The organism is Prevotella intermedia ATCC 25611 = DSM 20706, assembly GCF_001953955.1.
In the GTDB taxonomy this organism is placed as follows: domain Bacteria; phylum Bacteroidota; class Bacteroidia; order Bacteroidales; family Bacteroidaceae; genus Prevotella; species Prevotella intermedia.
Map to the genome: position 1 here is coordinate 57,672 of NZ_CP019300.1, position 57,671 is coordinate 115,342.

The following is a 57,671-nucleotide window of genomic DNA, read 5'->3' on the forward strand; positions in this document are numbered from 1 at the left end:
CGCTAATTGTGCTTCATGCAAGGCAGCTTCATCAAGAACTTCATAGATGTCTACCTCTATTTTCTCATTATACTTCTTAACGCAATTTTTCTTGTGATATTCTTTCAATAAAGGGTACTCTATTAATTTATTTTGCTTGTCCAACTCTACAATATCAAGCTGCCGGTTTTTCCATGCAGATATATAAGCCTCAATATTCTCATTACCTGGATATATTTCCCCCGCAAGTTGCATAACACGCATTGAAATCTGTGGCATAAGTGGTCGTAAAGCACTTCCCTCCTCAGTACTAGCCAAATAATATGCAAAAAGGAGATCGTCCATATATGCACCTTTAGGAACAATAATCTTATCGCCAACATTTTTATGCCAAACTTTAGGACTTACACCAGCAGCTGTTGCATGTCCTATTCTGTCTCCTCGTTGTAGATCTAAGAAATCTATGGCTTCGTATATGGCGCGCAGTCCACCAAGCAAGTGGTAGAAGTCCTCTCCTGCATGATACGTGAAATGCCGAAATCCTTTTTCACGGAATCTCCTAAAAACAGGTGCAAAAACTTCAGGTGGAGTATCAAACTCGCTTGCGGCAGCATCAATACCAACAATGGATTTCCCATTCTTACTTCCACTCATACACATTGACATTAGCACTTCACCTCTTTTTTTCATGTCGGCACGCAATGCCTGAAAGCGAATATCCCCCTTTTGTTTATCTTTCTTCTTTATAAAGTGTGCAACAAGGCGAAGTTCTGAGTTGGAAATCTCTAAGTTCTTTTGTGCTGTATTCAGCTTTTCCCAGCCTCTTCGTATTTTATCTATCAAGTTATTGTTTTTATCCTTTGTATCTTTAGGAGAAAATCTTCCTTCAATAGTTCTAAGGTTATTAAGTTCATTTCCTGCCAACTGAAAAAAACGTTGTTCGTATTCTTGTTCACTGAAGTCTCGCAACTTATTCGAAGTGTACTTTTGAAATTGCTCAAAACCAAAACATTCTGGTTGCTGTACAAGTATAGAATTAGTAAGACCCAAAATGAGAAGATAGTGATGAAATTTCTTTGCCACCTCTTCGTTAGCAGGATATAAACACAAGTAGTGAAGGACAGTAATATAGAAAATACTTTCCGATTGGCGAGTAAAATCCATAAAAATAGGAATTTTCTTCCATAACTCATAGAAAAGTTCCTCTCTGAGTTTAATCGCTTTCTCTATCAGTTCTTTAAATCTATCTGGGCGTGACCAATTATCAAACTGTTCATATTGTTCCTTAACTAATTCCTCTTTTTCAGCACAATACATCTCGTAAATAACATTGTCAGGATGGTTCAGAACATCAAGCCAAACCGAATCGGTTTCTATAGTTCCATTTAGATGGATATGAAGATCGCAGAAGCCATTATACTTCCTTTTTAAATCTTCCATCTGCCGAATATATGGTGACACAAAACTCGTATAACGCAAATTGGGTGCTATAGACTGGTTATAGAAAGAGCTCGATGTAAGTTCCAGACTTGAGAATTGACCCTTTTTGAAAATATAAGCACAAACCAACAACATAGGAGGTATATATGCTATCAGATATTGCCATTCATTAAACTTTTCAGCTTTGACGTACACTCGATTATATCGGTACTCTAAGAAAGCATCTGCAAGTTCAGTAAGACCTATCGTGAAAATTTGACTTTTCTCTTCTATGTTCTGAAATGAATAGTATGCATCAAGCCTTAGATAATGGTCAGGAATCGTTGTATCATGTTTTCGTGCAATTAGCATCAAACGACGCCTAATATCACCGACACTAACCTCCCCTCCTTCTTGATACGAAGAAAGGGAAAGTAAGTCTGTCAGTAGATACGCAAAATATGAATGGTATTTCATTGCTTAATTATCATTCTTGATTATCATTTTCTACTCAACCAAAATATCTTTCTTTAAATAAATCTATGAGTTTCTTTGTTACTCCCTCAGCTATTGATTTAATTTTAATATAAGGATTTTTAAGTAACCAACTTCTTACTTTTCTTGTATCGTTATTTTGAATAAATTTTGCAAATTCTTGAACTGGAATTTTATTAAAGATATTGTCGAATTCTCTTTCATAATTATCACCATTTATTTCAAGTTTTTTATTAATTGCATTTTTTTTATCTCGCACTTTTAAGTTTACTTCCTCTAGAACATTGTATAAAAGGAAAGAATCCATAATATTTAACGAAAAAGCCTTCTTGATAGCTTCTAATACATTCGCTTGTAAAAAGCAATAAAGTAATGGACAGGAAATAAGCCATCGAGTCAGTTGGAGTTTTTTCCCATCCTCATCCTTTATCTTAGACAAATTATTCTCAAAGATATCTGTTTTTCTTGTAGGATTATTATTACTCATTCCTGTTACATCTAAGTTCTCTTTTGCTTCTTCCACCAAGCATGCATTTAGAAATAGTATAACAGCTTGTTGCATACTATAGCTAAGTTTTTCAGAATACACAACGCTCTTTATAGCAGAAGTAAACCGAGTCATAATGCGACCAAGTAGATAAGGTGGAAATGTAGAGGTATTTCCTTCTTCTTTTATAGACACTCTCCACTTTTCCAAAGCATCAACTAACTGTTTGATTTCACTACTTGATTCAAATATATCTTCATTCTCCACACTATCTTCTTTTTTTACCTTTATTTCGAGAACTTGCGACAATTCTTCATTCTCCTCTATATCTTCTTCTGGATTTTTAATTTTCCCTTGTAGCGTTGAAGGCATCGGATAGATTCTGTGTAGACTCATATCTTTTAAACAACGTTTAATATCATCCCTCTCCTTTCCCCATCGTGTTAAATAACATATTGTTGACAACAAGATAGGTACAGAGTAATACAATTCTGTACTTTGCTTCTTACTACTGCTTAAAGAAAATAATGGCAATAATGCTAATACTTTTTGAGCCATATTTACAGTATCTCTTTTTAGAACACTATCTAATAAGTTTTCTATTTCATCTTGACCTTTCTTAGACTTTGAACCTAAGCCCTTTATTCGAATCAATTCTGGCATATTTAAACCGTTTGCCTTACCTACAGCAATCATCAGTGCAACAATATTCTTTATAGACATGTCTTGCTGCATTCCTGCATAGGACAGCATCAAATTAAAGCTTCCCTTTTCCAATGAAATATTAAAAGCTCTTGCATAACCAACCCTCAGCATATAGCCAAGTAAGATCCATGGGTGTACCTTAGCTTGGTTAACAAATATAGTCGTAAGTCCCATAAAACACCCATTAGCATCATGATCTTCAGTATTGGGTATCAATAAATACGAATGTGAGAAAAAATTATTCTTTGATAAGTATTGTACAATGTTGGTTATTGCTAAAGTTTCACTCTTAATAGCTGCGTCTACATCTATCTTTGCAGCCATCATTCGAGAAACAAATGCATCTATTTGGCTATAGACACCATTGTTTCCCAAATTTGAAAGTATACTAATCTGACTTCGTATAGACAACCCTAGAAGATACTCCATAAATTGTTTTTTTGTATTATTGATACCCAAGAGACTCAATTTCTCAGTATACTTATCTTCTATTTGAATTTCTTCACATTGGTCTTCCTTTGTATTCTTGAAATAATAGGAAACGTCATATTGTTGCTTGGATTCTTGTAACGACATCAAATGAATTCGATTTTCTGGCTTGAGTATCTTTAACAAATACTGTCCCTCTAATTGATTTACTTGTTTGAAGAAATCGAACCTATCAAATTTTCTCAATTCACTGAGTTGTTTCCATTGATGTAATCGAACATTGTATGAATAAAGTGTCAGATTGCCACTTAATAGGATAATCAACTTAGGCGTTGTCAGATACTTTCGAATAATTTCAAGCACTGGCCAACCTTTTGACATATTCACATCAATATCGTCGAAAGCTAGAACAAAAAAGTCCTTACCTATAATTTCCAATGCCAAGTCTACTAATTTATGGAAATTATCTTCAAGATTATATGCAGCAGATACACTCTCTAAACCACGATCTATAATATAGTTATCGTCATCCCAATTCTCATAAAGTTTTGTATCTATTTTTTCAAGTGTGGGCAACCCCTTTGCTAACTTACTCAAATTCTTCTTCCAATCACGTTTATAACAACATATAAAACTTGACGAACAGCTTTCCATCTTCTCTATTTTATCAGTTACCTTTTTATTGATTAATGACAAAACAACCAAGAAGACGTGTTCTTTTTCTTCCATTTGTGTTGGGTCGATAATTCCCAATATTTCCTCTTTCTCCTTTTTAGCATTTATATATTTAAGAATATTAAGGATAAACGTGGTCTTCCCCGAACCTCTTCCTCCAAAAATAGAAATTGTATTATATTGGTGTAATATACCTAATTTAGGTTTAGGTTTTTCTCCTTCCTTATCATTGTCTTTTTTTGGGGGGGGGATTCGGGTAATTTGGGTAATTTGATTGTCAATAAGTTTTGTAACACGATCGTACTCGACAATGTGTATGTTCTGGTTCTTATCAAAGTCATGAGCATACTTACTTTCTTCTAAGACAATTGTAACTTTCTTTCCTTCCATATTTCAATGTTAGTTATTTAATATTAGATAATATTTAGTGTGCGACTAAAAACAACCAATTTAAATAAAAGTATATTTACAAAATGGTTATAGATGTATAGATTACTACTTTTAACACTTATTCTTTATCAATTGCAAAGATAGTGTTTTTTATGTAATTATAATAAAATAATCAAAGAAATATTACTACTCATTTTTTTGGGGGTGTAAGAAAGTAGGGTACTGTCCTATAGAAGTGTGTAAGTTCCATTGTTTCTTATCTTTGTATTTGAAAACTATAAAAGAAACAATGGAACTTACACACTTCTATAGGACAGTACCAAGAATTGCATCAGCTTATATGAGCAGAGGTTATGAAAGAAAAAGTCCTCCTAATTAAATAACAAGAGCATTTCTAAAAAAATGCACTCGCCCTATTCCATATTCGATGAAAGGGCTCCATCTTACCTTACACCAGCTTTCGCTGAAACCCATATATACGCACGAAGCCCCGACCACTCATCGCAGTCGGGGCTTCAATACAAAAAAAGGCAGCTACCTACTCTCCCACATTGCATTGCAGTACCATCGGCGCAATCGGGCTTAACTTCTCTGTTCGGAATGGGAAGAGGTGGAACCCCGACGCAATAACCACCTGATAAAAACCATCAGTGTGCTCCTCAGCACACAGTAAGGGTGACCATGCCACAAGCAAGGATATGTAAAACAAGCCATACAAGACACGCGTACAGCAAAAAGAATAAACACCGGAATGAAAGCTTCGGGCAATTAGTAGTGCTCGGCTTTGACATCGCTGTCTTTACACCTGCACCCTATCAACGTCATCGTCTGTGACGACCCTAATGAGGAGTTCTAATCTTGCGGAAGGCTTCGCACTTAGATGCTTTCAGCGCTTATCCATACCAGACTCAGATACCCAGCGGTGCACCTGGCGGCACAACTGGCAAACCGGAGGTCTGTCCACCACGGTCCTCTCGTACTAGTGGCGGAACCACGCAAAACTCCAACGCCCACGATAGATAGAGACCGAACTGTCTCACGACGTTCTGAACCCAGCTCGCGTGCCACTTTAATGGGCGAACAGCCCAACCCTTGGGACCTTCTCCAGCCCCAGGATGTGACGAGCCGACATCGAGGTGCCAAACCACCCCGTCGATATGAGCTCTTGGGGGGGATCAGCCTGTTATCCCCGGAGTACCTTTTATCCTTTGAGCGATGCAGTTTCCATACACTTGCACCGGATCACTATGCCCCAGTTTCCTGCCTGCTCGGCATGTCTGCCTCCCAGTCAAGCGCCCTTATGCCATTACACTCTGTGAGGTCGGTTACCAATCGACCCGAGGGCACCTTTGGAAGCCTCCGTTACGCTTTTGGAGGCGACCACCCCAGTCAAACTACCCACCAAGCAATGTCCGCGCAACAAGCGCGTTAGACCTCAGACAGCCAAAGGGCCGTATTTCAAGGATGGCTCCACGCACACTGGCGTGCGCGCCTCAAAGCCTCCGGCCTATCCTACACATCGGATGACCAAGGTCAATGCTAAGCTGTAGTAAAGGTTCACGGGGTCTTTTCGTCCCATCGCGGGTAATCGGCATCTTCACCGATACTACAATTTCACTGAGATCATGATTGAGACAGCGTCCGGATCATTACACCATTCGTGCAGGTCGGAACTTACCCGACAAGGAATTTCGCTACCTTAGGACCGTTATAGTTACGGCCGCCGTTTACTGGGGCTTCAATTCAAGCCTTCGACAAAAGTCTGAGCTCTCCTCTTAACCTTCCAGCACCGGGCAGGTGTCAGGCTGTATACATCATCTCTCGAGTTGGCACAGCCCTGTGTTTTTGTTAAACAGTTGCCTGGACCTATTCTCTGCGCCTCGTAAAAAACGAGGACCCCTTATCCCGAAGTTACGGGGTCAGTTTGCCTAGTTCCTTAACCATGAATCTCTCAACGCCTTAGTATGTTCTACCCGACTACGTGTGTCCGTTTGCGGTACGGGTTGCCCAAACATTGAGCTTAGCGGATTTTCTTGGAAGTATGATTACCTGTGCTATCGGTTCGCCCCGAGGGGAAAACCGTACTATCGGCCATCAGCTCAGGGTGTGGATTTGCCTGCACCCATCATAGCCTAAAGCCTTCAACGCCCATATCCGTAAGGGCGCGACAGTGTCACTGCTCCGTCTCCACATCGCTGAATGGGCAAGTCACGGAATATTGACCGTGTCTGCCATCGCCATCGCCGTTCGGCTGAGACTTAGGACCCGACTAACCCCGGGATGATTGGCATCGCCCGGGAAACCTTAGTCTTACGGCGAGGGGGAATCTTACCCCCTTTATCGTTACTTATACCTACATTTGCTTTTCCATACGCTCCAGGATCAATCACCATCACCATTCAACGCATATGGAATGCTCCCCTACCGATACTTTTAATATACATTGCTATCCCGCGCCTTCGGTATCTGACTTCATACCCGATTATTATCCACGCCCGGACCCTCGACTAGTGAGCTGTTACGCACTCTTTGAATGAATGGCTGCTTCCAAGCCAACATCCTAGCTGTCACCGGGACCAGACTTCGTTAGACTAACTTAGACAGAATTTGGGGACCTTAGACGACGGTCAGGATTCTTCTCCTCTCGGGGACGGACCTTAGCACCCGCCCCCTTACTGCACGACTACGGTCCGTGAGCATTCGGAGTTCGTCAGGTCTCGATAGGCGGTGAAGCCCTCTTGACCTATCGGTCGCTCTACCTCTCACGGAGAACATCGCACGCGGCACCTAAATGCCTTTCGGGGAGTACGAGCTATCTCCAAGTTTGATTGGCCTTTCACTCCTACACTCAACTCATCGGGAAGCTTTTCAACGCTTATCCGTGCGGTCCTCCATTCCGTGTTACCGGAACTTCAACCTGGTCAAGTGTAGATCACTTGGTTTCGCGTCTACCCCACCCAACTGAACGCCCTGTTCAGGCTCGCTTTCACTGCGGATACGGGGCTGAACCCCTTAACCTCGCTGGGCATGGTAACTCGTAGGTTCATTATGCAAAAGGCACGCCGTCACATAAAAAAATATGCTCCGACCGCTTGTAGGCGTATGGTTTCAGGAACTATTTCACTCTCCTAATAGGAGTGCTTTTCACCTTTCCCTCACGGTACTAACTTCACTATCGGTCTCACGGGAGTATTTAGCCTTACCGGATGGGCCCGGCAGATTCACGCAGAATTACTCGTGTTCCGCGCTACTCAGGATGACACTACGCCTCATCATGCTTCGGATACGGGACTGTCACCCGCTACGGTCGAACTTTCCAGAACGTTCTCCTCACAATCAGAGTACGACAACGTGGTCCTACAACCCCCACGGCGCATTGCCACGTCGTGGGTTTGGGCTGTTCCCCGTTCGCTCGCCACTACTGGGGGAATCATTAAGTTATTTTCTTTTCCTGCAGGTACTAAGATGTTTCAGTTCCCTGCGTTAGCCTCCTGAACGAAAATCAGGATAGCACTCCTTCAGAGTGCTGGGTTGTCCCATTCGGAAATCCCCGGATCAAAGGTCATTTGCACCTACCCGGAGCTTATCGCAGCTTATCACGTCCTTCATCGCCTCCGTGAGCCTAGGCATCCGCCATACGCCCTTAGTTACTTTCTATTCGCCAAGTGGCACATATATGAAATACGCGCCACAGGGTTGCTCATACTTTCAGCTGTATCTTGAAATCTATAACCACTCCACAAAAAAGCGGAATGAAATGTCTTACTTTACAGTCTTGCTTGTGTCAATAAGTCAAAGAACGATGTCAATGCAACAAAACGCATGAAGCATGAGATGCATCGAAAAGTGAAGATGGCGGACTTGAACCGTTGCCGTGCAGGCCTTGAACCTTGTCTTCCATTCAATATATGAAACATATCAGAGTGTGTAGCCAAGAAGGGAAACTCCATATCCCTCTCTCAAAAAAGTGTATCGAACAATTAAGATACTAACAAACAAAAGCCCAATCCAGAAAGGAGGTGTTCCAGCCGCACCTTCCGGTACGGCTACCTTGTTACGACTTAGCCCCAATCACCAGTTTTGCCCTAGGTCGCTCCTCGCGGTTACGAACTTCAGGCACCCCCGGCTTTCATGGCTTGACGGGCGGTGTGTACAAGGCCCGGGAACGTATTCACCGCGCCATGGCTGATGCGCGATTACTAGCGAATCCAGCTTCGTGAGGTCGGGTTGCAGACCTCAGTCCGAACTGGGACCGGCTTTCAAGATTGGATGCTATTTACATTACACCGTCCCTCTGTACCGGCCATTGTAACACGTGTGTAGCCCCGGACGTAAGGGCCGTGCTGATTTGACGTCATCCCCACCTTCCTCACACCTTGCGGTGGCAGTGTCCCCAGAGTGCCCAGCATGACCTGATGGCAACTAAGGAAAGGGGTTGCGCTCGTTATGGCACTTAAGCCGACACCTCACGGCACGAGCTGACGACAACCATGCAGCACCTTCACAGACGCCCCGAAGGGAGTCAACATCTCTGTATCCTGCGTCTGCAATTCAAGCCCGGGTAAGGTTCCTCGCGTATCATCGAATTAAACCACATGTTCCTCCGCTTGTGCGGGCCCCCGTCAATTCCTTTGAGTTTCACCGTTGCCGGCGTACTCCCCAGGTGGGATGCTTAATGCTTTCGCTTAGCCGCTAACGCCAGGCGCTAACAGCGGGCATCCATCGTTTACCGTGCGGACTACCAGGGTATCTAATCCTGTTCGATACCCGCACCTTCGAGCTTAAGCGTCAGTAACACTCCCGTACGCTGCCTTCGCAATCGGAGTTCGTCATGATATCTAAGCATTTCACCGCTACACCATGAATTCCGCATACGTTGCGTGCACTCAAGTCCGCCAGTTCGCGCTGCAAGGTAGATGTTGAGCACCTAAATTTCACAACACGCTTAACAGACCGCCTACACTCCCTTTAAACCCAATAAATCCGGATAACGCCTGGACCTTCCGTATTACCGCGGCTGCTGGCACGGAATTAGCCGGTCCTTATTCGAAGGGTAAATGCAAAGGGGCACACGTGCCCCGCTTTACTCCCCAACAAAAGCAGTTTACAACCCATAGGGCCGTCAATCCTGCACGCTACTTGGCTGGTTCAGACTTACGTCCATTGACCAATATTCCTCACTGCTGCCTCCCGTAGGAGTTTGGACCGTGTCTCAGTTCCAATGTGGGGGACCTTCCTCTCAGAACCCCTACTGATCGTAGCCTTGGTGGGCCGTTACCCGCACCAACAAGCTAATCAGACGCATCCCCATCCTCCACCGATGAATCTTTGGTCCACGTCAGATGCCATATGTGGACAACATCGGGTATTAGGCCGTCTTTCAACGGGGTATCCCCGAGTGGAGGGAAGGTTGGATACGCGATACTCACCCGTGCGCCGGTCGACGTCCAGAATGTGCAAGCACATAATGCCGTTTCCCCTCGACTTGCATGTGTTAAGCCTATAGCTAGCGTTCATCCTGAGCCAGGATCAAACTCTCCATTGTAAAAAATCATATAAAAAAATGCAATCACAAACACTTGTAAGGAACAACAAGGAAAAACCCATTGCCTTACCAGCGAGGCGACGCACTCCATTTGTCTCTGCTCAGAACCTTCATCCGAAGTATCAAGTTCAAAACACCAAAATCAAGAAAAATGATAGGACGTTTCTTTTACCCATCTGCCAACATCAAAGACGCGGCAGACGCTTCTTGTACTACTTCTCTGTATATGTAAATCTTTTCAAAGAACGAATTATTTTAAGCGACGGAATTTCTTCCGAACTTCGCTCGGCTTATCTTTAAAACAAAATATTATTGTATTTCGGAAAAGCGTTTGCAAAGGTATAACTTTTTTCGATACGCTCCAAATGTTTTTGAAAGTTTTTAAAAATATTTTTTATTCTATCTAAAAATTGTTTCTTTATACACCTTATTATATATAAGAAGATTACACAAGTATTTTGAAAGACTTACATTTGGATAGCCTATAAAACAACAAGCAAAAGGAAGATTTTGCAATGAATATCGTTTACAAACATTAAAAAGTAGCCAATAAGTTCTAAAAAACAGGTTAAAAGGTCGCCAAGTATTTGGTTCAACTATTGCAATAGAGTACTTTTGCAAAAGATTGAATATACTCAGCAAATAAAAATATAATAACAAGGATATGAAAATAGGTGTGTTTTGTTCGGCAAACAACAACATAGACCCCGTTTTTTTTGAACGAACAAAGGAATTTGGGCACTGGATAGGCACAAACCACCATACCGTAACTTACGGTGGGTGCAACATCGGACTGATGGAATGTATCGGAAAATCGGTGCACGAAGCTGGAGGAACAACCATTGGCGTCGTACCTCGCCTCGTAGAAGAAGGTGGAAAGAAAAGTAAATACATCGACATAGAGTTTCCTTGCGACAACCTATCCGACCGCAAAGACTTGCTAATGATGCAAAGCGACATTACCGTGGCACTCCCTGGTGGCATCGGCACGCTCGACGAAATATTCACCGTTGCCTCTTCTGCCTCCATAGGTTACCACGACAAGCGTGTCATATTATATAATGTGGAAGGCTTTTGGAACTCGCTCATCGCCTTGTTAGATGATTTACAAGCGCACGGTTTCATACGTGGCGACTATCATCAACGTATTGACGTCGCCAATAGTTTCGAGGAACTGAAAGAGAAGATTATGCAAAAATAAGCAATGCAACAGTAAAATAATATCCGTATATTTGTAACTATAAAATATTAACAAAAACTTTATTCATTATGAAAAGAAAAGGAATTAAAACGGCAATATGCCTTATAGCAGGCACTATGTTAGCAACTTCTTGCGTTGGTTCGTTTACAATGTTCAACAAGTTGGCAAAATGGAACAGACGTGCTACCGACTCTAAGTTCTTAAACGAACTTATTTTCCTTGTTATTTCACCAGCCTACGCTATTGCTGCTACAATAGACGCACTCATACTGAACTCTATCGAGTTCTGGACAGGCGATAACCCAATGGCAAAAAACATTGGTAAGACCAAGAACATCAAGGGAGACGACGGTTTAATGTATGCTGTAAAGTACCTTGAAAACGGTTACGAAATCACCCGTCCTAACGGCAGTGTTTTACTTCTGACTTACAACAAGGAAGAAAACAACTGGTATATGAATGAGAATGGTAAGGAAAACAAGCTCATACACTTCAACGAAAACGGTACAATAAAGGCATTCTTAAATAACGGAATGACTATGGACGTTACTCCAGATGCTACCGGTTTGTACGAACTTCGCCAAGCACTAGCAGGCACAAGCTACTTTATGGCAACACGCTAAAAACAACAATAAGCCTAAAGAATGCTATTCTAAAAAGCATCTTTTAGGCTTATTTCTTTTTTATTGCTGTTCGGTAGCAGCTTTAATATTAACGTGAGTTCGATACAAGCTCTATCAATTATTCTGCTTTTATCAATTATTTCTATGTTCATTTCTGGCTTCTTTGCAACAGATTGTATGCAATGAATCCTGCTATCAGATTTGTTGCAAAGTTATCAAAAAAGCGATGTCTGGCGTATTCTATCTTACACACATTCTTTAGTTCATCATTTACCGTCTCAATCACAGAACGCTTTCTGGTATGTTTTTTCTACTCAGGAGTAAAATACTTGCAAAAATCGTCGAATATACAGATTTTTTCTATTAAATCTGCATCGGTCATTGGAGTGGATAACTCTTTAATTTACAGGCGCAAAGACACGAAAAGACATTCCACTCCTGCAACTTTTCAAACAACTTTCTTATATCGAACTCACGTATTAAATAATCATTATGGGTAGTATTGAGCAATTAAAGGATCTGATGTCTCTTAATTCTTGCATTGAGATAGCTGATTTTGAGAAACATTCTGGGCAAATAGCAAAACTACTATTTGGGGAATTAGCTATTCGGAAAGGAAATACACTTTACCTATTTAAGGAAAATGAACTTGAGAAGTATGGATTTGAAGTAATAGAGATGAGATTCAATAATAAAGTGAATTTTCCTAGTTCAGAACTCTATTGGGCTTATATCAATTTCCTTCAAGTAAGAAAGCATATTGTTATGCCAGTATTCAATATTGAAGAGGATTCTATCGCTTATAACTATATAGCAGAAGCGTTCCCTGATTGCAATATCCATCAGATAGAAATGAAAGAAATTGCAAAAGAAGGAGGAGTACTTCATTGTATAAGTTGGAATATATTCCAAAACTATTGAGAGATAACTATAATAATAAAAAAATAATTAAAGACGATTAAAAACATGACTCCTGAAGAATATGAAAAGTATGTAGCCTCTTTGTATCAGGCAAGAGGATATAAAATAATAGTAACTCCACTTTCTGGCGACTGGGGTATTGATGTAATTGCTACCAAAGGCACTGAAAAAATAGCAATTCAAGCCAAGATGTATGGTCGTACTTATAGAAAAGTTAATCGAAGTAATATAATGGAACTTTATGGTGCAATGGCATTTCAAGATTGTACTAAAGCCGTTCTTGCTACAGATGGAGAACTCCTTGATGATGCAAAAATTGTTGCAGAGAAACTTAATATTGAGATACTCCAGACAAGAACTAACAATACTGATACTAGCATGAAAGGTAATTTGTATAAAGAAGAAAAGCCTAAACTCTTTAATAGTTATCCAACTTTCGATGAAGCATGGCAAAAGTATATTATGCCATTGAAAGGAAGTACTTTGAAAAACTCAAGAGGTAATAACAAGATTATAGATGTCAATTGGGGCGGCATTAAAAGAATAACATCTAAGGATAAAGAAGGTGAGATTGGTATTGAAGGATTTCGCTTGGCATACAACAAACTTATTAAAGAGGATAAGGTTACGAGAAGCTATATCAATCAACAAGTAAATAAACGATGTTCATCTGGAATAGTACTTATACTGGGACAACTGCCTTTTGTAGAAATGATTAACAGACCGAAATCATTGATACTAAAGCAATGATTTTTCTAAATAAGTATCAATTGTGTACGTTGTCAAACAAAACTACACAACTGCAAATGTAGTTATTTATTCTGATATTTCATTCTTTTATTATCAAAAATTCTTTTGTTGATTGAACTTTGTTTTTGATAACATATATCTATAAATTATTTATACTGAATCTTGGCGAATACGCATAAATGCCTTGAGATTATGGTTGGTTTTGTAAAAATAATTCCAACGAAAAACGAGAATTTCAATTTGGCATTGCGAAAGCGTAGGTTTTGCGATGCAAAAGAGCCGCTTTTACCGTGCAAAACCTACGCTTTGGGAATGCAAAACAATAGGTTTTATAATACGTTGATAACAAAGGAGTTAAGTAATAGCTATGTTTATGAAAAATATTTATAGCCTTATTGATTTCTTTTCGCTCATAAAACAAGTTGTTGCGATAAATTTATGCTGCGTTGTAACGATGCTTGCATTGTTACGGCAAAACCGTTGCAAGGTTCTATAAAGGGGGAGTTTGGGTAATTGTTCCTATCTGCCACCGCAATAAATAGATAGTATTCGTGGAGCGATTTTACTGAGCAACTGATATAAAGCCACACCAATGACGAGCATTACGAGTGGACTGAGCAAATAGATGGTGAAGGCTTCGAGTGCATTGTGAGGAACTATTATGCCACGCTTGAGCAGGAAAAGTATGCCGCCTTGCACAATGGTATGGTAAGCAAATACGAAGAAAACGGCATCGGTTAAGAATGTAGGCAGTGGAAAGCCAAGCTTATTCTGCTGTTTGCGACGTTCTAAGAATCGTGTTGCAGTCGAAACCGTGAAGACAATCAAGCCTGCATACATTAAATTTGCACTGTCTATTTGCCACGAAAATATGGCAAAGAACAGTCCGCCCCACTTCAATGGGCGCATAACATCGACAAACTTTACTTGCTTAATGCTGAAGAATGCACCGAAAGAGAAAAATAGTAATCCTTGAAAGCTAAGTCCAGGCACGTTTTCTACCCAACGTGAGGCATAAAGCAAGGCAACAAAGAGCAATATGGGCACTTCTTTTCGCATACTGGAAAGCCAGCGTAGCACCCTATATATAATAGGTGTAAAAAGGCAAAGCACCATTAAGTCGCGAAGAAACCAAAACGGAATCACCAAAGGGGCAGCTATTCCGCCCTGCGAACCTATCTTGCTGATGTCCCAAAAACACAGCAACCAGTCGGAAAAAGTAAAGTTCTTGATGGGTTTATGCACTATGGCTGTCCAGTTTGGCAACAGACTTTCGGCAACGGACAAGAGAAAGAGAAACGTGAAAATCCAAAGAACATAAGGCAGGAGCAGCGAAAACGAACGCCTCAACAGCTTCTGCAAGTACAATTCTTTAGAGAATGTGCCTTCGCGAAAGAACAATACGCCGCTGATGAAAAAGAAAAACGGGTTCGCCAGCAGTGCCAACGAACCCGATATAAAGTCTATGACGGCACCGAGAGATGGAAGTTGCGGACCTATTCCCGTTGATTCGGTCGTCCAAAACACGTCCCAATCGGCACTGACACCACGAAAATTAGAGTGAACAAAGAGCACCAACACCACCAGAAGCAATCGCAAGAAGTTAATAACTTGCGACTGAACGTCGGCGGTGTTCATACTTATGCGCATACGTTTAAGCCTCGTCAGCCAACAATTTTGCTGCCATTTCGCGGCCTAATCGCCAGCATTCGGCTTTCACCTCTTCGGTAAGGGCTTGTCGCATCTCGACAGGCTCGCCCACTTTCTCGAAGTGTCCGCGTGTTTCGTTCCATTCGCCGATGGCTGTAACGGCTCTGCTTGCCCAACCGTAAGAGCCAAACCAACCGATATAGTGGTTCTTTATGTCGTGGTTGGCTATCTCTGAGAGCAGCACTTCCATTTCGTGGTACAAGCCGTTGTTGTAGGTTGGTGCACCCACGATTAATCCCTTGTAGCGGAAAATATCGCGAAGGATATAACTGTGTGGCGTTTTCGATATGTTGTACATCACGATGTTCTTCACGCCTTCAGCCGAAGCGGCACGTGCAATCTGCTCGGCTACTCGTTCGGTGTTGCCGTACATCGTTCCGTAACAGATAACAAGACCCGGTTCGGTTTCGTATTTCGACATCTTATCGTACAGTGAAACCACCTTTTCCACGTTGTCGTGCCATACAGGACCGTGTGTAGAGCAGATGTAATCGAACTTAACGCCAGCGAGTTTCTTCAATGCGTTCTGTACAGGTGTGCCGTACTTGCCAACGATGTTTGAATAGTAGCGCACCATTTCGAGCCAGTAAGGTTCCGGATTGATATCTTTATCGCTGATACCGCCGTTCAATGCGCCGAAGCAACCGAAGCCGTCGCCAGAGAAAAGCACCGACTCATCGCCTTTATACAACGTCATCATCGTTTCGGGCCAGTGCACCATAGGCGTCATAAAGAACTGAAGCGAGTGGTTTCCAAACTCCATAACTTCGCCGTTCTTCACTTCTACGGTGTTTTCCTTTATGCCATAAAAGCCCGACATAAGGTCGAATGTTTTCTTGTTTCCAATTACTTTAATATCGGGATAATACTGCTTCAAGAGTGCCAAGCCGCCCGAATGGTCGGGTTCCATGTGATGGATAACAAGATAGTCAATCTTTCTGTCGCCAATTACTTCTCTGATGTTCTCGATGAATTGCACGAAGAAGTCTACTTCTACTGTGTCTATCAGTACAACTTTCTCGTCGTCGATGAGGTAAGAGTTATAGCTTACTCCATCAGGCAATGGCCACAAGCCTTCGAAAAGCTGCTTGTTGCGGTCGTTTACGCCTACATAGTAGAGCTTATTTGTTATTTCTATCATAATGTTTATTGGGTTTTTGCTGTGCAAATGTACCACAAATTAGGCATATTTCAAAAAGAAAATCAGTAATTTTGCAGCCATAATGAAATATAACACAACAAGGTTAGCAAACGGTTTGCGCGTCATTCACCTGCCTTCCACTTCGTCCGTGGTTTATTGCGGCTACGAAATCAACGCAGGAACAGCAAGCGAAACGGCAACGGAAGAGGGCATTGCCCACTTCTGCGAGCACGCTACGTTCAAGGGAACAGCGTGTCGGGACAGCTTGGACATTATCCGCTGCCTCGAAAATGTGGGTGGCGACCTGAATGCCTACACCACGAAGACGTCTACGGTTTACCACTCTGCCATTCTCCGCGAGCATTTTCCGTTAGCGGTAGACCTGCTTTCCGATATTGTTTTTCGGAGCGTTTATCCGCAAAAGGAGATTGAAAAAGAGGTGGAAGTAATATGCGATGAGATAGAATCGTACAACGACAGCCCTGCCGAACTTATCTACGACGAGTTCGAGAACCTTCTTTTCAAGAACCTCCCATTAGGGCACAGCATTCTCGGAACCGCCAAAACGGTGCGGCAGTTCACTTCGGAAGACGCGAAACGGTTTACAAGCAGATACTACCGCCCCGACAATTCCGTCTTCTTCGTCTATGGCAATGTAGATTTCAACCAAATCGTTGCACTCTTGCAGCAGCACACAGGCGACATCATACCGACCGAACCGCTACAACTCGACTATACCGAAGACGCTACGGCAACCATCGTAAAAGGTGCGGAAACGTATCGGGCATCGAACATCGTCGTACATAAAAAGACGCATCAAGCCCATGTGATGATAGGCACGCGCGGTTATTCGGTTCACGACAGCCGACGCATAGCCCTCTACCTGCTCAACAACATTCTGGGCGGACCCGGCATGAGTGCCCGCCTGAACCTTTCGTTGCGCGAACGGAACGGCTTGGTCTACACTGTCGAAAGCACCTTTGCATCGTTCAGTGCCACAGGAATGTGGAGCACCTACTTCGGTTGCGACCCACAAGACACCGCCCGCTGCATAGCGTTGGTGCACGAAGAGCTTGAAAACATGATGCAACAACCACTTTCCGACGAAGAACTCGACACGGCGAAGCGTCAGATTAAGGGACAAATAGGCATTGCCTGCGACAGTCGCGAAAGCTTTGCCCTCGACTTCGGAAAGAGTTTCCTGCACTACGGGTGGGAGAAAGATATAACAAACCTTTATGCACAGATAGACAAAGTTACGGCAGCCGACATTCAGAATGTAGCAAAAGACTTGTTTACGAAAGAAAAACTCACTACACTCATCTACAAATAACGACAGTTTCATCGGTTCAAAACCGGGCACTTTTCACTCCGAAAAATGCCCAAATCCACTCTGTTTTCACCTCAAAAAACCACTTTTTATAACTCATTGATAATTAACAAGATACAAAACCCATAAACTTTCGCTAAAAAACGATAGTACTTTTTGGGCAAAACGATAGTACTTTTTACCTAAAACGATAGTACTTTTTAGACGAAAAGTACTATCGTTTTTTCTGAAAGGTAATAACGTTCTTTTTAAAAGCTATATAGGAATAGAGAAAAACGATAGTACTTTCCAACTTTTATGAAGTCTTGATAAGCCATATCTATTTATTTCGTTGAAGCGAAATATGACAATGTGTCGCATATATTCAATATTTCAGAATTAATTGTTCTTCTTTTCTTAACTTTGCATTTTGGAACGGATATTGCATATTGGTACATAGGTAAATAGTTGCCCTAAGTTGTAACTTGAAATTCACTAATAAAGTTTTTTGCAATGAGTATCTTTGGAAAGAAAATAGGGGTTGCCTTATCGGGAGGAGGTTACAAAGGAGCGGCGTATCACATTGGTACGCTGCGTGCGCTTCATCGGCTTGGTGTATTAGACAAAGTAGATGTAATATCTTCGGCTTCAGGTGGTTCGATAACGGCAGCATACTATGCGTTGAACAAAGATGACTATGAAGAATTTGAGAGGGGATTTATAAAAAGTCTATCAAAAGGCGTCCTGTGGTCGTCTTACCTGTATCTTGGCATCGTCCTTTTCCTGCTGTTGGCTACGTCGGTGGCAATGGGACATCTTACAGCCAACCTCACGGGATACTTTTTCCCGTACCGCCCCATAGTCTCGGGTGTCTGTGCGGCGTTGGGCGGTGTCATCACCTTTTTCTTCTTACTCATTCTTTTCCTGAAGTATTCGTTTGTTACGATGCCGACAAGTAAATTCGCCTCACGCTTATACGATAAGATTTTCTTCAAGAAAAAGACTCTTTCCGACTTGCCCGACAGTCCGTTGCTGTGCATCAATTCCACGAACATCGCCACACAAGTGCCTTTCTATTTCTCGAAAACGGCAATGGGAGAATATGCCTACCGCGTTGGCGGAAGGTCAATCTTCAATGCAGACCACTTCCCGATAGCAAGTGCCGTTATGGCATCGACGTGTGTTCCGGGCTTTACGCCAATTACCATTGACAAGAAACATCTGATAGAGGAATACGGCAACTGCCCCAACAAGCCCGAACCACCGAAACTGATAGACGGAGGAACTTACGACAACCAAGGAACCCATAAGCTCTGCCATAAGAAAAGCAGGTTTCATACAGACTTCATCATCGTGAGCGACGCAGGCAACAATACTGTCTCGGCTTCTGGAACAACGAATATATTCAACCAGACGATGAACACCATAAACCTGATGATGGAAAGGATAAAGAAAATGCAAAGAGCCAACAATCTCTATGAAACGTATGCAGGCAAAGAGTATTTTGCGTATATTCCATTGGAATGGGAATGCAGCACAAGGCTTATTCAAGGCTTTGTAAACAACCTGAAAGATGGAAACGTCCACCCCGATGTATGGAAGGCTCACGCCATAACGGAAGAAGACATTGCCAAACTGGAGGGTTCGGAGAAGGAAGCAGCGAAGAAAGTCATTGTCGAGAAGGTAAAGAAAGCTATCAATTGGTCTGAATTAGAAAAGAAAATACCTCAGCAAGAGAGTGAGCAATTGGCACGAAGCGCACTTACCAACCTAACTGGGCTTTCCAAAAAACAAATCGAGAGCTTGGCAAAACATTCTTCTTGGCTCGCGGAAGTTCAAATCCGCCTTTATATGCCGATGCTAATAACAGAGAGAAATTAAGCTTTAAACAAACGCCCCTTGCAAGTCTTACCAGTTGCAAGGGGCGTTTTGGTATCTGTAAATGGCGGAACGGCATTGCGTTGTTCCGCCATTGTTAATAGTAATAGATGCTTATGTTAATGAACGAACTTCGTTGAAGTTCCGTTGAAGTTCACGATGTAGACACCGCGCGGCATATCGCCGAGGTCTATCACTGCAGGATTGTCGAGCAAACGCACCACTGCGCCTTGTGCATTGTAGAGCACAACCCGTCCGCAACTGCCGTTGAACAGTATCTTTCCATCGGTAACGACAAACCCTGCTGTGCTGCCGTCAGCCTCGATGCCCTGTACACCCGTTGGGTCATCAACGCCCTCGTAAGGCAAACCGGGATATCCTTCCGTGCCGCCAACATAGTCTATCACGTTCCACTGCTTTGCCTTTGCAATCGCCACAGCCGATTTCGTGCAGACATTGCCCTCTGTTCCCTTCGTATCGACGATGATTATTTCGGCAATGTCGCTCTCGTTACGCTGCGGAAGTCCCTCCATAAGCGACTTGCAAGCCTTGGCAGAAAGCTCATTTGAATAGCATACTACGGTTAAAATCATTTGGTTTTGCGACAAATCCAACGCTTTCAGCTTGTTGTTGTCTATCCAGATGTACTCCAACTCTTCGAGTGCCTTCATATTTACATCGGTCAGCAGGTTGTGGTGAAGCGAAAGCGTGTTCACGTTCTTCAGCTTCGACAAGTCGAGTTCTGCCATCTCGTTGTTGTAAGCACAGAGCAATTCCAGTTCAGGAAGGTCGAGCGTCATCGCCTTTAGTTTGTTGTCGTTGATATAAAGTTTCTTCAGCGTAGGCGAATTGAGCGAGAACGATGCGAAATTGTTCTTTGCCAACTGCAATTCCTGTATGTTGGTATTCTTCGTAAGATTGAGTTCGGAGAGTTTATTCTCGTTCGCAAACAGGTTCTGCAAATACGGATTGTTCATTACATTCAGCTTCTCTATGTCTGTACCGTTCAGCGAAAGCGTTTCAAGATACTTCTGCGTACTCACGTCGATGCTGCCAATCTTGTTCTTGTTTGCTGAAAGGAAGTTCAGAAGCAGGTTCTTGCTGACATCGAGTTTCGTAAGTTCGTTTTCGTCGCAATCCACGAAAACAAGCTTTCCGCACTGCGTAATATCCAATTCTTTCAGTCCGCAGTAGCTGCAATTCAAAGTGTCGAGGTCTTTGTTATTAGACAATTCCAACTTCTCCAACTTGCCGTTCTTACAGCTTAGCACCTTCAGCATAGGACAATGGCTTACGTCAAGGGCTTCCACTTCAAAGTTATCGACGCTCATATCCGTAATTCTGCCTTCTATTCTTACATCTTTCTTCGTAACCTGATAGTAGTCAAACTTCTCGCCCAATACATCTTCCGTCTTCAAGAACTTAATTCCGTCGAACGTCATATCCTCGCCGACAATATGGAAAACAACCTCGCTGCCAACTTTCTGGCTTGTCGTAAAGGTTACATAAGGCTTCTCTGCAGCCTCTTCGATATGCTTGAACGACGACCAAGGTGTAGATATTTTGTAAACACTCAGCTTTCCGTGAGGAACAAACAGCTTGCATTGATCGAAATCCACATTATAGAATGCCATCGAACCACAATAGGGAGGCGCAGCAGCAAGGGCGTGAACTTCGGTCAGTCCCGTACAATTCATAAACACGCCAAAGCCTATCTGCTCAAGATTTTCGGGCAAAGTAATGGTCGTTAATTGCTTTATGTGTGCAAATGCCGAGCTTGCTATCTCGGTGAGCGACTTCGGCAAGGTTACCTTCGTAAGCCCATAAACCTCATAGAACGAATATTTGTCAATCTTCTTCACCGTTTCGGGCACGACATACTCGCCGCTTCTGCCCTTCGGATACTTCAAAAGCGTTTCTATGTTCTTATCGAAAAGCACGCCGTCTACAGACGCAAAGGTATTATTATCCTTATGAACCTCAAACGCTTTCATAGCGTTGCAGATGTAGAAAGGCACCGAAGCGCTGCTGCCAATATCGTCGAGCGATGCAGGAAAAACAAGTTTCTCAAGCTTTTCTGTGTTCGAAAAAGCATCACCCAAAAGTTTTACCGTGCCTTCAGGAATGGTATACGTGCCCGTCTTTCCGTCGGGACACTTCATCAAGGTAGTCATATCCTTGTCGAAAAGCACACCCTCTGCCGTCTTAAAGTTCTTGTTTTCGGGCTTTGCAATAATTTCTGTAAGATTGTCGCAGAGCAAGAAAGCGTTCTTCTCAATAGTTGTAACGCTATTGGGCACCGTTATCTTACGCAACTGCTCGCACTTGCAAAACATATTAATCGAGAGGGTATTATCCTTTGTGCCATATTCCAAATCGTCATTGACGTAATAATAATTGTCTCCACCTGCCACAATGTTCGCCCCCGAAAGGTCGAGCACCTGCAGTTTTCCGTCGGTCTTTCCGCCCGCAATGGTGCTTCCACCCATCGCACGAATAAAGAGAATGTCCGTGCCGTTTAGGTTTCCTGTCAGTGTAAGTTCCGTAAGAGAAAGCATTTCCTCTTCCGTCAGTTTGTCTTTCAATGTTCCTGCTTCTTCTACGTGCACCGTTTTCTGTGCAAAAGCTACCGATGCCGATAGCAACATACATACTAATGCGATGAAACCCCTAAAGTTTCCGTTGGTAAATAGTTTTTGTTTCATAACACAATGATATTAGTGAATAAATGATTTAAGCGTCTTAGTGTGTCGCAAAAATAACGTTTATTTCGTTAATTTGCAAACTTTCTTGCACTTTTCTTTTACATTTTAGCTTACTTATTGCGCATATCGGCAACAAAAGAACACAAGACAAATGTTTTTCAAAAGCAAGAATAACTTTCATTTGGCGCACTGAAAATCGCTGCAAATGCCCCTGTACTGAAAGTGTAAACAGGCAAAAAGAAGGTAACAAATATGTAAATATTTTTCAGCAGCATATCTATTCCATAACCTACTCGTTACCAGCGCATTACAAAACCTATTGTTTTGCATTCCAAAAGCGTAGGTTTTACACGGTAAAAGCGGCTGTTTTGCCTTGCAAAAGAGCCGCTTTCGCAACGCCAAAGCGCAGTTATCACTTTTTAAGAGAATTATCTTTACAAAACCAAGGCACTTTCAGCATCTGCCTTAAGCAAGAAAAAGACAATCCTTCCCCCACTAAGCTTCTACTAAACCGAGATTTAATAACAGCTACAATTGAAAACTAAAAAGTAAATCCCAACACTATCGAAATGCCCATATAGGAGAAAAACAAAAGGAGAGAAGAACTTTCAATTTACTTTTATCAGATAACAAAAGTTTTATACCTGCTTTGCTATCTCCCTTAGCAAATCATTGCTAATAGCAAAAGACAATTGAGGAATCTTCTTACCATTCACGCTTGAGATAACTTTTGCACACCCAAATATAGCTCGAGTCAGCTTTGGGTCAGCTCTCAAAGCATCTGCATAAGGTCCACAAGCAAGAATAACGGTTTTAAAATGAGACCAAAATGAATTTGTAGCAATCATTAAGTCAAAACGATTTCTAATATTTTCTTCTATTTTTCTTCGTTCTTCGGCTGACAAGCGATGGTTATTAGGTCTACACAACTCATTCAATTCTGTTATAAAACAATCTTTATAGAAATCTATGTGAGTAGTATTTACTGGGCTGTCAAGCTTTCCACACTCTCTAATAAAATTGATTAGTTTCTGATATTTATACCACGTAGCAGATGTTCCACCCTTTCCTGAGATAACTTCTCCGTTTTTATTTCTTCTTTCAACTGCAAAACGTTGTCCGCTATAAGGCGCAAGAGGGTCAAATATTTTCCAATCCAAGATAGGATTATCTATCCAATTCTTAACATCTTCAACTTTAATTGACCAATCTCTGTTCTTCCATAAGTTGTAGTTCTGCGAATATTCGCACTTGTATGAATCGCTATTTTCATCAACAGCGCATTCTTTTCCGACAATCAATATCTCTGCATTTGGATTTCCCAAACCAACATAATGTTCGCCTTTTTTCCATAAAGGATTCTGCAAAAGGTCTTTAATCTTTTTTAAACATTCCATAGCTTATTCTTATTTGATGGTTATACTTTATTTTATCATTAAGGATTTTAGTTTCCTACAAAGATACAAAAAAAATGTGAAATTCAATAAAATAAATTCATCAATTATCCATTTATCATCGAAAAAAGCATCTTTTCAGGTTACTATTTTGATTTTCAGAACCGATATGGCAGAACTTACTATAAAGCCAGACAGCGATTTTGGCTGTCTGGCTTTATAGTTTCTATATATAATATATAAGGTGTAGCTTATCGGAGCCACTGCTCTGGATTCAGCTTTTGGGTTTCCTTATGGAGCTGGAACTGGAAAATGCCGCTGGAATCTACTGTTCCAAGCGTTTGTCCTGTTCCTACTTGCTGACCCTTGCTTACGCTAACGCTGCCTAAGTTAAGATAAACAGAGATGTAAGCACCGTGGCGAACCATAACAAGGGTAGAACCACCTACGTGAGAAACGCTGGTTACTTCGCCTTTGAAAACGCTGCGAACAGGAGAACCCGCTGAGGCTTTAATGGCAATACCATTGCTGCTTAGCTTGACGTGCGAGAGTCCTGACACGTTGTAAGTACCGAAACGCTTTACGATGCGACCCGACACAGGCATTGGCAATCGGCCTTTATTGTTGGCGAAACTACCTGTCATAGCACGGTCGGCAGACGAAAGGAGCGCACTGTTGTCGTTCGCCCTGTTGGCTGCAGCCTGCTCACGGTCGGCACGTTCTCTATCGGCAGCAGCCTTGCGTTCGGCTGCCATACGGTTGGCTTCTGCCTCACGTGCCTGCTGGTCGGCACGTGCGCGCTCTGCACTCTCCCTTGCTCGTGCTTGGTCTTCTGCACGTTTAGCAGCCTCAGCACGTTCTTCGGCACGTCTTAGTTCGCGCGCTTTCCTTGCCGATGCTTCGGCTTCAGCAGCACGACGCGCTTGTTCGGCTTCGCGGCGCGCCTGTTCTGCCCTTGCTTGCGCTTCCCTTCGTTCGCGTTCCAACTGTGCTGCTCGGGCTTCGGCTTCGGCTTTTGCCCTTGCTTCGCGCGCTTTGGCTTCGGCTATTCGGCGTGCATTCTCTTCTGCAGCACGTCGTGCAGCCTCTCGCTTGCGTGCCAATTCTTCGGCACGTTGCTTGGCTGCAGCAGCACGGGCAGCTGCCTGTGCGCGTGCTTCTTCCATAGCACGTTCACGTGCTTTCCGTATTTCGATGGCAATGAGGCGGTCGATTTGTGCGTTAATAGCCTGCTGTTTCTTCTGTCGGTCGGAAATAACCGACTGCAAAACCTTTTGGTCGTTCTGCAACGATTCTACTACTTTCTGCTGCTCCACCTTCTTGCTTTCCATCTGAGAGTGAACCTGACGACCTTTCACCAACAAGTTGCTCTTGTGCCCACGCACTCGTGCCAATTGGTCGTGCTTCTCGTCTACTTGGTTCTGCTTCTGCTTCAAGAGTTCGCCCTGTGCACGCTGGTAAGCTGCATACTCGCGTACAAAACGGAGACGGCGATACATCTGCGTGAGCGTTTTGGCAGAGAAGACAAACATAAGCTTGTCTTGAATGCTGCGGTGGCGCGCCATGTAGCGCATAGAGTGGATAAAACGAGAGCGACGCTCGCCCAATTGGCTCTCCAAAGACTTCAATTGACCTTTCAGAATGTCGATATTGCCATCAATTCCCTTTATGTCTGTGGCGATATTGTCGATGGCTTTCTGCTGCTGTCCAATCTCCGTATCGAGCGTAAGAATCTTTTGGAGGCGGCTGTCTACGTCTTTCTGCTTTACTTTAAGTTCTTGCTCGTTCTCCGTAATTTCTTTTTGTATCTGCTGATTTTGTTGTTGCAAGCCTTTTATTTCTTCGGTAGTAACATACTTTACTTGCTGTTTACCGCCCTTCTGAAGCTTTTTCTGCGATGTTGCAGCCTTCTTTTGCTGCACATTCTTGCCTGCTTTTTGCTTGTCTGCCTGCTTCTTATTGGGCTGTTGCTTAGCAGTTTGTTGTTGTTCAGCCTGTTGTTTTGCAGACTTTTGCTTACCTGTCTGCTGCTTTTCCGCTTGTTTCTTGGTAGGCTGCTGCTTCTCTGTCTGTTGTTTTTCAGTCTGTTTCTTGCCAGACTTACGCTTGCCTACCTGCTGCTTTTCTGCTTGTTTCTTGGCAGATTGCTGCTTGGTAGCTTCTTTTGTTGTGGCTTGTTTCTTTGTAATTTGCTGTTTTGTTTCTTGCTTTCTTGTAGTCTTTTTCTGCTTTTGCGCATATGGACTCACAAGGCAAGTAGTCAGCATTAACAATATAAATAATATACGCTTCATTTAAAGTTGCATTAGTTTACCTAAGATTTCTTCTACTCCCACCTGCTCATACTTCGACGATGGTGTTGTAAAACTTTCCCAATCGGCTTTATCGCTCAACTTATCAAGCTCGAATGTAGCCGTGATTACTTTTTGTCCGTTTGCTGCTGGTGTCTTTATCTGCACTTTATGGTAGCAAGGAAACATTTTTGAGCCAAACTTCTTGAAGTCTGCATAGTCCCAATTCAGCATAGACACGCCGTGTGCAGCACTGCTGTATTTGGCTTCAGCCACACGAATAAAGCCTGTCAGCGATTCTGCCAACCACTTGTAATTCATCTTTCCATCGTTCAAAGTAAGGGGCACGCCTTGCTTGTTGGTTGTATTGAGGGAGGTTAAATCTACGTCGAACTGTGTCAAACTGCGTTCGCTGACACGTTGTTGCCCCGGAATAAAGAGCTGATTCCAAAACAAGGCTTGGAGCGAATAGAAGTTGATGCCGTTGCTTTTTAGGAAGGCTACGTCGGTGTACTTCGCCTTTACATACTGTTTGTGCATTCTGTCGATAAACAACACATAATCTCTTGTGAACTCGATGCGCCCTACTTCGCTGCGAATAATGGGAACAAGGAGTTGCAAACGAATGACTTCGTCCTTACGCATGTGGAGAATGCCTGGCACCGTAATTTCTTTTCTGCCTGTGTTTACCGTGAAAGTCAAGTCAGAAACAAGGTTCTTTTGATAGAGTGCACCATCGGAAACTCGCTGAATAAACTGCATTTTCTGCTGCTGTGCAGACGCCGATGACGATGCAGACGATGAACTTGACGTTCCCGACGGCTTTACAACAGACCTCTGTGTACCGCAGCTTGCCATAAGCACAGCTACGAAAACAGCCGTATATATATTCTTTATTTTCATTCTGCTATGTATTTCTGTAATTCTATTTTCTTTTTAAGCGTAGCACTTTTATCGCCCAACTTCAGTGCTTGTTGCCACGAAGCCAATGCTTCTGCCGTTTTTCCGACGTGATAGTAGATGTCGCCCGCATGCTCGAACAACACACCACTGGGAGTGGTATCGTTCTTTATGGCTTGGTCAATATAGATATTGGCTTCCTCGTATCGCTCTTGCAAGAAGAGAATCCAAGCATAAGTGTCGAGGAAAGTAGGGTTTGCAGGCTCTTTCTTTATCGTTTTGTAGCTCATCTGCTCTGCCTTCTTGAGGTCGTTCTTCGACAAACTCAGATAGTAGGCATAGTTATTCAGTGCTGCAAGGTTCTCCGGTCGCCAGTGCAAACAGCTGTCGTAAGCCTCAAAAGCTTCTTTATCAAGACCTTTCTCGTGAAGAATATCGCCCATAATGGCGTAAAAATCAGAAACGATATTGGGGTCGCTGTCTGGCTTTATCTGTGCTACGCCCTTCTTGAAAGTCTGCAATGCTGCATCGTTTTCTTTCTTCATATACTGCGCAAAGCCCTCAAAATAATAGAAAATCATTTCTTCGGGATTGTATTCTTGGGCAGGGCGCGAAATGGAAATCACCTTATCGTACTGTTCTTCCTTCCAAATGTTTTGTATGAGGGCTATACGAGCACGCGAATTATCGGGTTCTATGGCGATGGCTTGTTCGTAAACCTTGTTCACACTGTCCACTGGTGCATTCTTTAAAGTAAGGTAAGCCGCCTTCATCATTACGATGTCGGCATCTTCTTGTGGATAGGAAAGAACACGGTCGAAAAGCTTTATTACTTCAAGACTGTCCTTGGCGTCGCTTTGTTGATTATCGATGATGACCTGACGGAGCAGTGCCATCTTGGTTTCCTTCTCGGTTTTCTTCGACTCCAACAGCTTTTGGGTGAGTTCTTCTACCACCTTTGCGTTCTTCGCATCTCGATAATAATCCAACAAAGAGAGCTGGGCAGCTGCATTGTTGGGTTCTTCTTTCAGCACTGCCTGATACTCTTTAAAGGCTTCTTTCTTCTTATCGTTTTGGAAAAACCAATTGCCCAGCATTATTCGATAGTTCAAATCTAATGGGTTTTTCTGCACAAGGCGCATCAATTCTGCCTGTGCCTTTCGCTTATCGCCCATCTGTTCGAAGATTTGCATCTTTGTCAGCGACAGCTGCTCGCTGCTTCCTAAAAGCATTTCCATACGTTCTATCACCTCTATCATCTTCTTATAGTTGTTCTGCGAACCATAAAGCTGATAGAGAATCTGCAAAACGTCCTCGCGAGTCTTGTTGTTGGCATAGAGTCGTTCGTATGCTGCCAACGCTTGTTCATAATTTGCTTGCGAGATATAGAACTGCCCCAACTTTTCTAAATAAGCAGGGTTATCGGGCGCAAGTTCAGCCGCCTTTTCAAAATAGTAGCGTGCAGCCTTGCCGTTTTGCATATCAATGTAGTATCCTGCTATTTCGTAATAGACCTCAGGAGCATTCGGATTAATGTCGAGAGCGTGGCGCAACAAGTCGAATGCAGCAGCAAAGTTGCTCATTTCTTGTTGTCGAATAGCTTCCAAAAAGAAATAGTTATAGCGTGTGGATTGGCTATTCGTTTGTGCTTTTGCCTGCAAACCCATTGCAGCAAGCACTGCTACGAACGTTGTTTTTACTATGAATTGTTTAAAAGAAAATATCAATCTATTATCCCTCCTGCATTTATTAGACAGTTCTTACTTTACTCCAGTATGGCCATAGCCACCTGCACCACGTTCCGTTTCGTCGAGTACTTCCACTTCAACAAACTCTGCTTGCTCGTGGCGGGCTATCACCATCTGTGCAATACGTTCGCCAGCGTTGATAATAAAGTCTTCGGCAGAGAAGTTAATCAGCAATACCATCAACTCGCCACGGTAGTCTGCATCTACTGTTCCAGGCGTATTCAGCACCGTAATACCGTGTTTCAATGCCAAGCCGCTGCGTGGACGCACTTGCGCTTCGTAACCTTTGGGGAGCGCAATATACAAACCTGTGGGAATAAGGCGGCGTTCCATTGGTTTTAAAGTAATGGGACTGTCTATATTTGCGCGCAAATCCATGCCTGCACTCTGTGTTGTTGCGTATGTTGGTAAGGGCTGGCTGCCCTTATTTATTACTTTTACTTGAACCATAATATAATTATAATAATGTGCAAAAATAATGAATTATACGCATATAGATGAATTTTAAGCCCTAAAAAAGGCTGAAATTAGCCAAATTTAAGTACTTTTGCGTAAGCGAATCTTTTTGATAATTATGATGAACTGGCAAAATCTTATCTCCAACAAACGACTCGGGCAGGAAGACCGACACGCTTTACGACACGACGATAGGTCGGAGTTTAAACGCGACAGCGACAGACTTATCTATTCAGCACCTTTCAGACGACTGCAGAACAAGACACAAGTGTTTCCACTACCAGGTAGTGTTTTCGTCCATAACCGCCTCACCCACTCATTGGAAGTGGCATCGTTGGGCAAGTCTTTGGGCGACGACGTAGCACGAAAACTCATAAAGAAACACCCCGAACTGCAAGGAACGCTTTTTGAAGAAATTGGTACAATCGTGCAGACTGCTTGCTATGCCCACGACATGGGTAATCCGCCGTTTGGTCATAGCGGAGAGAAAGCCATACAAGCCTTCTTCACCGAAGGCGCAGGGGCGTATTTAAAGGACAAAGTAAGTCCACGTTTTTGGGACGATATTACCCATTTCGAGGGAAATGCCAACGCTTTCCGCTTGCTCACCCACAGGTTTTTAGGACGCCGTGAAGGCGGTTTTGTTATGACTTACTCTACTTTGGCAAGCATCGTGAAGTACCCCTTATCATCGTCTTTGGCAGGAAAGCACGGCAAATTCGGCTTTTTCGCATCGGAAGAAGAAATATACAAGAAGATTGCCAACGAACTTGGAATTATCAGCAAACAAGTTTCCGACAACGGAACAGCCTACGCTCGCCACCCATTGGTATATTTAGTGGAAGCCGCAGACGACATTTGCTACGAGATAATGGACATCGAAGATTCGCACAAACTTAAACTTCTGTCGTTTGAAGAAACCTCCGAACTGCTGTTAGGGTTCTTCGACGAAGAAACAAAGAAGAGCATTCGCAACCGCATAGTAGAAGAAGGAGTTACCGACAGAAACGAGCAAGTGGTCTATTTCCGTGCTCGTGTCGTTGGATTATTGGAGGCATTATGCGTCAATGTGTTCGTTGAGAACGAAGAATCTATACTTAACGGAACGTTTGAAGGTTCGCTAATCGACCATATTCCAACGCTCCAGCGCAACAACTACAAGCATTGTTCAAAGGTTTCTATCGAGAAAATATACAGCAGCAAGACCGTGCTCGATGTGGAATTATCGGGTTATAAGATTATGGAAACGCTGATGGAAGCACTCATCAGTGCTGCAGTCGAACCCGAAAAGTTCCACAGCAAGCAGCTTATCCGCCGTTTCTCAAGCCAGTACGATATACGCAACCCACATCTCGAAGACCGTATTATGGCAGTAATCGACTACATCAGCGGTATGACAGATATATATGCGCTCGACATTTATCAGAAAATAAACGGCATTAGCCTGCCGATAATCTAACCTTCCGCACAGCAATGGAAAATCAATACAGAAAGACTTTCCCTGACTTGATGGTGAACAAGAAACTTGTTTACGTGCATGGCTTTATGTCGTCAGGGGCTACACACACTGCCAAAATACTGCAAGAGTATATGCCACAGTGCACAGTCATCGCCCCCGACCTGCCTATTCACCCCGAAGAAGCAATGGAATTGCTGCGGAAAATACAGGCAGATGAACGCCCCGACATCATTATCGGCACGTCAATGGGTGGTATGTACACCGAGATGCTGTATGGTACAGACCGCATTTGTGTGAATCCAGCTTTCCAAATGGGCTCTACCATTAGCGAAAGCAACATGCTTGGCAAGCAAGTGTATCAAAATCCACGCAAAGACGGCGTACAGGAGGTTATCATAACAAAGGCATTGCAAAAGGAATACAAGGAAATGACGGAGCGTTGCTTCTCTGCCGTAACGCCCGAAGAGCAAGAAAGGGTGTACGGATTGTTTGGCGACGCCGACCCCATTGTACACACTTTCGACCTATTCCACCAGCATTACCCGCAAGCAATCTACTTCCACGGCGAGCACCGCCTCATCGAAAAAGCCATATTCCACTACATTATGCCTGTCATTAGATGGATTGACGACAAGCAAGAAGGGCGCGAACGAAAAACCGTATTCATTGATAGGGAAACGCTGAGCGACAGTTACGGCAAACCGAAGTCGTCGTTACACAAGGCATACGAGTTTCTACTCAACCACTACAATGTTTATTTCACCGTGCCAGCACCCACCAACAACCCAGCGGCTTTAACGGAAACGCAGGCGTGGATAAGCGATGTTTTCAGTGCTCCTGCGTGGAACCGCACGCTCTTTGTCAATCAACCACAATTCCTTCTTGGCGATTACCTCATCAGTACGCATAGCAACGAGGAATTTATGGGAACGGTATTGCCATTTGGCAGCGACGAGTTTAAAACGTGGGAAGAGGTCATTACCTACTTTGAACGATTGGGCGGACAATGACACAAGACTCTACAACTGCACAGGAACTATTCGCACGGATATTGGAAGTTATCGAATTTTCCGATAACCGCTCCGATGTGCAAAACCGTTTAATGCACGAAACGCTTGTGTTGGCTTGCCACGAAGGACTGAAAGGAACACGGCACGGATTTGGAAACTTATCTTCGCAAGTGGATTCGCTTTGCAAACAGCACCATATAAAGCCACAAGACACAGTCGCTATCCACTTGATGCGCCGCCACAGCAATTCCGTTGCCCCCATTTTGCACAACGATTTGCTCTACGATTGCAGGGCTTTGGCACTTTTTATCTCTGCCGTTTTCAACACGTCGATACCTTCTTTCCTTGTCGGAAAAATACCTAAGGAAGACCGCCGCACGGCAAATATACAGATTGCGAACTACAAATACATTCGCTGCACAGTGCAATCGTGGGACGACAAATACATAAAAGTAAACGTACTGAACCAAGAATGTGGCGAAGAAGAGGTGCTGATAGACTATATCAACACCCCTGAGCACATTGATTTGAGCTACATTCGCAAGATTTTGTGCGAGGGAATGCAGCTCAATCTCTTAGATTGCAATGTTACACGCAAACGCATCGTGCCACGCATCATTGTTGTAGAGCCCGACTTCCTTGTCGATATTTCGTCGATTGCGAACTGCTTCGAGGACTACGGACACCACCCTTTGCTGTTCACCGTAAATCGGTTGCAAGCCCGAACAGCCACCGCCGCCACCCTATTGGGTAATTTTGCAGGCACAGCACTCGACGACATCATCAACAACCCTAACTACAACATCAACGAAACCTTAAAGGCAAACTTCCGAAACAAGGCTTTGGACTTTGCCACGTGCACCGACTTCCGTTCAGATGTATTCAAAAAGGACGGCACAGAGCAGGCGCAAAACATTCAGGACATTGTCGAAGAACTCTTTAAAGACTACGACCGCAACAAGGCAATACTCGAACCGTCGTTCGTTTGCGAAAGTCTGGGCATTCAAGGGCGTGTCGATTTAATGACAACCGACTTCCGTTTGCTTGTGGAACAGAAGTCTGGAAAGAACTTCTATATTGCAAACAACCGACTCAACAACCACGGTTCAAAGCATTTGGAGAAGCATTACGTGCAGGTTTTGCTCTATTTCGGAATACTGCAATATAACTTCAACCGAAGCACACGAAGCACAAACATTCATTTGCTCTACTCCAAATACCCACTGCCCGATGGTCTTTTAGAAGTAGAATCGCTGCAATCGCTGATGATGGAAGCCATTAAGTTCCGCAATCAGGTGGTTGCTACCGAATATTGGATAGGCGACAACGATTTCGCAAAACTTATTCCGCACTTCACGCCCAGCACTTTGCAGCTGAACCACTGCAACCAGCACTTCTTCCAACAGTGGATTTTGCCACGCTTAACCGAAACTTTGGCACCGCTCCACACGCTGACGCCGTTGGAAAAGGCTTATTTCAGCCGAATGATGCGTTTTGTCGTGAAGGAGCAAATCATATCGAAAGTGGGCTATCAAGAGGGCGCAGGCAGCAGCAATGCCGACCTTTGGAATATGCCTTTAGCGGGTAAGATTGAATCGGGCAATATCTATACGGGCTTAACCATTACGCACAAAGAGCAAAGCACAGCGTATAGCGGCTACGACAGCATCACCCTCGCCGTACCAAAACAAAGCGAAGACTTCCTGCCCAACTTCCGGCGTGGCGATATGGTGTATCTCTATGCATACCGAAAGAACGAAACGCCCGACATACGGAAAGCTTTTCTGTTTCGTGGTACACTGCAAGAAATACATACCGACACGGTTGTGGTGCGCCTGAACGATGGGCAGCAGAACCCCGACTTGCTCGTTGGCGACCAGTTTGCCATCGAACACAGCGGTAGCGACATTGGTTGCACAACTGCCATTCAGGGTTTACACACCTTCGTTACAGCAACCAAAGAACGCAAGGAACTGCTTTTAGGACAACGCCCGCCACGGCGAAACGCAGAAACACAACTTTCCCGAAGTTACAATCCTACTTACGACGACGTGATTTTGCGCGCCAAGCAGGCTACCGATTATTTCCTTTTAATCGGCCCTCCAGGCACGGGAAAGACCTCGATGGCGTTGCAATACCTTGTAAAAGAGCACGAAAGAAAGAACATACTGCTGCTTTCCTACACCAACCGTGCCGTAGACGAAATATGCGGAATGCTTGCCGACAACGGCATTCCGTTTCTCAGACTGTCGAAAGAATATTCGTGCGACCCACGATTTACCGACAATCTACTCACCAATGCCGTAAAAACGAATCCCACACTCGAGCATATCAGGCAAACCATCGACTCGTCCCGCATCATTGTCAGTACAACAGCGAGCCTCGCAACCCACACGGCTATTTTCAGCATCAAGCATTTCGAACTTGCCATTATCGACGAAGCAAGTCAGATTCTTGAACCTAACATCGTTGGTTTGCTTGCTGCACACAACGGAGGGGAGCAGGTTATCGACAAGTTTATCTTGATTGGCGACCACAAGCAGCTGCCTGCCGTGGTTCAACAAGACAACAACGAATCGGCAGCCGACTCGTCTTTGCTCGAAGAGATACACCTTCCGAACTGCGCTAACTCGCTGTTCGAACGCCTCATACTTACCGAGTGGGCAGCAGGGCGCACCGACTTTGTGGGCACACTGCGCAAGCAAGGGCGTATGCACCCCGATATTGCAGCCTTCCCAAACACTTACTTCTACGAGCGCGAACAATTGGAATGTGTGCCTTTGGCGCATCAGACGGAACCCAATCTTCCTTACAACGAGCCGAGCGAAGACAAGACCGACGACTTTTTAAAGGCGCATCGAATGGTGTTTATTCCCTCTAAATCGTGCCGAAAACCCTATATTTCCGAGAAGGTGAATACGGAAGAGGCACGCATTGTAGCCGACCTTGTTCGCCGTCTGTACCGCCAAATGGACACGACGTTCGATGCACAGAAGTCGATTGGCATCATTGTGCCCTACCGAAACCAGATTGCGATGATACGAAAAGAGTTGGAACAGCTTCGTCTGCCCGCTATCGACAAGATAAGTATCGACACCGTGGAACGCTATCAAGGTAGCCAACGCGACGTCATTATCTATTCGTTCACCATTCAGAACCGCTTCCAGTTGGAATTTCTCACTGCCAATACGTTCGTCGAAGACGGCAAACCGATTGACCGCAAACTGAACGTTGCCATAACCCGAGCACGCAAACAGCTCATTCTTACAGGCAACGAAGCCACCTTGCGCCAAAACTTTCTCTTCAGCGAACTGATAGATTATATCGACCAAAGAGGCGGAAGAACAATCATTTAATTCTGTTTCCAACATTCATTTTTGCTTCTTGGGACAGATGCGAGAAACACCCTTGTTTTGTAAAGATAATTCTCTTAAAAAGTGATAACTGCGCTTTGGCATTGCGAAAGCGGCTCTTTTGCGTTGTAAAAGAGCCGCTTTTACCGTGCAAAACCTACGCTTTTGGAACGCAAAACAATAGGTTTTGCAAAGCATTGATAACGAGATAGTTATACAATAGACATATTTGCGAAAAATATTTACACGCATATTGCCTTCTTTTTGCTTATAAAATACGGTACGAAACAACGGCAGAGTAGAAATGGAAAGGGGACCTTCGCTTCGGAAAAATGAAGCTGTGTGCTTATCGAAAGTAAATGCCAGCAGGCTTGTTATAACAGTTCCCAACGGTGTTTACTTCACTTATGGGCATAAAAAAAGGAGTACCGCTGTACTCCAACCTTTGTTAACCTTAAATCTAATACTATGAAAAACACATTGCAAAGATAAGGGGTTTTATTGAATAATGAAAATAATATAGCGACAAAATTACCAATTTAACAGTTTTATTGATTTATATCAATTAAGAATAGTATCTTTTATCACCTGTTCCTATGATTTTGCAAGTTTTCCGTACCACTTGCTTACATAAGAGAAAAATGCACAATGTCAAAGTATTTTATATGCTACGATAACACATACATTTTAGTATAAAGGAGAAGTTGTGAAAAATATATTCTATTAATAAGGTGCAAAAAAGCAAGTTTAGTTTGGTATTATAGGTCGAAATTGCTATCTTTGCATCGCAAAATAGACATAAAACATTTTAAATATATAATATACTATGGATTTACTAAGCCAGATTATTGCACGTGCCAAAGCAAACAAGCAACGCATTGTGCTTCCTGAAGCAGAAGAAGAGAGGACTTTGAGAGCCGCAGACAAGGTATTAGCCGACGACATCGCAGAGCTAATCCTCATCGGTAACCCTGACAACATCAAGAAATTGGCTGCCGAATGGGGACTGAAAAACATTGATAAGGCTACTATCATAGACCCTGAGAACAACCCTCGCAGCGAGGAATATGCTGAAAAGCTGACCGAACTCCGCCAGAAGAAGGGTATGACGATAGAGAAAGCCCGCGAATTGGTAAAGAACAACCTCTACTTAGGTTGTATGATTATAAAGACGGAAGGTGCCGACGGACAAATTTCGGGTGCCCTTTCAACTACTGGCGACACCCTTCGCCCTGCATTGCAGATTATCAAATGTGCTCCCGGCGTCAGCGTTGTGAGTGGTGCAATGCTTGTATTGACACACGAGGCACAATACGGAGAGAACGGTGTCGTAGTGATGGGCGACGTTGCTGTAACACCAAACCCAACAGCCGAGCAGATGGCACAGATTGCCTACACCACCGCAGCAACTGCAAGAAGTGTTGCAGGCTTCAAGAATCCACACGTTGCTATGCTTAGCTTCTCAACAAAAGGCTCTGCAAGCGACGCTATCGACAAAGCTACTGGCAAGAGTGTGTACATCATCGACAAGGTTGTTGAAGCAACAAAGATTGCAAAGGAAAGATATCCAGACTTGAAAGTAGACGGCGAATTGCAAGCCGATGCAGCACTCGACCCAGCTGTGGCAGCCAAGAAGGCGAAGGATTCTGACATTGCAGGCAAGGCAAACGTACTTGTTGTGCCAAACCTCGAAGTAGGTAACATCGGCTACAAGTTAGTTCAACGCCTCGGCGGTGCTACTGCCATCGGTCCTATCCTCCAAGGTATTGCACGCCCAGTGAACGACCTTTCGCGTGGTTGTTCGGTAGACGACATCTACTATATGGTAGCAATTACAGCTTGTCAAGCACAAGACGCAAAGGCATAATTCAAGGAATCAGGAGGAGTTGGAGAGTGTAACGGTTCTTTAACTCCTGCATTTTTTCAAATCAGAAAACAAGAATTATATTATGAAGATATTAGTTTTAAATTGTGGTAGTAGCTCTATCAAGTACAAATTGTACGATATGGCTGACGAAAGTGTGCTTGCACAAGGTGGCGCAGAGCGTGTTGGTTTGGACGAAGCATTCGTAAAAGTTACGTTGAAAGACGGCAGCAAGGAAAAGATTATGCATGATATGCCCGACCATAAGGAAGGTGTGAAGTTCGTATTCCAACTCTTGCTCGACCCAAAATACGGCGCATTGAAGAGCTTGGACGAAATCGACGCTGTCGGACACCGCATCGTGCAGGGCGGCGACTTGTTTGAAAAGAGTTGCATTGTAACCGAAGAGGTTGAAAAAGGCATAGAAAGCCTCATCGACCTCGCACCTGTTCACAACTTAGGACACCTCCGTGGACTGAAGGCAGTAGACGCTTTGATGCCTCACACACCACAGGTAACCGTGTTCGACAATGCTTTCCACAGCACTATGCCGCCTCACGCATACCTCTATGCCGTACCTTACGAAATGTACGAGAAGTACCACGTTCGTCGCTATGGCTTCCACGGAACCAGCCACCGCTACGTTTCAAAGCGTGCCTGCGAGTTCCTTGGCGTAGATTATAAGAGCCAAAAGATTATCACTTGCCACATCGGTAACGGTGCGTCAATGGCTGCAATCAAGGACGGAAAGGTAATCGACACATCAATGGGTCTTACTCCGTTGGCAGGTATGATGATGGGTTCACGTTGTGGCGACATCGATGCTTCAGCCGTAACCTACATGATGGAGAAGCTTGGAAAGACTCCACAGGAAATGGCAGACTACCTGAACAAGGAGAGCGGCGTGCTCGGTATCACTGGAATCAGCTCGGATATGCGCGAAATCGAAGCAGCCGAAGCAGCAGGAGACGAACGCGCTATTCTTGCTTTGAAGATGTACACATACCGTATTAAGAAGTATATCGGTGCTTACGCAGCAGCTATGGGCGGTGTAGATGTGATTGTCTGGACAGCAGGTGTTGGCGAAAACCAAACGGGTCTTCGTATGGATTCTTGCGCAGGACTTGAGTTCCTCGGCATCAAGATGGACGCTGAAAAGAACAACTGCCGCGGAGTAGAGCGCATTCTCTCTACTGACGACTCGAAGGTAAAGGTTGTGTTGATACCTACCGACGAGGAAATTGTTATCGCTCGCGATACACAAGAGCTTGTTCTTGAAGCTAAGAAATAAGATAAAAACAAATCATAGGGCAGTAGAAAGTTTGTGTGGGCAAGCATCTCTGTTCCACCTTACTGAATGTAAAGCACCCTTTAGCTTCCTACCCTACTGTCCCTGCGCTACTCGTTTTTCAGACGGAAAGCAGATAAGAATTTTGTAAATATTTATCGCAAGCGTAGCGACTGTATAACAACTTCGCTACCAGCGTGTTACAAAACCTATTGTTTTGCATTCCAAAAGCGTAGGTTTTACACGGTAAAAGCGGCTGTTTTGCGATGCAAAACAGCCGCTTTCGCAATGCCAAATCGAAATTGTCATTTTTCCTACGAATTATCTTTACAGAACGAGGGCTTTCTTCTCAAGCAATAACAAGATTTTTTACTGCAAAAGAAAAGAGGGTGTATCAAAACTTAGAGTTCCGATACACCCTCTTTTATTCTATTTTATTGGAAGTATTTTAAACCTCCGTTTATTCTTGTTTCGGCTTAGAGAAGCTTCTTGCTGAGCTGTTCGAGCATATCGACAGTCATACTCTTGAGGTCGTACTTTGGCTTCCAGTTCCACTCGTTGCGAGCGCAAGAGTCGTCCAAACGGTCTGGCCAGCTGTCAGCAATACCCTGCTTCAATGGGTCTACATCGTAAACCATCTCGAAGTTTGGCTTGTGTTTCTTGATTTCAGCAAATATTTCTTCTGGTTCGAAGCTCATGGCTGCAACGTTGAAACCGTTGTGGTGGATAAGCTTTGTTGGGTCGGCTTCCATCAAAGAAATAGCTGCGTGCAATGCGTCAGGCATATACATCATATCCATATAGGTGCCTTTAGCGATAGGACAAACGAACTTTTCGCCCTTGACAGCTGAATAGTAGATGTCTACTGCATAGTCGGTTGTACCGCCACCCGGAGGAGTTACGTGAGAAATAATACCAGGGAAGCGTACCGAACGTGTATCTACGCCGTATTTCTTCTGGTAGTAGTCTGAAAGCAATTCGGTTGTAACCTTCGATACACCGTAGATTGTGCCAGGACGCTGAACAGTGTCCTGTGGTGTCATATCGTGAGGAGTGCTTGGACCGAAAGAGCCAATAGAACTTGGTGTGAACACTGCACAGTTGTTTTCGCGTGCAATTTCGAGAATGTTCCATAAGCCGTCGATGCCTATTTTCCAAGCCAAGCGTGGCTTACCTTCTGCCACTACCGAGAGCAATGCAGCGAGATTGTAGATTGTGTCGATGTTGTACTTCTTCACTACCGCTGTAATCATCTCAGGATTTGTAACGTCGCATTCTGCCGATGGACCACCTTCAAGAAGTTCGCCAGTAGGTTCTGCACCTTTAATAAAACCTGCAACAACGTTGTTGCCACCGTAAATGCTGCGTAATTCTCTTACAAGCTCTGAGCCAATCTGACCCGTAGAGCCAATAACCAAAATATTTTTCATATTATTATTGAATAGATTTTTCGTTTCGTGCTGCAAAGTTAAATACTTTTTTGATTAATTTAGGAATTAGAAGTATTAATGTTGTATAAAAAAACAGCGTTACTATAAAATAATCTGCTTTTAAGTTTCTTTTCTCGAAAAATATCAAGACCTTTGTAGTTGAATAATTAAAAACTTTATGCTATGTATGGTAAAATGAAACAACATCTCTGCGATGCACTCGCAGGACTTAAAGACGCAGGTCTTTACAAAGAAGAACGTATTATTGAAGGACCACAGCAAGCAGAAATCTTAGTGAAGGGCAAGAAGGTGTTAAACTTCTGCGCTAACAACTATCTCGGCTTGTCTAACCACCCACGCCTTATCGAAGGTGCGAAGAATATGATGGACAAGCGTGGCTTCGGTATGTCTTCTGTACGTTTTATCTGTGGAACACAAGACAGCCATAAGGAATTGGAAGCTGCCATTTCCGATTACTTCAAGACAGAAGATACTATCCTCTACGCAGCTTGCTTCGATGCTAACGGCGGTGTATTCGGCGCATTGTTCAACGAAGAAGACGCTATCATCTCTGACGCATTGAACCACGCTTCAATCATCGACGGTGTTCGCCTTTGCAAGGCTAAGCGTTATCGCTATGCAAACGGCAATATGGAAGAATTGGAGAAGTGCTTGCAAGAAGCACAGGCACAGCGTTTCCGCATCGTTGTTACCGACGGCGTGTTCTCTATGGACGGCAACGTTGCTCCAATGGACAAGATTTGCGACCTCGCTGAAAAGTACGACGCACTCGTTATGGTAGACGAAAGCCACTCTGCAGGTGTGGTTGGCGAAACCGGACACGGCGTAAGCGAACTCTGCAAGACCTACGGCCGTGTAGACATCTATACAGGTACACTCGGCAAGGCATTCGGTGGCGCACTCGGAGGCTTCACCACTGGTCGCAAGGAAATTATCGACATGCTCCGCCAGAGCAGCCGTCCTTACCTCTTCTCTAACTCTTTGGCTCCAAGCATTATCGGTGCGAGCCTCGAAGTTTTCAAGATGTTGAAGGAAAGCAACGAGTTGCACGACAAGTTGGTAGAGAACGTAAACTACTTCCGCGACAAGATGATGGCAGCTGGTTTCGACATTAAGCCAACACAGAGTGCTATCTGCGCCGTTATGCTCTACGATGCGAAACTCTCACAAGTTTACGCTTCAAAGATGCTTGACGAAGGCATCTACGTTACAGGTTTCTACTATCCAGTAGTACCAAAGAACGAAGCACGTATCCGTGTGCAGATTTCTGCAGGCCACGACCGCGAACAACTCGACAAGTGTATCAACGCTTTCATTAAGATTGGTAAAGAACTTGGTGTGCTGAAATAAACTGCAGACGCTATCGGCATAATATAATAAGGTGGATTTAAGACAACGTTGGTTGTGTTAAACCCACCTTTTTTGTTTTGAGCATCTACGCTTTTTCTTCTGTCTACTTACAGATTAGCAGAACTTTATTGAAGAGAATATCTCATACAAGCAAAATGTCAACTATTTAAATATCGAACAAATATATGCATTCATCTATTATCAAATTAAAAGGTATGATAACAAATAGATTCGTCCTTTTAACTATATCCTTTCTAATCCCTATCATATCATTTTCGCAAAGTAAATCAGAGTTGGACGTTTTCAAGCATACTGCAATTGACACAACCCAACTTACAGTTTCTTACGAGCTTACTTTTAAATATGATATTACGGGGGCGGAGAATCCTCGCCAGGACAAAGTTTACACTTACATCGGACATCGAATATGCCATAGTTTTGTAGAAAGCGAACGTAGCACCGACTTGAACATGGCTGCTCAATATCAGGAAACAGGAAGTCGTGGTTCAAGAGCAGCAATGTTATTGGCATCTAATGTGGGTGAAATTTACACAAACTATCCTAAAGGAAAATTTACTGTAATTTATAATATGGATGGTGCTGGCTCATATCTTTATGAAGAGACAACTCCTAAAATGCCTTGGAAGATTTCAACAGAGCATAAAACAGTATTGGGATATAACTGCACAGCTGCTACATGTAAGTATCGTGGAAGAGAGTATAAAGCTTGGTTTACCACGGATATTCCCTTATCTTATGGTCCGTGGAAGTTTGCAGGATTACCAGGGCTAATTATGGAAGTAAAAACACAAGACGGCGACTACCACTGGATAGCTACAGGAATTGAAAAACCAAAGGAAGTAAAACCTATCTACTTCTTGGATAGAACCTATGTAAAAACTACTCGAGAGAAAACAAGAAAGCAAGAACATCTTCTTTTAAAAGACCCTGCTGCATATTTGGAGAGTTATGGTATTGAATTTACTGTAATAAGCTTTAGTGGAGAAACTGTAAAACTTAAGCTCTTCACCTTCGAAAATCCTATAGAAAAGGAATGAAACAGAGAATACTTATCTTTTTTATACTGGGCTTTTTGCCATCTTCACATGGTATGGCACAGATAGAGTTAGAAGGTTCTACTAACTTTATCATATCCGGACGCGTCATTGATAACAATCAAGAACCTGTAGAGGGTTGCATACTTTCCCTTCTGCAGGTAGAAGACTCTACTTTCGTAGAACACGGACTAACAGGAGAAGATGGAAATTACTCCATATCCTTCCGTTCCAATAAGCCCAACCTATTGCTCCGTCTATCTGGATTCAACATAAAACAGCAGATAAAAAAGATAAGTGTTCAAAATCAGTGCATCAATTTCAAAGCAGACTATGAAAGCATTACATTAAAAGAGGTTGTCGTGAAAGCGCAAAAGATGTGGGGTAGCAGGGATACACTCAACTATCTTGTATCTTCCTATATGAAGGAACACGACCGTACAATAGGAGATATACTCAAGCAATTACCTGGTATCACCATAAACGATGGCATTATCAAGTATCAAGGTGTACCCATCAACCATTTCTATATCGAGAATATGGACGTCTTGCAGGGTAGATATAACATTGCAATGAATGGCATCAGAGCCGAAGATGTAAGTACTGTACAAGTATTAGAGAACCACGAATCTACCAAAGCTATGCAAGATCAGTTATCACCAGAGGCGGCTGCAGTCAACTTGAAACTGAAGAAAAAAGCCAAGAGTACGTGGAATAAGTCGCTCAATCTTGGAATAGGATATGATGCTGACGGTATGAAATGGAGTGCAGATGCCGGTCTTATGTACTTCGGACTTAAGCGTCAGCATGTTATTTATTACGAAACCGATAATGTTGGAGCATCAGTAAACTGGCTTACAAAATATTATGGAGGCAACTATCTTGGTGCTTCCAATATGACTTCCATTATCTTCCCAGACTTATCTCCATTAGGAAAAAGCCTGAGAAACAATCAGCACAATCTCTCTCTCAGCAACCTTCATAAGTTAGGGAAAACCGCACAGCTACATTACAACTTAACTTATGGGCACGACATACAACGCCAAAACAGCTTCTCACAAACTACATATCTACTGCCTGAAGCTAATTTTCGCACCATAACAGAAGATATTTCCTCTCACCATACTACTAATTCAGCTACGCTTCAACTAGATTTCGAAAACAATGCTGACCGTACCTATCTACGCAATACACTCGACTTATCTGGACAATGGAGCAAAGACAATGGTATGGTGTTATCCAACAGTTCACATATTCAGCAGCACGCCTTCAGTAGAAATCTTGGTGTGAGCAACAAAACGCAATGGATTCACCGTACAACCAATGGCGGAGGCTTCGAAATCAGCAGTACCAACTTTGCACAGACTAATCCACAAGCACTCACAATAACCGATGATATGCAAGCCAGACAAGAAGTCAAAGTTACCAATATTGCAAGCTACAACGAATTTTCCCTCGTTAGAAACGTGCGTCGTCACCATTGGGCAATGACACCCATAGCGTCGTTAAACGTTGAATATGTAGGACTAACCTCATTGCTTACCCACGTTGATGTGCCTTCGTCAAACAAAGGCGATATGGAATATTTTACTTTAAAAAACAATGTTGGAGCAAGTTTACAATATGTAAAGAACAATTTCAGAACGGTGTTCAAACTGCCATTGTCTCTCATTTATACAAAAGTAGATAACGAACCTATAGCCGATGAGTTTACAAGCAGCCACCGAACAAAATTGCTTTTCTCTCCCTCCTTCGCACTATTATGGAAAGCATCCGACCATTGGACATTATCAGCCAATGGCAGATACGGTATGTATCCTACTGGATGGTCAAACCTTTTAACCGCCTATTTAATGAAAAACTACCGAACATTGAATCGTTACAGGGTAAATCTTGCTGAAAGCAGATCGGCTTCCATAGATGCCAAGCTACAATATAAGAACATTCTTAATGAGTTCTTTGCCTACCTTTCTGGCTCGGTTGGTCGTCAATGGAGCGATATTGTGTATGGAACAACGATAAATGAAAACGTGCGCACAGTGATGCAGGCTGAATATCTACCACATCATACAAACAATTATGCACTAACCGCAAATGTGCGAAAGGAGTTTGGGTGGCATAACGCAAGCGTTGAACTCACAGGTACTTATGCCATTAATCAGAGCAAGATGCTACGTCAATCGGTTGTATCAGATTATCGATTTGACAGTTATTCCATTTTAAGCCGCTTTGCAATTGATATTATTAAAGGCATAAGGCTCACGGAAAACTTTAGATGGTCGGTATTTCTCTCAAAATCAGAGAATTATAAGAATAAAACACATAGCTTTAATAATGACGCCACCCTCAACATCAGTATTATTCCCAACCGCTTGATGTTCAAAGCCGATATGCAATACACTCGCAATAGTCGATTTACCAACAAGCGGAACTACACATTCTTTAATGCTGGCATGAATTATAAAGCAACCCAAAAATTAGAACTGCGTTTGAATTTTGATAATATTTCCAATACCCGAACTTTCGTTTCTTACGCAAATAACGACTTCACAGAAAATTATACTTCTTATCAGTTACGTCCACGAAGCATCATGTTCGATATACGCTTTATACTATGAGCAACATAAATTTTTCTCTTCTTCTTTCCATACAATCAAGTCATGTTAATTAGATTTTTCTCCTAAAACGATTTATTGTTGCTTAGAGAATAACGTTAAAATAGTTTTAATTTTGTAAAACAAATCCGATTGAAAAATAAGACCTACGCTTTCGCTTTGCAATAGCGGCTGTTTTGCGATGCAAAACCTACGCTTTTACCGTGCAAAAGAGCCGCTTTTGGAACGCAAAACAATAGGTTTTGTAACGCGCTGACAGATAAGTAATTATACGATTGATGCGTTATGCGGTAATATTAACATTCTTAACGCTTTTTAAGAAATTCGTTATAGTGCTATCAATCATTGAAAATAAAAAAACGCAAAGCGTAGAATGGCTTTGCGGTAGGTCTGTTCTGACGATAAGTTTTTAGAAATCTGCCTTTATTTTTTCCGCACAATGGTCAGCCCATCGCGCAAAGGGAGTATTACGTTTTCCACACGGTCGTCGTGCGCAACAAAATCGTTGAACTTGCGAATACCTTGCGTCTGGTGGTCGTGGTCGTAGGCTGTGTCGATTACGTGTCCGTCCCAAAGCGTGTTGTCGGCAAGTATGTAGCCGCCGTGGCGCAACATCTTCAGCACCGTCTCGTAAGTTTCAAGATACGTTCGCTTGTCGCCGTCTACGAAAACCATATCGAACGTAATGCCCAACTTGGGTGCTTCGACGTTGGCATCGCCAATACGGAAGTTTATTTTGTCGGCTACTTTCGAGCCTTCTATCCACGGACGGGTGAAGTCTTCCATCTCATCGTTTATCTCAAACGTATAGAGTTTGCCGTCGTCGGGCAGCCCTTCGGCAATGCAAATGGCAGAATAGCCACTGAAAGTGCCCACTTCGAGCACGTTTCGGGGCTGCACCATCTGCACCAACATCTTCAACAGGCGACCTTGCAGATGTCCGCTTGCCATTCGTCCGTGAACGGTGTGTATGTTCGTTGCTCTGTAAAGTCGGTACAAATAGTCGCCTTCGGGGGCTATGTGGTCGAGGATATATTTGTCTATCTGTTCGGTTTCCGTCATCGCTACTAGCCTTTCTGCAATTAAGAATTTCTATCTATGCCTTTCAATGCCTCCACTGCCAAGCGGTAAGAGTCCATTCCGAATCCTTGAATGGTGCCGATGCAAGCAGGCGCAATCATTGAATGGCGGCGATATTCCTCGCGGTTGTTCACATTACTTATATGTACTTCCACCACAGGAACGGCAATGGCACGAATGCAGTCTTGCAGCGCAATGCTGGTATGGGTATATGCACCGGCATTCAGCACGATGCCGTCGTAGGCGAATCCCACCTCTTGCAACTTGTCGACGAGTTCGCCTTCCACATTGCTCTGATAGTATTCAATGTCTGCATCGAGATACATCGCACGCAGTTTCGGTAAGTACGACTCCATAGACTGGCTGCCATAAACACTTGGTTCGCGCTTACCCAAGAGGTTCAGGTTAGGACCATTGATGATGATTATTTTCATATTACACAGAAATTACTTATCTTTGCACCCATTGGGGCACTATCTCTGCAAAAATACACAATAATATGGAAACGAGCAAGGAAACATCTTCTAATCTTATTCGCAAGTATCAGCGTTACCTGAAGTTGGAGAAAGGCTATTCGCCAAATACGCTCGATGCCTACATACGCGACGTGGACAAGTTGCTGAAGTTTCTTTCCGATGAGGAGAAAACGCCACAGGAGGCGAAGTTGGAAGATATAGAGAACTTTGCAGCAGCCGTGTGCGACCTCGGGATAGGTGCTCGGTCGCTGGCTCGGATATTGAGTGGTGTCAGACAGTTCTATCGCTTCTTGGTACTCGACGGATATATGGAGGCAGACCCTACCGAATTGCTCGAATCGCCAAAACAGCCGCAACATCTGCCAGAAGTGCTTTCGACGGCAGAGGTAGATATGCTGGAACGTGCCATTGACCTATCGAAATGGGAGGGACATCGCAATCGTGCCATCATCGAAGTGCTGTTTTCGTGTGGCTTGCGTGTGTCGGAGCTTACGCATCTGAAGCTTTCAAACCTTTATCGAGAGGAACAATTTGTTCGTGTTATGGGCAAAGGCTCGAAGGAACGCCTCGTACCTATATCGCCAAAAGCCTTGCAGGAATTGGATTATTGGTTTGCCGACCGCAACCAAATGAAGATTAAGGAGGGCGAGGAAGATTATGTTTTCCTGAACAGACGTGGGGCACACCTTACCCGAACCATGATTTTGATAATGATAAAGAACTACGCAAGAGATGCAGGAATAAAGAAAACAATATCGCCGCATACGCTGCGACACTCGTTTGCCACGGCTTTGCTCGAGGGTGGAGCCAACTTGCGTTCCATTCAGGCTATGCTTGGGCACGAAAGTATCGGTACTACCGAAATATATACGCACATCGACACGACCACGTTGCGCGAGGAAATTCTTAACCATCACCCACGAAACATTGCCTACAAACAGCAGCATGGGCAATAGAAATGGCTAACAAGAACAAACAACAGACAATGGAAAAGAAAACAACCATACTCACCATTACAGGCTCTGACAGCACGGGCGGGTCGGGCGTACAGGCAGACATAAAGACCATAACGATGTTAGGGGCGTACGCTGCCACTGCCATAACCTCGGTTACGGCGCAAGACACCGAAGGCATACAGCAGCTTTACGACATTCCTGCCGAAGTTTTGGATATGCAGATTCGTGCCGTACTGAACGATTTGAAGCCCAATGCGGTGAAGATTGGTATGCTTCGGAGCGTGGAGCAGGTACTTACCGTAGAACGATTGCTGTGCGAATACAATCCTGAATTTGTGGTTTTAGATGCCGTCATCATCAGTAGTAAGGGCAAAATGCTTATGCCGAAGAAGGTGGTAGATGCGATGGTACAGCGGCTTTTCCCATTGAGCAGCATCGTAATTATGAAGCAAAATAGTGCTGCCTATATGCTGCAAGAGGGCGAAACCCACAGCAACGAAGCGTTGGAACGAATGGCACGGAAGATTTTGCTATTCGGTAGCGCAGCGGTAGTGCTGCAAGGAGGGGTCATAGCCAAAGCTTCGCTCACCGATGTGCTGGTAGAAAGCAACAGTACAGAAGCTCATTTTTACACCCGTCCCGGCTTTATAGACCGCATCACGCACGGTTCGGGTGGCGCATTTACGTCGGCAGTAGCTGTTCATCTCTGTGCTGGCGACACCGTAGAGCGTGCCATCGGACAGGCTTCGGATTATATGTGCCAACTCATTTTGCGTTCTGCCGACTCTAATCTTGGCACAAACGCACAGCTGCTCGACCACAGTAGCGACCTGCCACGACAGACTATATCCGACCGAATGTTGGAGTTGTACAACCAATTGATGGACAACATTGCTGCCAACCACCGCAAAACGGGCGAAGTACGCTTCTATGCCAATGCACTGAACGTTACCCCTCGCTACTTGGCACAGGTAACACGGCGCGTAGCAGGGCGCACTCCCAAGCAGCTCATAGACGACTATATAATAAAAGAGGTGGAAGCAAACTTGGCTGGAACAACCCTCAATATTCAGGAAATAGCCTTCGCTTTCGGTTTCTCATCGCAAGTACAGTTCAACAAATTCTTCAAGAAGATGAAGGGTTGCGCCCCTGGACAATACAGAAAACAAGCCAAAAGCGTAGCAGTATAGTCCCTGTCTACGTGATACTTGAAACCCTCTCTCCAAATCAGAAACGAGGTTTGAAAACGCAACACCCGCAATTGCAATAAATCAAAAAAGACCCCTTAAAGCATAAATTTATGCATTTTCCCAACTAAAAATTTGTGCATAAGCCAAAAAAGCATTATCTTTGCACTCGCAATTGTCCTATGGTGTAATGGTAGCACAACAGGTTTTGGTTCTGTTTGTGGTGGTTCGAATCCGCCTAGGACAACTTCCTTAGAAAGTCCACACGCAGCTTTTTTACTGCTTGTGGACTTTTTTTATTGATGCTTTCATCATACTACAGCATCACCCTCATATACATCAACTTTGTAAAGATAATTCTCTTAAAAAGTGATAATTGTGCTTTGACGTTGCGAAAGCGGCTCTTTTGCGTTGCAAAACCTACGCTTTTACCGTGCAAAACAGCCGCTTTTGGAATGCAAAACAATAGGTTTTGTAATATATTGATGTATAGTGAGTTACACCATCATTATGCTTTTGAAAAATGTTTACAACTTTATTATCTTCTTTTTGTTCATAAAGTAACGTGGTTCTTATATTGGATTCAGTTTAGAAAAAACAGAAAAAAGTCGCAATAATTTGATAAAACTGCAATAATTTATTTATATTTGCCCCAAATTCTATTAGCAAACAACTATTTAACAGGAAAGGTATGAAGATTGAACAAAAAGAAATTGTAAAGGTCGTACTCGCCATTATCGTGGGCGTTGCGGCTGTGGCAGCCTGCTGGCAAATAGCACGTGGACTGCAGAACTTCCGTCGTGGAGAGAATAAAATTCAGGTTACGGGTATGGCAGAGAAGCAAATTACGAGCGACCTCATTGTATGGAACATCACCGTCAGTGGGAAAGCATTCAATAAGAGCGAAGCCTATGCCGAGTTCGACCGTTCAAACCGTCAGGTAAGAAATTACTTGCGCGATTGCCAAATCCCTGATTCGTGTATCGAAGCCAACAGTGTCAGCATTGACAAACAGACACGTAGCGAGTACGATTCAAGCTCTGAACGCTACATTGAAATTGATGATGGCTATGCGGTAACACAGAACATTGCAGTCAGTTCGCGCAATCTGCCTGTCATAGAAAAGGCTTATCAGAAAATATCTGCGCTTTACGAACACGGTGTAAACTTCAGCAGCAACGACCTGCTCTATTATTACACCAAGCTCAACGACTTGAAAATGGAACTTCTGCACAACGCCAGCATCGACGCTTACAAGCGTGCTGAAACCATTGCTGAGGGCTGCAACGCATCGGTAGGCAGTCTGCAATCGTCGTCAATGGGCGTGTTCCAGATTGTCGGACTGAACAGTAGCGAAGATTATAGCTGGGGCGGAACCTTCAATACAAGCGACAAAGAGAAGAAGGCAAGTATCACAATACGTGCTACTTACTCGCCACGCTAATGGCAAAATCTATCTGCACGTATAGCAAAACGTGCCAAAACATAGCGGATTTACAGACATAAGAGCATACCTACGCTGCGTATGACAATCATCATTTGTCCAATATAGCAACTGTAAGTAGTCAGATTGTGGTTCTGAGTGTCATGGTTCCAATCCGCTGACGATAACTTTTAATATAAGGAAAGAGGGGATATCGAAACACAAAGTTTTGATACGCCCTCTTTTCTTTTGCGCATTAACTGTTCGCAAGCCATATTAAGGCACCATAATAGCAGCGATAAGAAAGTACCAGAAGAAAGCGTTAATCACGAAATAAAGACCAATGGATTATCGCAAAACTATCTCGGAACTGTGAAAAAATAATAAAAAACAAGGGCTACTTATAACCTCTCTTGCTCTGTTCTGAAAAATATTAGTACATTAGCAAACGACTATCATAAACTATGATTACGATAACCAAACATTTAAGATTCATCATAAGAAACCAAATAATTACCTTTTAATCATTACATTTATTACATTATGAGAAAAAACTATGTACGATTAGCCCTATTGGCAACATTAACATGCGCAGTTACAGGCAATGTTTCTGCCCAATTAAACAACAGAACAGAAGTGAAAGAAGCAACACAAGGTGTTCAGCCACAGAACTTCAAAGCCCCCGCTAAAGGCTTCAACTTCGGTCAGAATATGGCAAACGCACCATTGGCGTCCTTTGCGAAAGCACCGAACAAGTACGGTGATGAGCAGCTGGTAATGAAGGAAGACTTCTCTAAAATGACCGCTGGCAGCGAGGCTGCACCCGATGTGAACAACAGCCTGATTAAAGATGACTTCGAATACCCTTGGATTAATACAAAAGACGAGTTCTTCAATACTCCGGGTTGGGGTTCTGGCAATGCCTATTCAGCAGGCGGAATGGTTTACCTTGAATCAGGTCCACAGGATATGGCACACATCAACACCCCTATGCTTAATGTAAAAGCCAACGGTGGCATTGCTTGGATTCGCTTCAAGGCACGTGCAAAGAATGCCGGAGAAACTCCACAAGTAATGGTTGAGGCTGCTGAAACATATAATATGTCGCCTACATGGTCAATGATGGGTAGCGCAGCACTTCCTCAGCTAACCACAGAATGGAAGGAATACTCTATGTTCTTCTACGGTGGAGGCGAATACACACTTTTCAACATCGTGTCTGTTATGGCACCTATATATATTGATGACATTGAAGTGTTTACCGTTAAACAGCACGTTAATACACCAACTATGCTTCCGCACACCAACTACGAAGGCACAAGCTTCGATGCAAACTGGACTCCTGTAGACGGTGCCACAGGCTATATGGTAAATGTCTTCACTATGGACAAAGAAGGAAAGACTACTTACCTCTTTGAAAACAAGGCGGTAACCACCAACAAGTTCAACGTAACGGGTGCAGAATCTGGAAAGACCTATTTCTATAATGTATCTGCAACAAAGGACGACCACGTTTCAATTCCTTCTGACAAGATGTTTGTTTTCAACCTTGTTGCTCCCGAAATGAAGGAAGTAAGCAACTTCGATGGAACGAAATACACTGCATCTTGGGGAACTGTTCCTACGGCTGAACGCTACAACTACATTGCTTACTACGACCGTAAGGCTGCGAAGGCTGGCGAATTTGTTGTTACCGATGAGAACTTCACCGATGTAAGAGATGCACAAGGAAACCTCACCGGTTGGACAAAGGAAGAACCTAACCCAGGTTCATACAGCGAATACTATATCCCTGAAATGAAGCAGGCAGGCTGGAGAGGAACCAACTATGCTCCTTACACCGACTACATTTGCTTGGACGGCTGGCAATATTACCACAACCACACCGATGCTGGTCTTATTTCGCCAGAGTTGGATATGTCGAAAGACAATGGTAAGTTCACTGTTAATATTAAACTTGCTGGAGCTCCAACAGCGGCTCTCGACGAAAACGGCAACGAAATCACTGTTTACACACAGGCAGCTTTCGCGCTCTTCAACTACAACGAGACAACTTGCGACTACGAGCAGGCAGAGCTTATCTATTTGCCAGGACACCCCAACGCAGTAAACGACAAGTGGAAGAACTTCACCGTAAACTTCACAAAGGGTTCAAAGAAGTCTATCATAGGTATCTATGCCGTTTATGCTGACGAGCACCTCTACCTTGACGACTTGAAGATTACACAGAACTACCAAGCTGGCGAAAGCCTGAACGACCCATTCTGCTACCGCAGATGGCTCCAAGAACCAACTGCAGAAATCACTATTCCTTACTTTGTTGGTACGTCAGAAGTTACTCACCGCGCATCAGCTTATAAGGTAAATACCGACAGAAACGTGAAGAAGAGATTCGTAGAGAGCAAGTACAGCGAGCTCAAGAAGGTTGGTACTGCCAACAGCATCAGCGGTGTCGGACTTGCTAAGGCACTCGTAAAGGTAGAAGGCAGCGATATATGTGTGAACAACATCAACGGCGAAGACGTTCAGGTTTACACACTCGACGGACAACTTGTTTACAACAACAAGGGCGAAAAGAACCTCCGCATTCGTTTGGCACAACACGGTGCTTACATTGTAAAGGTTGGCAACAAGTCTGTAAAGCTCGTTTTCTAATCATTTAGATAAAACATTAATAAGAGAGTAATCGAAGCTTTGAGTTTCGATTACTCTCTTTTCTTTTGCAGCAAAAATCTTTCTGTTGCCCAGCAAAAACGCTCTTATTCTGTAAAGATAATTCGCAGGAAAAATGATAATTTCGATTTGGCATTGCGAAAGCGTAGGTTTTGCAACGCAAAACAGCCGCTTTTACCGTGCAAAACCTACGCTTTTGGAATGCGAAACAATAGGTTTTGTAATTCTCTGACAACAAGATAGTTACACAATAGCTACCCTTGTGAAAAATATTTACACCTTTATTGGCTTATTTTCACCTATATAATAAGGTACGTAGAAGCAGCAATGTGAGAAGCTAAAAAGTTCTTTTTACTTGGAAAAACCAAGCTATTAGTCTGCTTATTTAAAGGTTTTATCCTTACTAACTATTCGTATTATGCTGTTATACAATAAAAAATATCTTATAATTAACATTTATTAGTGCGATAAAATTGCAACTGTTACGAAATAATCGTAAGTTTGCAACAGAAACATATAAACCAAATTCGGATATGGAAAAGCTGACGAAACAAGAAGAAGAAATTATGCTGCATATATGGCGTCTTGGCAGTTGCACAACAAAAGAGGTGCTGCAGCAACTGGAAGAACCTAAGCCACCCTACACAACAGTGGCTTCGGTAATGAACAACCTGAAGCGTAAAGGCTATATAAAATCGAAACAGCAACGTGCGGTCTATCATTTTACGCCGAAGATAGCGCAAGCTGAATACAAATCTGACTTTATGAGCAGCTTCGTAGACAACTATTTCAAGAACTCGTTCCGCGAGATGGTGTCGTTCTTTGCGAAGGAAGACAAGATTTCGCCAGAGGATTTGAAAGATATTATCAGCGAGATAGAAAAAGGAAAAGATACCGAATAAAAGACAAAAGCCATAAAGGCAACTTTCTGAATCTGCCTCCATACATATCTTCAACAACATTCAACTTAACACGTAACGAACATGACGATGTACCTATTGAAATTAAACATTGCCTTCATCGTACTCTTCGGCTTTTACAAGCTGATGTTTTCGGGCGATACATTCTTCTCGTGGCGCAGAGCAACGCTTATCGGAATGTATCTTGTTGCGATGTTGGTGCCGGGGCTGAACTGCTCTTATTGGATAAACAAGAGCGTGGGAATGGTTTCGGTGGCAAACGAATATGCTGCCATTGTCCTGCCTGTTGTAACCATAACACAGGGTAGCGGAGGCGCAATGAACTGGGAAACCACGGCAATGGTTATATATAATATGGTGGTTTGCCTGTTGTTGCTGCGCTTTTTGTGGCAGTTGGCTTCTATCGTAAGACTGAAGACACAATGCAAAACAGCCGATATAAATGGCACAAAGGTGTATCTGTTGGAAAGCAACGAGGGACCTTTCTCGTTCTTCAACTGGATTTTCATCAACCCAACGAAGCACAGCAAGCAGGAAATCGACGAGATAATGACACACGAATTGGCACATTGCAGGCAGCGACATTCCGTAGACATTCTCTTTACAGAATTGTTTGCCATTGCCTTTTGGGTAAATCCATTCGTGTGGTTGCTGAAACGTGAAGTACGATTGAACCTCGAATATCTTGCCGACAACAATGTCTTGGCAAACGGAACAGACAGCAAGGAATACCAATACCATTTGCTTGGATTGGCATATAGAAAGAATGTAGCTACTATATCAAATAATTTTAATGTTTTACCTCTTAAAAAACGTATTAAAATGATGAACAAAAAACGAACAAAGGGAATAGCGAAAGCAAAGTATGCACTTTACATTCCGTTGGCAGCAATGCTGCTTGTTGTGAGCAACATCGAAACTGTTGCACGCGATATAGCAAACGTTGCGAAAGCCATACCAACGGTAAAGGCAAGTGTTAAACAGGAAAAGATGGCGGATTTGTCGTCTGGCAACAAAGCAACGACAGTGCAGGAAAGCCCGAAGAGCGTGCAGTCTACCGAAGCAATTGAAAGGACAAGCAATAAGGTGGAAGCATTGGCGGACAGTCGAAATGCTGAAGTGACGGCTCAAGAAGCAGAAAATACGACTGGAGTTGCAAACGAAGAGTCAACAGGGCAGAAACCAAAGAAAGCTCCGAAGAAAGTACATAACGCTATTGATGAGTTGCCTAGTTTCAATGGAAATCTTAACCAATGGCTGGCAGAAAATATGAAGTATCCATCGGAGGCAGTTAAAAATAAGGAACAAGGACATGTTGTTGTGCAGTTTATCATATCAGAAGAAGGCGAAGTAACAGAACCTAAGATTATACGTTCCGTTTCTCCATTGTTGGATAAGGAAGCACTTCGCGTGGTATCATCAATGCCAAAATGGAATCCAGGCAAGGCAAACAAGAAACCAATACCTGTGCATTACATGTTGCCTGTGAGCTTCAAGCTAAACGGAAAGTAAGTAGTATATTGGCAAAGAATTAGTTTCCGTGGGGTTGTATTAATTTAAAAGCCCCACGGAAATAGTTGTAAGAGCATATAAAACCAAATGAAAGAAAACCTAAAGACCATTTCATTGTAAATCTGAGAAGGCGTTTCTTTATCATTGCGACAAATCTGCCGTTTCGCTGTAATGCCGTTGCAATGAAAGTACAGACGCATTTACACTCGTTTTCGGTATAAGTCAGAAGAAAACATACTGCTATCTAAAACTTTACATACTTGACGTTATTCTATGCGCCGTTGGGCTTTTAGCCTTAAAAATCAACATTTTAGCACCATTCTGTAAGTTTAAAAGCAGAATGACATACATATCGTGAGCAGACGTTCAAGGGCGAAATACTTATATTTTGTTTTTTTTTCACGAAATATTTTGCCAATTCAATAATTATATAGACCTTTGACGCCAAAATATAACCATAAATAAAAACAAAGAAATAATTCTATGGAAGAACAAATCGAAGTGAAAGAGCTTGAACACGTTGTAGTGTTATTCTCTGGAGACTCGGGTGATGGTATGCAGCTGGCTGGTAACATTTTCTCAAATGTTTCTGCTACTGTGGGTAATGGCATCTCTACATTCCCAGATTATCCTGCCGACATTCGTGCCCCGCAAGGCTCACTCACGGGAGTTAGTGGATTTAGAGTGCACATCGGTGCTGGTAAGGTTTACACACCAGGCGACAAGTGCGATGTGTTGGTAGCGATGAATGCAGCTGCCCTTAAAACTCAGTACAAAAACTGCAAACCACAAGGAACTATCATCATTGACACCGATTCTTTTAGCTCACGCGACTTGAAGAAAGCGGATTTTGCAACCGATGACTACTTGAAAGAAATGGGCATCGACCCAGATCGCGTGGTTGCTTGTCCTATTACAAAGATGGTAAAGGACTGCCTTGCTGACACAGGAATGGACAACAAGGCAATGTTGAAGTGCCGTAATATGTTCGCACTCGGCTTGGTTTGCTGGTTGTTCAACCGCGACCTTGAGTTGGTTAACAACTTCTTGACAGAGAAATTCAAGAAGAAGCCAGCTGTTGCTGAAGCTAATATTAAAGTTGTTGCAGCAGGTTACGACTACGGACACAACGTTCATGCATCGGTTCCTAACACCTATCGCATTGAAACTAAAGAAAAAGTGGCAGGCCGTTACATGGACATCACAGGTAACAAGGCTACTGCTTACGGCTTGATGGCTGCGGCTGAAAAGGCTGGTTTGACCCTCTTCTTGGGTTCTTACCCTATTACTCCTGCAACAGACATTCTTCACGAATTGGCAAAGCACAAGTCAATGGGGGTTGTTACAGTGCAGTGTGAAGACGAAATCTCAGGTGCAGCATCTGCAATTGGTGCAGCATTCGCAGGCGCATTGGCTGCCACATCTACATCAGGTCCTGGTATTTGCTTGAAGAGTGAGGCTTTGAACCTTGCCGTTATCGACGAGTTGCCACTCGTTGTTATCGACGTTCAGCGCGGTGGTCCATCTACAGGATTGCCTACAAAGAGTGAGCAGACCGACCTTTTGCAAGTGCTCTACGGCCGTAACGGTGAAAGCCCTATGCCTGTAATAGCTGCTACAAGTCCAACAGACTGCTTCGATGCAGCCTTCGCAGCTTGTAAAATGGCACTTGAGCACATGACTCCAGTTGTATTGCTTACCGACGCTTTCATCGCAAACGGTTCTTCAGCTTGGAAGTTACCAAACCTTGAAGACCTTCCAGAAATCCGTCCTCACTACGCTACTGAAGCACAACGCTATAAGTATACTCCTTACAAACGCGAGGAATATAGCAACGTTCGCTATTGGGCTGTTCCGGGAATGGAAGGCTACGAGCATATCCTTGGTGGACTTGAGAAGGACGGAAAGACAGGTGCTATCTCTACTGATGCAGAAAACCACCACCTTATGGACAACTTGCGTTTCGACAAAGTTGCACGCATACCTGTGCCAGACTTGGAAGTACAAGGCGACAAGGATGATGCCGACTTGCTCATCGTAGGTTTTGGTAGTACATACGGACACTTGTATTCAGCAATGCAAGAACTCCGTGCAAAGGGACACAAGATTGCGCTCGCGCAGTTTAAGTATGTAAACCCATTGCCAAAGAACACTGCAGAAGTATTGTCTCGTTACAGCAAGGTGGTTGTAGCAGAGCAAAACCTTGGTCAGCTCGCAGCATTGCTTCGTATCCGCATTAACAATTTCGCTCCATATCAGTACAACCAAGTGAAGGGTCAGCCATTTGTTGTTCAAGAACTTGTACAAGGTTTTGAACGCTTATTGACACTTCCTGCACCAAAGGACGAATATGGTACGTTCTATTCAAGAATCTTACAATAATTAAGGAGGAAAACAAAATGACTCAGTATACAGACAAAGATTATAAGAAAGGTCAGCCAAGATGGTGCCCTGGTTGCGGCGACCATTTCTTCTTGGCGAGTTTACATAAAGCAATGGCAGAGTTAGGAGTTCCTCCATACGAAACTGCCGTTATCTCAGGTATTGGTTGTTCAAGCCGTTTGCCTTACTATGTCAGCACTTACGCTATGCAGACCATTCACGGTCGTGCAGCTGCGATTGCGACAGGATTAAAGGTTGCAAATCCAAAACTTACAGTTTGGCAAGTTTCTGGTGACGGTGACGGATTGGCTATCGGTGGTAACCACTTCATTCACGCAATGAGAAGAAACATCGATATTAACATTATCCTTCTCAACAACCGCATCTATGGTTTAACAAAGGGACAATACTCTCCAACCAGCCCTCGTGGTTTCGTTTCTAAGTCAAGCCCTTATGGTACAGTGGA

The 57,671-nt window shown here is 43.4% G+C and carries 35 protein-coding genes, 1 tRNA gene, 3 rRNA genes and 1 pseudogene (2 of these 40 cut by a window edge); 23 read left to right on the forward strand and 17 right to left on the reverse strand.

Annotated features, from left to right (window positions below; translation table 11 throughout):
* The 5 genes from BWX39_RS00270 to BWX39_RS00290 form a co-directional block, all read right to left on the reverse strand.
* Positions 1-1,875, reverse strand: the 5' portion of a protein-coding gene (locus BWX39_RS00270; RefSeq protein WP_028905334.1) for an amidohydrolase family protein. Its footprint begins 309 nt before the window's first position; the window shows 1,875 of its 2,184 coding nt (coding positions 1-1,875); it begins with the start codon at positions 1,873-1,875; the stop codon falls past the left edge of the window.
* 34 nt (positions 1,876-1,909) lie between these two features.
* Entirely contained in the window at positions 1,910-4,579 is a 2,670-nt protein-coding gene (locus BWX39_RS00275; protein ID WP_099046227.1) for a crinivirus P26 protein, read from the reverse strand.
* A 525-nt stretch (positions 4,580-5,104) separates the two neighbouring features.
* Positions 5,105-5,217 (reverse strand): 5S ribosomal RNA (rrf, locus tag BWX39_RS00280).
* Between the two features lie 110 nt (positions 5,218-5,327).
* Positions 5,328-8,237: ribosomal RNA gene (locus tag BWX39_RS00285) — 23S ribosomal RNA — on the reverse strand.
* Between the two features lie 354 nt (positions 8,238-8,591).
* Positions 8,592-10,124 (reverse strand): 16S ribosomal RNA (locus tag BWX39_RS00290).
* The 16S, 23S and 5S rRNA genes sit together here, the layout of an rRNA operon.
* A gap of 664 nt (positions 10,125-10,788) precedes the next feature.
* Here BWX39_RS00290 and BWX39_RS00295 point away from each other — a divergent pair.
* Positions 10,789-11,325, forward strand: a complete 537-nt coding sequence (locus tag BWX39_RS00295; protein ID WP_028905952.1) for an LOG family protein — start codon at positions 10,789-10,791, stop codon at positions 11,323-11,325.
* A 68-nt stretch (positions 11,326-11,393) separates the two neighbouring features.
* Positions 11,394-11,948, forward strand: a complete 555-nt coding sequence (locus BWX39_RS00300; RefSeq protein ID WP_028905951.1) for a DUF3332 domain-containing protein — start codon at positions 11,394-11,396, stop codon at positions 11,946-11,948.
* 175 nt (positions 11,949-12,123) lie between these two features.
* On the opposite strand, the pseudogene BWX39_RS00305 reads toward BWX39_RS00300, so the two are convergent.
* Positions 12,124-12,246 (reverse strand): annotated as a pseudogene (locus BWX39_RS00305) (transposase); the annotation flags it as partial.
* A gap of 194 nt (positions 12,247-12,440) precedes the next feature.
* On the opposite strand from BWX39_RS00305, the gene BWX39_RS00310 reads away from it, so the two are divergent.
* Together BWX39_RS00310 and BWX39_RS00315 are read left to right on the forward strand one after the other, a co-directional pair.
* Positions 12,441-12,869, forward strand: coding sequence for an agmatine deiminase family protein (locus tag BWX39_RS00310; protein WP_028905950.1), 429 nt, complete (start codon positions 12,441-12,443; stop codon positions 12,867-12,869).
* 45 nt (positions 12,870-12,914) lie between these two features.
* The gene (locus BWX39_RS00315) at positions 12,915-13,619 is read left to right on the forward strand and encodes a restriction endonuclease (RefSeq protein ID WP_028905949.1); all 705 of its coding nucleotides are present in this window, start codon (positions 12,915-12,917) and stop codon (positions 13,617-13,619) included.
* A gap of 519 nt (positions 13,620-14,138) precedes the next feature.
* Here the strand turns inward: BWX39_RS00315 and BWX39_RS00325 are convergent.
* Positions 14,139-15,269: an acyltransferase family protein gene (locus BWX39_RS00325; RefSeq protein ID WP_028905948.1), complete on the reverse strand. Its 1,131-nt coding sequence runs from the start codon at positions 15,267-15,269 to the stop codon at positions 14,139-14,141.
* 4 nt (positions 15,270-15,273) lie between these two features.
* Positions 15,274-16,470, reverse strand: a complete 1,197-nt coding sequence (locus BWX39_RS00330) for an FprA family A-type flavoprotein (protein ID WP_028905947.1) — start codon at positions 16,468-16,470, stop codon at positions 15,274-15,276.
* Between the two features lie 82 nt (positions 16,471-16,552).
* Here BWX39_RS00330 and BWX39_RS00335 point away from each other — a divergent pair, with 82 nt between their 5' ends.
* Positions 16,553-17,803, forward strand: a complete 1,251-nt coding sequence (locus BWX39_RS00335; RefSeq protein WP_028905946.1) for a M16 family metallopeptidase — start codon at positions 16,553-16,555, stop codon at positions 17,801-17,803.
* Between the two features lie 489 nt (positions 17,804-18,292).
* The gene (locus tag BWX39_RS00340; RefSeq protein WP_028905945.1) at positions 18,293-19,660 is read left to right on the forward strand and encodes a patatin-like phospholipase family protein; all 1,368 of its coding nucleotides are present in this window, start codon (positions 18,293-18,295) and stop codon (positions 19,658-19,660) included.
* Positions 19,661-19,776: 116 nt separating this feature from the next.
* Here BWX39_RS00340 and BWX39_RS00345 read toward each other — a convergent pair whose 3' ends face one another.
* From BWX39_RS00345 to dut, 6 genes are all read right to left on the reverse strand, one after another.
* The gene (locus BWX39_RS00345; RefSeq protein ID WP_028905944.1) at positions 19,777-22,362 is read right to left on the reverse strand and encodes a leucine-rich repeat protein; all 2,586 of its coding nucleotides are present in this window, start codon (positions 22,360-22,362) and stop codon (positions 19,777-19,779) included.
* Between the two features lie 638 nt (positions 22,363-23,000).
* Positions 23,001-23,759: a hypothetical protein gene (locus BWX39_RS00355; RefSeq protein WP_028905943.1), complete on the reverse strand. Its 759-nt coding sequence runs from the start codon at positions 23,757-23,759 to the stop codon at positions 23,001-23,003.
* Between the two features lie 248 nt (positions 23,760-24,007).
* Complete coding sequence (locus BWX39_RS00365) at positions 24,008-26,050, reverse strand: peptidoglycan DD-metalloendopeptidase family protein (protein WP_028905941.1); 2,043 nt, start codon at positions 26,048-26,050, stop codon at positions 24,008-24,010.
* The gene (locus BWX39_RS00370) at positions 26,051-26,950 is read right to left on the reverse strand and encodes a DUF4292 domain-containing protein (RefSeq protein WP_028905940.1); all 900 of its coding nucleotides are present in this window, start codon (positions 26,948-26,950) and stop codon (positions 26,051-26,053) included.
* Entirely contained in the window at positions 26,947-28,614 is a 1,668-nt protein-coding gene (locus BWX39_RS00375) for a tetratricopeptide repeat protein (RefSeq protein ID WP_051129511.1), read from the reverse strand. Before BWX39_RS00375 ends, BWX39_RS00370 begins: the two co-directional genes overlap by 4 nt.
* Before the next feature lie 93 nt (positions 28,615-28,707).
* Positions 28,708-29,145 (reverse strand): dUTP diphosphatase, encoded by a 438-nt coding sequence (gene dut / locus BWX39_RS00380; RefSeq protein WP_028905938.1) that lies wholly within the window; start codon positions 29,143-29,145, stop codon positions 28,708-28,710.
* A 127-nt stretch (positions 29,146-29,272) separates the two neighbouring features.
* Between dut and dgt the strand changes: the two genes are divergently transcribed.
* The 5 genes from dgt (at position 29,273) to BWX39_RS00410 (ending at position 38,128) form a co-directional block, all read left to right on the forward strand.
* Complete coding sequence (dgt, locus tag BWX39_RS00385; RefSeq protein WP_028905937.1) at positions 29,273-30,610, forward strand: dGTP triphosphohydrolase; 1,338 nt, start codon at positions 29,273-29,275, stop codon at positions 30,608-30,610.
* A 14-nt stretch (positions 30,611-30,624) separates the two neighbouring features.
* A complete protein-coding gene (locus BWX39_RS00390; protein WP_028905936.1) occupies positions 30,625-31,620 on the forward strand; it encodes a YqiA/YcfP family alpha/beta fold hydrolase in 996 nt (331 codons plus the stop codon).
* On the forward strand, positions 31,617-34,976 hold the full coding sequence (locus BWX39_RS00395) for an AAA domain-containing protein (protein WP_028905935.1): 3,360 nt from the start codon (positions 31,617-31,619) through the stop codon (positions 34,974-34,976). The genes BWX39_RS00390 and BWX39_RS00395 overlap by 4 nt, the downstream gene beginning before the upstream one ends.
* Positions 34,977-35,799: 823 nt before the next feature.
* Entirely contained in the window at positions 35,800-36,840 is a 1,041-nt protein-coding gene (gene pta / locus BWX39_RS00405; RefSeq protein ID WP_028905934.1) for a phosphate acetyltransferase, read from the forward strand.
* 82 nt (positions 36,841-36,922) lie between these two features.
* Positions 36,923-38,128 carry an acetate kinase gene (locus BWX39_RS00410; RefSeq protein ID WP_028905933.1) on the forward strand — a complete coding sequence of 402 codons (1,206 nt, stop codon included), beginning with the start codon at positions 36,923-36,925 and terminating at the stop codon, positions 38,126-38,128.
* A 473-nt stretch (positions 38,129-38,601) separates the two neighbouring features.
* Here the strand turns inward: BWX39_RS00410 and BWX39_RS00420 are convergent, their stop codons facing one another.
* Complete coding sequence (locus tag BWX39_RS00420) at positions 38,602-39,555, reverse strand: NAD-dependent epimerase/dehydratase family protein (RefSeq protein ID WP_028905932.1); 954 nt, start codon at positions 39,553-39,555, stop codon at positions 38,602-38,604.
* A gap of 183 nt (positions 39,556-39,738) precedes the next feature.
* On the opposite strand from BWX39_RS00420, the gene kbl reads away from it, so the two are divergent.
* From kbl to BWX39_RS00435, 3 genes are all read left to right on the forward strand, one after another.
* Positions 39,739-40,926 (forward strand): glycine C-acetyltransferase, encoded by a 1,188-nt coding sequence (kbl, locus tag BWX39_RS00425; RefSeq protein ID WP_028905931.1) that lies wholly within the window; start codon positions 39,739-39,741, stop codon positions 40,924-40,926.
* A 215-nt stretch (positions 40,927-41,141) separates the two neighbouring features.
* A complete protein-coding gene (locus BWX39_RS00430) occupies positions 41,142-41,984 on the forward strand; it encodes a GLPGLI family protein (protein ID WP_050955388.1) in 843 nt (280 codons plus the stop codon).
* Positions 41,981-44,599 (forward strand): hypothetical protein, encoded by a 2,619-nt coding sequence (locus BWX39_RS00435; protein WP_244271481.1) that lies wholly within the window; start codon positions 41,981-41,983, stop codon positions 44,597-44,599. Before BWX39_RS00430 ends, BWX39_RS00435 begins: the two co-directional genes overlap by 4 nt.
* 420 nt (positions 44,600-45,019) lie before the next feature.
* Here BWX39_RS00435 and BWX39_RS00440 read toward each other — a convergent pair whose 3' ends face one another.
* Together BWX39_RS00440 and aroQ are read right to left on the reverse strand one after the other, a co-directional pair.
* Positions 45,020-45,658 (reverse strand): O-methyltransferase, encoded by a 639-nt coding sequence (locus BWX39_RS00440; protein WP_028905928.1) that lies wholly within the window; start codon positions 45,656-45,658, stop codon positions 45,020-45,022.
* A gap of 20 nt (positions 45,659-45,678) precedes the next feature.
* Positions 45,679-46,110, reverse strand: coding sequence for a type II 3-dehydroquinate dehydratase (gene aroQ / locus BWX39_RS00445; RefSeq protein ID WP_028905927.1), 432 nt, complete (start codon positions 46,108-46,110; stop codon positions 45,679-45,681).
* Positions 46,111-46,175: 65 nt separating this feature from the next.
* On the opposite strand from aroQ, the gene xerD reads away from it, so the two are divergent.
* From xerD to BWX39_RS00495, 9 genes are all read left to right on the forward strand, one after another.
* Positions 46,176-47,108, forward strand: a complete 933-nt coding sequence (xerD, locus tag BWX39_RS00450; protein WP_028905926.1) for a site-specific tyrosine recombinase XerD — start codon at positions 46,176-46,178, stop codon at positions 47,106-47,108.
* Positions 47,109-47,137: 29 nt separating this feature from the next.
* A complete protein-coding gene (locus BWX39_RS00455) occupies positions 47,138-48,298 on the forward strand; it encodes a hydroxymethylpyrimidine/phosphomethylpyrimidine kinase (RefSeq protein WP_028905925.1) in 1,161 nt (386 codons plus the stop codon).
* Between the two features lie 173 nt (positions 48,299-48,471).
* Positions 48,472-48,542, forward strand: a tRNA-Gln gene (locus BWX39_RS00460).
* A gap of 444 nt (positions 48,543-48,986) precedes the next feature.
* Positions 48,987-49,739 carry an SIMPL domain-containing protein gene (locus tag BWX39_RS00465; protein WP_028905924.1) on the forward strand — a complete coding sequence of 251 codons (753 nt, stop codon included), beginning with the start codon at positions 48,987-48,989 and terminating at the stop codon, positions 49,737-49,739.
* A gap of 522 nt (positions 49,740-50,261) precedes the next feature.
* A complete protein-coding gene (locus tag BWX39_RS00470) occupies positions 50,262-52,373 on the forward strand; it encodes a hypothetical protein (protein ID WP_028905923.1) in 2,112 nt (703 codons plus the stop codon).
* Positions 52,374-52,924: 551 nt separating this feature from the next.
* Positions 52,925-53,293: a BlaI/MecI/CopY family transcriptional regulator gene (locus BWX39_RS00480; RefSeq protein ID WP_028905922.1), complete on the forward strand. Its 369-nt coding sequence runs from the start codon at positions 52,925-52,927 to the stop codon at positions 53,291-53,293.
* Between the two features lie 81 nt (positions 53,294-53,374).
* The gene (locus tag BWX39_RS00485) at positions 53,375-54,823 is read left to right on the forward strand and encodes a M56 family metallopeptidase (protein ID WP_028905921.1); all 1,449 of its coding nucleotides are present in this window, start codon (positions 53,375-53,377) and stop codon (positions 54,821-54,823) included.
* Positions 54,824-55,306: 483 nt separating this feature from the next.
* The gene (locus BWX39_RS00490; protein WP_028905920.1) at positions 55,307-57,205 is read left to right on the forward strand and encodes a 2-oxoacid:acceptor oxidoreductase subunit alpha; all 1,899 of its coding nucleotides are present in this window, start codon (positions 55,307-55,309) and stop codon (positions 57,203-57,205) included.
* Between the two features lie 17 nt (positions 57,206-57,222).
* On the forward strand, positions 57,223-57,671 hold the beginning of the coding sequence (locus BWX39_RS00495; protein ID WP_028905919.1) for a 2-oxoacid:ferredoxin oxidoreductase subunit beta. 559 nt of this gene lie beyond the right edge of the window; 449 of the gene's 1,008 nt are visible here — the first part of the coding sequence; the start codon lies at positions 57,223-57,225; its stop codon lies beyond the right edge, outside the window.

What these genes read in the sequence shown, in the direction of transcription:
- BWX39_RS00485 (WP_028905921.1), top strand. Translation starts at nt 53,375, where the DNA reads ATGACGATGTACCTATTGAAATTAAACATTGCCTTCATCGTACTCTTC.
- BWX39_RS00365 (WP_028905941.1), bottom strand. Translation starts at nt 26,050, where the DNA reads ATGAAGCGTATATTATTTATATTGTTAATGCTGACTACTTGCCTTGTG.
- BWX39_RS00335 (WP_028905946.1), top strand. Translation starts at nt 16,553, where the DNA reads ATGAAATATAACACAACAAGGTTAGCAAACGGTTTGCGCGTCATTCAC.
- BWX39_RS00490 (WP_028905920.1), top strand. Translation starts at nt 55,307, where the DNA reads ATGGAAGAACAAATCGAAGTGAAAGAGCTTGAACACGTTGTAGTGTTA.
- pta (WP_028905934.1), top strand. Translation starts at nt 35,800, where the DNA reads ATGGATTTACTAAGCCAGATTATTGCACGTGCCAAAGCAAACAAGCAA.
- BWX39_RS00455 (WP_028905925.1), top strand. Translation starts at nt 47,138, where the DNA reads ATGGAAAAGAAAACAACCATACTCACCATTACAGGCTCTGACAGCACG.
- BWX39_RS00355 (WP_028905943.1), bottom strand. Translation starts at nt 23,759, where the DNA reads ATGGAATGTTTAAAAAAGATTAAAGACCTTTTGCAGAATCCTTTATGG.
- BWX39_RS00300 (WP_028905951.1), top strand. Translation starts at nt 11,394, where the DNA reads ATGAAAAGAAAAGGAATTAAAACGGCAATATGCCTTATAGCAGGCACT.
- BWX39_RS00340 (WP_028905945.1), top strand. Translation starts at nt 18,293, where the DNA reads ATGAGTATCTTTGGAAAGAAAATAGGGGTTGCCTTATCGGGAGGAGGT.
- dgt (WP_028905937.1), top strand. Translation starts at nt 29,273, where the DNA reads ATGAACTGGCAAAATCTTATCTCCAACAAACGACTCGGGCAGGAAGAC.
- BWX39_RS00395 (WP_028905935.1), top strand. Translation starts at nt 31,617, where the DNA reads ATGACACAAGACTCTACAACTGCACAGGAACTATTCGCACGGATATTG.
- BWX39_RS00315 (WP_028905949.1), top strand. Translation starts at nt 12,915, where the DNA reads ATGACTCCTGAAGAATATGAAAAGTATGTAGCCTCTTTGTATCAGGCA.
- BWX39_RS00430 (WP_050955388.1), top strand. Translation starts at nt 41,142, where the DNA reads ATGATAACAAATAGATTCGTCCTTTTAACTATATCCTTTCTAATCCCT.
- BWX39_RS00420 (WP_028905932.1), bottom strand. Translation starts at nt 39,555, where the DNA reads ATGAAAAATATTTTGGTTATTGGCTCTACGGGTCAGATTGGCTCAGAG.
- BWX39_RS00375 (WP_051129511.1), bottom strand. Translation starts at nt 28,614, where the DNA reads ATGGGTTTGCAGGCAAAAGCACAAACGAATAGCCAATCCACACGCTAT.
- BWX39_RS00390 (WP_028905936.1), top strand. Translation starts at nt 30,625, where the DNA reads ATGGAAAATCAATACAGAAAGACTTTCCCTGACTTGATGGTGAACAAG.
- BWX39_RS00310 (WP_028905950.1), top strand. Translation starts at nt 12,441, where the DNA reads ATGGGTAGTATTGAGCAATTAAAGGATCTGATGTCTCTTAATTCTTGC.
- aroQ (WP_028905927.1), bottom strand. Translation starts at nt 46,110, where the DNA reads ATGAAAATAATCATCATCAATGGTCCTAACCTGAACCTCTTGGGTAAG.
- BWX39_RS00370 (WP_028905940.1), bottom strand. Translation starts at nt 26,950, where the DNA reads ATGAAAATAAAGAATATATATACGGCTGTTTTCGTAGCTGTGCTTATG.
- BWX39_RS00330 (WP_028905947.1), bottom strand. Translation starts at nt 16,470, where the DNA reads ATGATAGAAATAACAAATAAGCTCTACTATGTAGGCGTAAACGACCGC.
- BWX39_RS00470 (WP_028905923.1), top strand. Translation starts at nt 50,262, where the DNA reads ATGAGAAAAAACTATGTACGATTAGCCCTATTGGCAACATTAACATGC.
- BWX39_RS00275 (WP_099046227.1), bottom strand. Translation starts at nt 4,579, where the DNA reads ATGGAAGGAAAGAAAGTTACAATTGTCTTAGAAGAAAGTAAGTATGCT.
- BWX39_RS00440 (WP_028905928.1), bottom strand. Translation starts at nt 45,658, where the DNA reads ATGACGGAAACCGAACAGATAGACAAATATATCCTCGACCACATAGCC.
- BWX39_RS00435 (WP_244271481.1), top strand. Translation starts at nt 41,981, where the DNA reads ATGAAACAGAGAATACTTATCTTTTTTATACTGGGCTTTTTGCCATCT.
- BWX39_RS00410 (WP_028905933.1), top strand. Translation starts at nt 36,923, where the DNA reads ATGAAGATATTAGTTTTAAATTGTGGTAGTAGCTCTATCAAGTACAAA.
- BWX39_RS00325 (WP_028905948.1), bottom strand. Translation starts at nt 15,269, where the DNA reads ATGCGCATAAGTATGAACACCGCCGACGTTCAGTCGCAAGTTATTAAC.
- xerD (WP_028905926.1), top strand. Translation starts at nt 46,176, where the DNA reads ATGGAAACGAGCAAGGAAACATCTTCTAATCTTATTCGCAAGTATCAG.
- BWX39_RS00480 (WP_028905922.1), top strand. Translation starts at nt 52,925, where the DNA reads ATGGAAAAGCTGACGAAACAAGAAGAAGAAATTATGCTGCATATATGG.
- dut (WP_028905938.1), bottom strand. Translation starts at nt 29,145, where the DNA reads ATGGTTCAAGTAAAAGTAATAAATAAGGGCAGCCAGCCCTTACCAACA.
- BWX39_RS00345 (WP_028905944.1), bottom strand. Translation starts at nt 22,362, where the DNA reads ATGAAACAAAAACTATTTACCAACGGAAACTTTAGGGGTTTCATCGCA.
- BWX39_RS00295 (WP_028905952.1), top strand. Translation starts at nt 10,789, where the DNA reads ATGAAAATAGGTGTGTTTTGTTCGGCAAACAACAACATAGACCCCGTT.
- kbl (WP_028905931.1), top strand. Translation starts at nt 39,739, where the DNA reads ATGTATGGTAAAATGAAACAACATCTCTGCGATGCACTCGCAGGACTT.
- BWX39_RS00465 (WP_028905924.1), top strand. Translation starts at nt 48,987, where the DNA reads ATGAAGATTGAACAAAAAGAAATTGTAAAGGTCGTACTCGCCATTATC.